The 56,688-nt window shown below is 50.1% G+C and carries 61 protein-coding genes (1 of these 61 only partly in view); 31 read left to right on the forward strand and 30 right to left on the reverse strand.

What is annotated here, in order from left to right:
* Positions 1-643: 643 nt before the first annotated feature.
* Complete coding sequence (locus EOE67_RS15120) at positions 644-1,723, reverse strand: glycerol-3-phosphate dehydrogenase/oxidase (protein ID WP_127700176.1); 1,080 nt, start codon at positions 1,721-1,723, stop codon at positions 644-646.
* Between the two features lie 114 nt (positions 1,724-1,837).
* Here EOE67_RS15120 and EOE67_RS15125 point away from each other — a divergent pair, with 114 nt between their 5' ends.
* Positions 1,838-2,023 (forward strand): hypothetical protein, encoded by a 186-nt coding sequence (locus EOE67_RS15125; RefSeq protein WP_127700177.1) that lies wholly within the window; start codon positions 1,838-1,840, stop codon positions 2,021-2,023.
* 4 nt (positions 2,024-2,027) lie between these two features.
* Positions 2,028-3,494 carry a hypothetical protein gene (locus EOE67_RS15130; RefSeq protein WP_127700178.1) on the forward strand — a complete coding sequence of 489 codons (1,467 nt, stop codon included), beginning with the start codon at positions 2,028-2,030 and terminating at the stop codon, positions 3,492-3,494.
* Here EOE67_RS15130 and EOE67_RS15135 read toward each other — a convergent pair.
* Both EOE67_RS15135 and EOE67_RS15140 read right to left on the reverse strand, forming a co-directional pair.
* Positions 3,491-4,222 carry a substrate-binding periplasmic protein gene (locus EOE67_RS15135; protein WP_127700179.1) on the reverse strand — a complete coding sequence of 244 codons (732 nt, stop codon included), beginning with the start codon at positions 4,220-4,222 and terminating at the stop codon, positions 3,491-3,493. The two genes, EOE67_RS15130 and EOE67_RS15135, sit on opposite strands and share 4 nt — an antisense overlap.
* A gap of 195 nt (positions 4,223-4,417) precedes the next feature.
* Entirely contained in the window at positions 4,418-5,449 is a 1,032-nt protein-coding gene (locus EOE67_RS15140) for a metal-dependent hydrolase (RefSeq protein WP_127700180.1), read from the reverse strand.
* Between the two features lie 266 nt (positions 5,450-5,715).
* Here EOE67_RS15140 and EOE67_RS15145 point away from each other — a divergent pair, with 266 nt between their 5' ends.
* Complete coding sequence (locus tag EOE67_RS15145; RefSeq protein WP_127700181.1) at positions 5,716-7,260, forward strand: glycosyltransferase family protein; 1,545 nt, start codon at positions 5,716-5,718, stop codon at positions 7,258-7,260.
* A 59-nt stretch (positions 7,261-7,319) separates the two neighbouring features.
* Here EOE67_RS15145 and EOE67_RS15150 read toward each other — a convergent pair whose 3' ends face one another.
* Complete coding sequence (locus EOE67_RS15150; RefSeq protein ID WP_240652834.1) at positions 7,320-7,916, reverse strand: GNAT family N-acetyltransferase; 597 nt, start codon at positions 7,914-7,916, stop codon at positions 7,320-7,322.
* Between the two features lie 40 nt (positions 7,917-7,956).
* Positions 7,957-8,295 carry a YajD family HNH nuclease gene (locus tag EOE67_RS15155; protein ID WP_127700182.1) on the reverse strand — a complete coding sequence of 113 codons (339 nt, stop codon included), beginning with the start codon at positions 8,293-8,295 and terminating at the stop codon, positions 7,957-7,959.
* A 207-nt stretch (positions 8,296-8,502) separates the two neighbouring features.
* On the opposite strand from EOE67_RS15155, the gene EOE67_RS15160 reads away from it, so the two are divergent.
* Positions 8,503-9,474, forward strand: coding sequence for a DUF2817 domain-containing protein (locus EOE67_RS15160; protein WP_127700183.1), 972 nt, complete (start codon positions 8,503-8,505; stop codon positions 9,472-9,474).
* Between the two features lie 221 nt (positions 9,475-9,695).
* A complete protein-coding gene (gene lepB / locus EOE67_RS15165) occupies positions 9,696-10,325 on the forward strand; it encodes a signal peptidase I (protein ID WP_164852360.1) in 630 nt (209 codons plus the stop codon).
* Here lepB and EOE67_RS15170 read toward each other — a convergent pair.
* A complete protein-coding gene (locus tag EOE67_RS15170; protein WP_127700185.1) occupies positions 10,303-11,229 on the reverse strand; it encodes a LysR family transcriptional regulator in 927 nt (308 codons plus the stop codon). The two genes, lepB and EOE67_RS15170, sit on opposite strands and share 23 nt — an antisense overlap.
* Before the next feature lie 147 nt (positions 11,230-11,376).
* Here EOE67_RS15170 and EOE67_RS15175 point away from each other — a divergent pair, with 147 nt between their 5' ends.
* Positions 11,377-12,429 (forward strand): putative sulfate exporter family transporter, encoded by a 1,053-nt coding sequence (locus tag EOE67_RS15175; RefSeq protein ID WP_164852361.1) that lies wholly within the window; start codon positions 11,377-11,379, stop codon positions 12,427-12,429.
* A gap of 100 nt (positions 12,430-12,529) precedes the next feature.
* A complete protein-coding gene (locus EOE67_RS15180; RefSeq protein ID WP_164852363.1) occupies positions 12,530-13,069 on the forward strand; it encodes a hypothetical protein in 540 nt (179 codons plus the stop codon).
* A 60-nt stretch (positions 13,070-13,129) separates the two neighbouring features.
* Here the strand turns inward: EOE67_RS15180 and EOE67_RS15185 are convergent, their stop codons facing one another.
* On the reverse strand, positions 13,130-14,602 hold the full coding sequence (locus tag EOE67_RS15185; RefSeq protein ID WP_127700188.1) for an OmpA family protein: 1,473 nt from the start codon (positions 14,600-14,602) through the stop codon (positions 13,130-13,132).
* Positions 14,603-14,876: 274 nt separating this feature from the next.
* On the opposite strand from EOE67_RS15185, the gene EOE67_RS15190 reads away from it, so the two are divergent.
* Positions 14,877-15,572, forward strand: a complete 696-nt coding sequence (locus tag EOE67_RS15190) for a nitroreductase family protein (protein WP_206099617.1) — start codon at positions 14,877-14,879, stop codon at positions 15,570-15,572.
* Positions 15,573-15,692: 120 nt separating this feature from the next.
* Positions 15,693-16,076, forward strand: coding sequence for an acyl-CoA thioesterase (locus tag EOE67_RS15195; protein WP_127700189.1), 384 nt, complete (start codon positions 15,693-15,695; stop codon positions 16,074-16,076).
* A gap of 313 nt (positions 16,077-16,389) precedes the next feature.
* Here EOE67_RS15195 and katG read toward each other — a convergent pair whose 3' ends face one another.
* Positions 16,390-18,621 (reverse strand): catalase/peroxidase HPI, encoded by a 2,232-nt coding sequence (gene katG / locus EOE67_RS15200; protein ID WP_127700190.1) that lies wholly within the window; start codon positions 18,619-18,621, stop codon positions 16,390-16,392.
* 278 nt (positions 18,622-18,899) lie between these two features.
* Here katG and EOE67_RS15205 point away from each other — a divergent pair, with 278 nt between their 5' ends.
* From EOE67_RS15205 to EOE67_RS15215, 3 genes are all read left to right on the forward strand, one after another.
* The gene (locus tag EOE67_RS15205; RefSeq protein ID WP_127700191.1) at positions 18,900-19,892 is read left to right on the forward strand and encodes a branched-chain amino acid aminotransferase; all 993 of its coding nucleotides are present in this window, start codon (positions 18,900-18,902) and stop codon (positions 19,890-19,892) included.
* 233 nt (positions 19,893-20,125) lie between these two features.
* A complete protein-coding gene (locus EOE67_RS15210; protein WP_127700192.1) occupies positions 20,126-20,545 on the forward strand; it encodes a MarR family winged helix-turn-helix transcriptional regulator in 420 nt (139 codons plus the stop codon).
* A 23-nt stretch (positions 20,546-20,568) separates the two neighbouring features.
* Entirely contained in the window at positions 20,569-21,921 is a 1,353-nt protein-coding gene (locus EOE67_RS15215) for an MATE family efflux transporter (RefSeq protein ID WP_127700193.1), read from the forward strand.
* On the opposite strand, the gene EOE67_RS15220 is transcribed toward EOE67_RS15215, so the two are convergent.
* The 5 genes from EOE67_RS15220 to EOE67_RS15240 all read right to left on the reverse strand — a co-directional run bounded on the left by EOE67_RS15220 (position 21,918) and on the right by EOE67_RS15240 (position 26,760).
* Positions 21,918-22,211 carry a type II toxin-antitoxin system RelE/ParE family toxin gene (locus EOE67_RS15220; protein ID WP_127700194.1) on the reverse strand — a complete coding sequence of 98 codons (294 nt, stop codon included), beginning with the start codon at positions 22,209-22,211 and terminating at the stop codon, positions 21,918-21,920. The two genes, EOE67_RS15215 and EOE67_RS15220, sit on opposite strands and share 4 nt — an antisense overlap.
* Positions 22,204-22,446 carry a type II toxin-antitoxin system ParD family antitoxin gene (locus EOE67_RS15225; RefSeq protein WP_127700195.1) on the reverse strand — a complete coding sequence of 81 codons (243 nt, stop codon included), beginning with the start codon at positions 22,444-22,446 and terminating at the stop codon, positions 22,204-22,206. The genes EOE67_RS15220 and EOE67_RS15225 overlap by 8 nt, the downstream gene beginning before the upstream one ends.
* 112 nt (positions 22,447-22,558) lie before the next feature.
* Entirely contained in the window at positions 22,559-24,064 is a 1,506-nt protein-coding gene (locus EOE67_RS15230; protein WP_127700196.1) for a PH domain-containing protein, read from the reverse strand.
* Positions 24,051-24,584 carry a PH domain-containing protein gene (locus EOE67_RS15235; protein ID WP_127700197.1) on the reverse strand — a complete coding sequence of 178 codons (534 nt, stop codon included), beginning with the start codon at positions 24,582-24,584 and terminating at the stop codon, positions 24,051-24,053. Before EOE67_RS15235 ends, EOE67_RS15230 begins: the two co-directional genes overlap by 14 nt.
* Positions 24,585-24,765: 181 nt before the next feature.
* Complete coding sequence (locus EOE67_RS15240; RefSeq protein ID WP_127700198.1) at positions 24,766-26,760, reverse strand: alpha-amylase; 1,995 nt, start codon at positions 26,758-26,760, stop codon at positions 24,766-24,768.
* Positions 26,761-27,071: 311 nt separating this feature from the next.
* On the opposite strand from EOE67_RS15240, the gene EOE67_RS15245 reads away from it, so the two are divergent.
* The 5 genes from EOE67_RS15245 to EOE67_RS15265 all read left to right on the forward strand — a co-directional run bounded on the left by EOE67_RS15245 (position 27,072) and on the right by EOE67_RS15265 (position 30,485).
* Complete coding sequence (locus EOE67_RS15245; RefSeq protein ID WP_164852365.1) at positions 27,072-27,992, forward strand: CE1 family esterase; 921 nt, start codon at positions 27,072-27,074, stop codon at positions 27,990-27,992.
* 75 nt (positions 27,993-28,067) lie between these two features.
* A complete protein-coding gene (locus tag EOE67_RS15250; RefSeq protein ID WP_164852367.1) occupies positions 28,068-29,075 on the forward strand; it encodes an extracellular catalytic domain type 1 short-chain-length polyhydroxyalkanoate depolymerase in 1,008 nt (335 codons plus the stop codon).
* A 134-nt stretch (positions 29,076-29,209) separates the two neighbouring features.
* Positions 29,210-29,626: a nucleotidyltransferase substrate binding protein gene (locus EOE67_RS15255; protein WP_127700201.1), complete on the forward strand. Its 417-nt coding sequence runs from the start codon at positions 29,210-29,212 to the stop codon at positions 29,624-29,626.
* Positions 29,616-29,927 carry a nucleotidyltransferase domain-containing protein gene (locus EOE67_RS15260; protein ID WP_127700202.1) on the forward strand — a complete coding sequence of 104 codons (312 nt, stop codon included), beginning with the start codon at positions 29,616-29,618 and terminating at the stop codon, positions 29,925-29,927. Before EOE67_RS15255 ends, EOE67_RS15260 begins: the two co-directional genes overlap by 11 nt.
* 87 nt (positions 29,928-30,014) lie before the next feature.
* Positions 30,015-30,485: a BamJ family beta-barrel-assembly machinery protein gene (locus EOE67_RS15265; protein ID WP_127700203.1), complete on the forward strand. Its 471-nt coding sequence runs from the start codon at positions 30,015-30,017 to the stop codon at positions 30,483-30,485.
* A gap of 26 nt (positions 30,486-30,511) precedes the next feature.
* Here EOE67_RS15265 and ampC read toward each other — a convergent pair whose 3' ends face one another.
* Complete coding sequence (ampC, locus tag EOE67_RS15270; protein WP_127700204.1) at positions 30,512-31,678, reverse strand: class C beta-lactamase; 1,167 nt, start codon at positions 31,676-31,678, stop codon at positions 30,512-30,514.
* A 125-nt stretch (positions 31,679-31,803) separates the two neighbouring features.
* Between ampC and ampR the strand changes: the two genes are divergently transcribed.
* Positions 31,804-32,709, forward strand: a complete 906-nt coding sequence (gene ampR, locus EOE67_RS15275) for a LysR family transcriptional regulator AmpR (protein WP_127700205.1) — start codon at positions 31,804-31,806, stop codon at positions 32,707-32,709.
* 265 nt (positions 32,710-32,974) lie between these two features.
* Positions 32,975-34,249 (forward strand): metallophosphoesterase, encoded by a 1,275-nt coding sequence (locus EOE67_RS15280; RefSeq protein WP_127700206.1) that lies wholly within the window; start codon positions 32,975-32,977, stop codon positions 34,247-34,249.
* A 9-nt stretch (positions 34,250-34,258) separates the two neighbouring features.
* Here EOE67_RS15280 and EOE67_RS15285 read toward each other — a convergent pair whose 3' ends face one another.
* Positions 34,259-34,492 (reverse strand): hypothetical protein, encoded by a 234-nt coding sequence (locus EOE67_RS15285; protein WP_127700207.1) that lies wholly within the window; start codon positions 34,490-34,492, stop codon positions 34,259-34,261.
* Positions 34,493-34,509: 17 nt separating this feature from the next.
* Here EOE67_RS15285 and EOE67_RS15290 point away from each other — a divergent pair, with 17 nt between their 5' ends.
* The 5 genes from EOE67_RS15290 (at position 34,510) to EOE67_RS15310 (ending at position 38,030) form a co-directional block, all read left to right on the forward strand.
* Positions 34,510-34,833, forward strand: coding sequence for a DUF2845 domain-containing protein (locus EOE67_RS15290; protein WP_127700208.1), 324 nt, complete (start codon positions 34,510-34,512; stop codon positions 34,831-34,833).
* Positions 34,834-34,976: 143 nt separating this feature from the next.
* Positions 34,977-35,351 (forward strand): PA2779 family protein, encoded by a 375-nt coding sequence (locus tag EOE67_RS15295; RefSeq protein WP_240652835.1) that lies wholly within the window; start codon positions 34,977-34,979, stop codon positions 35,349-35,351.
* A gap of 53 nt (positions 35,352-35,404) precedes the next feature.
* Complete coding sequence (locus tag EOE67_RS15300; RefSeq protein WP_127700209.1) at positions 35,405-36,367, forward strand: PA2778 family cysteine peptidase; 963 nt, start codon at positions 35,405-35,407, stop codon at positions 36,365-36,367.
* A 168-nt stretch (positions 36,368-36,535) separates the two neighbouring features.
* Positions 36,536-37,201, forward strand: coding sequence for a hypothetical protein (locus tag EOE67_RS15305; protein ID WP_127700210.1), 666 nt, complete (start codon positions 36,536-36,538; stop codon positions 37,199-37,201).
* 226 nt (positions 37,202-37,427) lie between these two features.
* Positions 37,428-38,030 (forward strand): hypothetical protein, encoded by a 603-nt coding sequence (locus tag EOE67_RS15310; RefSeq protein WP_127700211.1) that lies wholly within the window; start codon positions 37,428-37,430, stop codon positions 38,028-38,030.
* A 133-nt stretch (positions 38,031-38,163) separates the two neighbouring features.
* Here EOE67_RS15310 and EOE67_RS15315 read toward each other — a convergent pair whose 3' ends face one another.
* The 4 genes from EOE67_RS15315 to EOE67_RS15330 form a co-directional block, all read right to left on the reverse strand.
* The gene (locus tag EOE67_RS15315) at positions 38,164-38,838 is read right to left on the reverse strand and encodes a DUF799 domain-containing protein (RefSeq protein WP_127700212.1); all 675 of its coding nucleotides are present in this window, start codon (positions 38,836-38,838) and stop codon (positions 38,164-38,166) included.
* Positions 38,835-39,212, reverse strand: a complete 378-nt coding sequence (locus EOE67_RS15320) for a DUF4810 domain-containing protein (RefSeq protein ID WP_206099618.1) — start codon at positions 39,210-39,212, stop codon at positions 38,835-38,837. Before EOE67_RS15320 ends, EOE67_RS15315 begins: the two co-directional genes overlap by 4 nt.
* Before the next feature lie 11 nt (positions 39,213-39,223).
* A complete protein-coding gene (locus EOE67_RS15325) occupies positions 39,224-39,907 on the reverse strand; it encodes a CsgG/HfaB family protein (protein ID WP_127700213.1) in 684 nt (227 codons plus the stop codon).
* A 269-nt stretch (positions 39,908-40,176) separates the two neighbouring features.
* A complete protein-coding gene (locus EOE67_RS15330; RefSeq protein WP_127700214.1) occupies positions 40,177-40,911 on the reverse strand; it encodes a sporulation protein in 735 nt (244 codons plus the stop codon).
* Between the two features lie 500 nt (positions 40,912-41,411).
* Between EOE67_RS15330 and EOE67_RS15335 the strand changes: the two genes are divergently transcribed.
* Positions 41,412-43,316: a M6 family metalloprotease domain-containing protein gene (locus EOE67_RS15335; RefSeq protein ID WP_206099619.1), complete on the forward strand. Its 1,905-nt coding sequence runs from the start codon at positions 41,412-41,414 to the stop codon at positions 43,314-43,316.
* 169 nt (positions 43,317-43,485) lie between these two features.
* Positions 43,486-43,710 carry a ribbon-helix-helix domain-containing protein gene (locus EOE67_RS15340; RefSeq protein ID WP_127700216.1) on the forward strand — a complete coding sequence of 75 codons (225 nt, stop codon included), beginning with the start codon at positions 43,486-43,488 and terminating at the stop codon, positions 43,708-43,710.
* Here the strand turns inward: EOE67_RS15340 and EOE67_RS15345 are convergent.
* From EOE67_RS15345 to EOE67_RS15355, 3 genes are all read right to left on the reverse strand, one after another.
* A complete protein-coding gene (locus tag EOE67_RS15345; protein WP_127700217.1) occupies positions 43,661-44,284 on the reverse strand; it encodes a nucleotidyltransferase domain-containing protein in 624 nt (207 codons plus the stop codon). The two genes, EOE67_RS15340 and EOE67_RS15345, sit on opposite strands and share 50 nt — an antisense overlap.
* Positions 44,285-44,414: 130 nt before the next feature.
* Positions 44,415-44,750, reverse strand: a complete 336-nt coding sequence (locus EOE67_RS15350) for a nucleotidyltransferase family protein (RefSeq protein WP_240652836.1) — start codon at positions 44,748-44,750, stop codon at positions 44,415-44,417.
* Positions 44,743-45,153 carry a nucleotidyltransferase substrate binding protein gene (locus tag EOE67_RS15355; RefSeq protein ID WP_206099620.1) on the reverse strand — a complete coding sequence of 137 codons (411 nt, stop codon included), beginning with the start codon at positions 45,151-45,153 and terminating at the stop codon, positions 44,743-44,745. Before EOE67_RS15355 ends, EOE67_RS15350 begins: the two co-directional genes overlap by 8 nt.
* A gap of 198 nt (positions 45,154-45,351) precedes the next feature.
* Between EOE67_RS15355 and EOE67_RS15360 the strand changes: the two genes are divergently transcribed.
* Entirely contained in the window at positions 45,352-45,999 is a 648-nt protein-coding gene (locus EOE67_RS15360; RefSeq protein WP_127700219.1) for an NAD(P)H-binding protein, read from the forward strand.
* A gap of 134 nt (positions 46,000-46,133) precedes the next feature.
* Here the strand turns inward: EOE67_RS15360 and EOE67_RS15365 are convergent, their stop codons facing one another.
* The 4 genes from EOE67_RS15365 to EOE67_RS15380 form a co-directional block, all read right to left on the reverse strand.
* The gene (locus EOE67_RS15365) at positions 46,134-46,661 is read right to left on the reverse strand and encodes a hypothetical protein (RefSeq protein ID WP_127700220.1); all 528 of its coding nucleotides are present in this window, start codon (positions 46,659-46,661) and stop codon (positions 46,134-46,136) included.
* A gap of 102 nt (positions 46,662-46,763) precedes the next feature.
* Positions 46,764-47,120, reverse strand: coding sequence for a hypothetical protein (locus tag EOE67_RS15370; RefSeq protein ID WP_127700221.1), 357 nt, complete (start codon positions 47,118-47,120; stop codon positions 46,764-46,766).
* Between the two features lie 210 nt (positions 47,121-47,330).
* The gene (locus EOE67_RS15375) at positions 47,331-47,759 is read right to left on the reverse strand and encodes a hypothetical protein (RefSeq protein WP_127700222.1); all 429 of its coding nucleotides are present in this window, start codon (positions 47,757-47,759) and stop codon (positions 47,331-47,333) included.
* A gap of 275 nt (positions 47,760-48,034) precedes the next feature.
* The gene (locus EOE67_RS15380) at positions 48,035-48,328 is read right to left on the reverse strand and encodes a hypothetical protein (protein ID WP_127700223.1); all 294 of its coding nucleotides are present in this window, start codon (positions 48,326-48,328) and stop codon (positions 48,035-48,037) included.
* A gap of 321 nt (positions 48,329-48,649) precedes the next feature.
* Here EOE67_RS15380 and EOE67_RS15385 point away from each other — a divergent pair, with 321 nt between their 5' ends.
* From EOE67_RS15385 to EOE67_RS15400, 4 genes are all read left to right on the forward strand, one after another.
* Positions 48,650-49,369: a HipA family kinase gene (locus EOE67_RS15385; RefSeq protein WP_127700224.1), complete on the forward strand. Its 720-nt coding sequence runs from the start codon at positions 48,650-48,652 to the stop codon at positions 49,367-49,369.
* Positions 49,366-50,205 carry a DUF3037 domain-containing protein gene (locus EOE67_RS15390; protein ID WP_127700225.1) on the forward strand — a complete coding sequence of 280 codons (840 nt, stop codon included), beginning with the start codon at positions 49,366-49,368 and terminating at the stop codon, positions 50,203-50,205. Before EOE67_RS15385 ends, EOE67_RS15390 begins: the two co-directional genes overlap by 4 nt.
* Positions 50,206-50,342: 137 nt before the next feature.
* Positions 50,343-50,873, forward strand: coding sequence for a HEPN domain-containing protein (locus EOE67_RS15395; RefSeq protein ID WP_127700226.1), 531 nt, complete (start codon positions 50,343-50,345; stop codon positions 50,871-50,873).
* 184 nt (positions 50,874-51,057) lie between these two features.
* Positions 51,058-53,142 (forward strand): hypothetical protein, encoded by a 2,085-nt coding sequence (locus EOE67_RS15400; protein WP_127700227.1) that lies wholly within the window; start codon positions 51,058-51,060, stop codon positions 53,140-53,142.
* Between the two features lie 277 nt (positions 53,143-53,419).
* Here EOE67_RS15400 and EOE67_RS21050 read toward each other — a convergent pair whose 3' ends face one another.
* The 4 genes from EOE67_RS21050 to ilvA all read right to left on the reverse strand — a co-directional run.
* Positions 53,420-53,674, reverse strand: coding sequence for a hypothetical protein (locus tag EOE67_RS21050; protein WP_338069034.1), 255 nt, complete (start codon positions 53,672-53,674; stop codon positions 53,420-53,422).
* Positions 53,675-53,772: 98 nt separating this feature from the next.
* Positions 53,773-53,874, reverse strand: coding sequence for a hypothetical protein (locus EOE67_RS21055; RefSeq protein ID WP_338069035.1), 102 nt, complete (start codon positions 53,872-53,874; stop codon positions 53,773-53,775).
* Positions 53,875-53,917: 43 nt separating this feature from the next.
* Complete coding sequence (locus EOE67_RS15410; RefSeq protein WP_127700228.1) at positions 53,918-55,186, reverse strand: aspartyl/asparaginyl beta-hydroxylase domain-containing protein; 1,269 nt, start codon at positions 55,184-55,186, stop codon at positions 53,918-53,920.
* A gap of 82 nt (positions 55,187-55,268) precedes the next feature.
* A protein-coding gene (gene ilvA / locus EOE67_RS15415) for a threonine ammonia-lyase, biosynthetic (RefSeq protein ID WP_240652840.1) crosses the window boundary here: on the reverse strand, positions 55,269-56,688 show its 3' portion. It continues 122 nt past the right edge of the window; 1,420 of the gene's 1,542 nt are visible here — the last part of the coding sequence; its start codon lies beyond the right edge, outside the window — the gene reads right to left on this strand; the stop codon is at positions 55,269-55,271.

Raw genomic sequence — 56,688 nt, forward strand, 5'->3', positions numbered from 1 at the left:
AAATTCTGGCGCTGGATTTAACCTGAGTTCTATTCGGCGTACTACCGCTTGCGCGGTGAGTACGCCCTACGCAAGCATCTGATTTGTATAAAAAAGTAGGGCGGACTCACCGGAGGTAGTCCGCCATCGAGCTTTTAAATTGCATATCACCATTTGGCGTACTGCCGCTTGCGCGGTGAGTATGCCCTACGCAACCATTTGATTTTGATAAAAAAGTAGGGCGGACTCACCGGAGGTAGTCCGCCATTGAGTTTTGAAATTGCATATCACCATTTGGCGTACTACCGCTAACGCGGTGAGTACGCCCTACGCAAGCATTTGATTTTGATAAAAAAGTAGGGCGGACTCACCGGAGGTAGTCCGCCATTGAGCTTTGAAATTGCATATCACCATTTGGCGTACTACCGCTAGCGCGGCGAGTACGCCCTACGCAAGCATTTGATTTTGATAAAAAAGTAGGGCGGACTCACCGGAGGTAGTCCGCCATTGAGCTTTGAAATTGCATATCACCATTTGGCGTACTACCGCTAACGCGGTGAGTACGCAACCATATGAATTTATGTGGAAAAATGACGAACTCAGCGGATCCTGTGAGATCCGGATTTTGATACCCATTTGCGCCTGAAACACCGCAACCACCCCCTCAGCCAGACTGCGCCACCTGCGCCACCACTTGTTTGGCTAAGGCGCGGGCGGTGGTCCATTTACCGCCGGTGACCGTGAGTAATTGTTGTTGCCAATGCATGCTGTATTCACGACTGGCGGTGCTGGCCTGATCGCTGCCTCCAAGGAGTGGCCGCACCCCAGCAAATTCGCGCAAGATGTCGGTGTTGATGCGGGGTGTTTTAAAATAATGATTATAAAGATCAAGCAGATAAACTCGTTCAGCTGCACTGCAGGCAATAGGCTCCGCCAGTGTTTGCCGCACTTCGGTGGTGCCAAGCAGCGTTAGCCCCTGATAAGGCAGCACAAACACAATCCGGGTTTCGCCCGGCACTTCCAGCATATGGCCGTAGCGGCCAACCGGCGGCAACAATAAATGGCTGCCACGGACTAAGTCCAGGCTCTGCTGCACCGGTAAACCTGACTGCTCTAATAATTGATTACTCCAGGGCCCGGCTACATTGATCAGCCGATCGAACTGCCGCCATTCACTTTCGCCTTGCAGTTGCACCCCCGCACTGGCAGTCACCGCCTGCACCGGACAATGTTGATGGATCACCACGCCCTGTTTTTCCGCTTGCGCCGCCACCCACAAACCAAGCTGTTGATCTTGCATCTGGCCATCAAAAAACAAAAAAGCACCGCGTAAACCTTCAGCTTTTAAATCAGGACTACAGCGCAAAGTTTGGTCGGCATTGAGCCAACGATGACGGCCAATCCCTTTACGGGCGGATAAAAAATCATACAGCCATAAACCAATTTTCAGCTGCCAGCGCGGCCGGCGTCCATCGCGATAGATCGGATAAAGAATGGGTAACCGCCGGGTCAGATGCGGTACTTTTTTGATCCACCAGCGCCGCTCCTGTAACGCTTCATGTACCAGACGCAGCTCGCCTTGCTCCAGATAACGCAACCCACCATGCAACAACTTACTGGAGGCGGCGCTGGTCGCTTGCATCAATGCATCACGCTCAAACAATTCCACCTGATGCCCGGCCAGCGCCAGCTGCCACGCTGATGCCAGGCCATTAATGCCGCCGCCGATCACTGCTATCCGCACTTTGTGTCACCTGTTAGCTAAGCCATTGTTACAGCAAAGCAAATTAAATGGTATTTGTCGAATGCCGCAACAAATTGCCTGCCAGTTGCGGTATATTTATCTTGAACGGAAACAGTGGCAACGGCATTAAAAACAGCTAGAGTTGTTGAACTTGCGGTACCGCAGTTTGACGAACTCAACATGCTCTACCCACAACCGCAGGATTTTTATCTATTGCATCGACTGCCCGGAACTGATGTGCTGAAGTCGCAGGGAAATACTCTGACTGATCCGCTGGCAGATGTGTTGGCAAGGACTTAACTCAATGAATCAATCTCAGTTTGGCAATACTGCGGCCACCAAAAGTGTCAAAGATTTGCTGAGCAAAATATATGATGCCACGTCACGCAAAGACTCAGTGTATGAGCAGGCCGCTTTTTATTTTTCTGGCGCCGAGCAACAGGAAATTGACCTGCTCCAGGAGCGGGAAACCACCTTACAGCGTCGGCTGGATGACGCCAACAAAGGCTCCCGCAACAAGCTCGAAACGGCTTTGCTGGAAGTCCGGCAAGAATTAAAAGAAAAACTCCGCCAACAACAAGACAACCGCATCGAACGGGTGCGTCAGTTAAAGCAACTCGCCAGACAGCTGTTAACTTTAATCAGCGGCGACACCCCATTGGAAACCCGGCAGCTGTCAGCCCGCGCCCTTGGCACTATTCAATTATTATCATCAACCCGTGGCCGCCACGTTGCCGTGATCAATCAACGGCATAAACATGCCTATAAAGCCATTCTGGCGATCCGGTTGCTGGACCAGCTGTTAGCCGATCAGCTGATTAAAAATCGTTATGTGCTGAACAAATTTAACGACAGCCAGCAAGCTAATGAAGCGGGTGAAGTACTGTACTCGCCCTTTTTAGAAGAAGTGCAGCTGCCACTGGTGATCGCACTGTTGTTGCAGGATATTGGTCTACAACATCCACAGGCGCAGCACATTTTACGCGGCGAAGATGGCTCGCTGGATGAATATCGCACGCTGTCACCAACAGAGCGGCAGCAACTGCTCACCGTCAGCTATGAACAAAGCCAGTTGTACCTGAAAGAAGGGCTGGGACTGGATACTTATGTCGGCAACTCGAAAGCGGAGCGGGATTTGTTTGTCTATATGGAACAGGATAAACAGAACTTTATCAGTCACTTACTCAAAAGTGCGATTCAGCCGGAAGACGGCATTGGCAATTTGCTGAAAATCCCACAAGTGTATGTGTCGGTGGTACTGCCATCTAAAGCCAACTATCACTATGGACAACTACCCAAAGTCAGCGCTTTACTGAAAGCCGGTGTGACCAAAGGCTGGTATCCGGCAGCAATTGTGGAAAGTCTGCTAAAAATTACCGGTTACTTTCCGCAAGGTTATGGCATTACCTATATTCCTAAAGACTCCGACAAACAGGATCTGGACCGCTACGAATATGCCATCGTCAACGGCCTATATCCGCTGGAACCTGAGCAGCCGATTTGCCGCACCGTGACCCGCAATCTGACGTACAACACCTTTGGCATTAACGTGGTGGTCAGCGTCGACAACAATCTTTATTTCCAAAGTGCACAGCAAAAGCTGGAGAAAATGAGTGAAGAGCGGCTGAAAGAAATTCTGAGTAAGTTGGTGTCAAATCTGGAAGAACGTACCACCATGGATTTAATCCCCAAGTGCTGGCATCCGGATGAGTTTTTTACCTTTTTGAAAAACCAGAATTTGTGGAATAGGGTTGATACCATTCGTAATTAATCGGTAGTCCCGGCCAGGGTCTGACAACGCGGCGGGGTCACGGCAAACAATCTGCGATAGGCCTGCTGTAACCGTTTTATGTTGTCCGGATCAGTTTGGAGATGTGCTGCCAGAAATAAGGTTCGTTCAAGTTCGGTCGCACTGAACACTTTTCGCAGCTCAGTCTGTCCGGGATGACGCAGGTTTTGTTGCTCCACAAAATTCTCGGAAACCAGAATTAAATCAACCCGTTTTAGCGCCAGCATTTGCCGTAGCTGATGATTCTGTCCCACCACCACCAGATTTTTCGATTCGCGAAAACCATGATTAATTAAATACTTGTAGTTAGCCTGCCCTTGTTCAATACCCACAATAAAATTATGGGCTTCGTTGATGTTACGTGGTGCAACATCGGTTCGGGAGGCCGCTGCATAAAATGAAATCCGCATCGGACACAAAGGAACCACCCAGTGATACTTTGATAGTCGTTCGTCGGTTTGTAGCAACGAAAATATAAAAGTACCTGGCTGTTCATTGGCCATTTTTACCGCGCGTGGCCAGGGTAACACCTGAGTTTCATAACCCAGACCGGCTTCGGCAAACAGTTGCTGCACTATGTCGACTGACCAACCATGTAACTGGCCCTGGGCATTTAACTGCTGATAAGGTGGAAAAATTTCTGTGACCAGCGGCACCGGCGTCGCCAGTGCTTGGAAACTCAGCCCCAGCAACCACCCATAACATCGCATGTACCTTTCCTGCTTGTTCAGATCTTATATAAGCATAGAATGATTTACTTAGGACGCCAGTGCCGGCTGGATTGCTGGTTGTCCGATGGTCGTCCGATAACCGCTGTCACTTCAATCATTTAGTGCGGTATGGCAACGAGCAGTCTGCGGCGAATGGGTTCTGCAGCAAGACATGCCACTTTGATCAGGAAAAATTCAGCGGCTACCAACCGCACTTTGTTGTAAATATTGCGCCAGACTTAGATCAGTGTTCCCCAAAGCACGTTGGTATAACCAGCTAAAAGCCCGGTCGTCCCTCGGCATGTCCAGTTGTTCGGGTAGACCACGGACTTGTTGCTTTGAATCCAGTGGCAATAAAAACCGGAAACTATACCCAGGCTCCATCCCCATCCGCAGATCGGTTAATACCAGCGCTTGATCAGATTGTTTGGTCAGCGTGAAAAAACCATGACTGAACCAATGCAAGCGGGCCACTGCCGGTTGTTGTTGCCACTGTTGCCATAACGCCGCATCACGCGGATAGGCTTGCCACTGAATGGTTTGGGTTTTATCCAGCAGTGAATAATAGCCTTCGAAATACTGACCTTCCTCAACCACCAACAAACGCCACAACAGCGTATTAAAAGGTGTGGCCGTGACCAGTAATTTGGCGTTGGTGGCGGTCTGTTGAGACGGAAGTTGCGATAGCGCCAACGTTGTCACTTGCTGCTGTGCCAAAAGGCCAAACCCAAGGTAAGCGGTACTGAGCAGTAATCCCACACTATTCCAGCGTAATCGTCTTCCAGCCAGCGCCAACCCAGTCCCAATCAATAACGGCACCGTATAAAGCGGGTCAATAACAAACACACTGCCAGTGCCAAAAGGGTGATCGGTAAACGGTAAACCGAGCTGAGTGCCGTAAATCGTGAGCATATCGAGCAGCGGATGAGTGATGAGGACCAGCCATATTGCCAGCACGCTCGCTTTAAATAACGCTAAATGGCCACTCATTTTCAGCCACAACCAGGCCAACAGCGGCGACACCAGCGTCAGATAAAACAATGCATGACTTTCGGTGCGGTGATAGGTCATGTCGCTGATCGGATCACCGTGGGAAATCAACACGTCTAAGTCCGGTAAAGTTCCAACCACGGCGCCCAGCAAAGCGGATTGCCACAACGGCTGTTTGCGCCTGAACACCGCCACACTGACGGCGGCGCCTAAAGCAATTTGCGAAAGAGAATCCATAGGGCTCCTGTGGGGTGAAGAGAGAATGCCGGGTATGGCTACAACGTTTGGACTAACCCCATCTTCCATACCGATACAAGGGATACGCAACAGTACCTGAAAAAGCCTAATAAAGATTTGGCCAGGTATTAGCAACGCGCTTAAATTGCGCTGAAAATAAACAATTTATTTATTTTACAGCAACTTATGCTTGACAGCTTTCGCCATAGCCCAGAAGATAACTTTAGCAATGTTCCAGTTGCATCAGGATCAGGGAAGTCTGTTTCATGTTATACATTTTGCAAAATTATGACCTGCAATACCAACCCAATTGTTTATGGCCGGTCGGCGAATTTCATGCGTATGAAACGCTGCAATTTGAGCCTTTACCCAGCGCAGAGAAAATTGCCCTGCTACAGCAATTTCAGCCCACTTCACCGGCGCTGCAATTGTGGCAACAACTGCATTTCATCTTATTGGGTGCAGACGCCGCTGACTTTGCACTCTTTACCCGGTTATTCAGCGAGTTACCTTTTTTGCAGCAAAATATGGTTTATAGCCAGCTGATGCGATCGACCTTTATCGGTAAGGCTGTTGGTCTGGATCTGGCGCCATTGTACCGGCTGACCATTGAATCTTTTTGCCGCGAAAATGCTGAGCGTTGTCAGGTGCTCCCGTTACAAGGGAGTGGCAACGAAGAGTTTGCGGTTTTTATTACCAATCAGTTTGTCTCTTCGTTGCACGGTCCAACCCTCACGGTGCTGAATTACGCCAGTGCGCTGAAGCACATCGGTATGCACCCTATAGTCATTTGCACCACTTCGGTCGCCAAATCGGCGCATTTAGTATACCCACTGCCAACGCCGGTATTTTTTGGCACCGTGCGTGATGAATATTTTGCCAGCAATACCTTGTTTGATTTGGATCTGAACCAAACGCAGCCCAATCCGGGTGGTTCAGCGGTGAAGTGCTGGGGTCAACAATTTGATTTTATGCAAACCACGCCGATGGACGACCCGGCGCATCTGATTGATTTAGTGAATTTTATTAATCAGCTCAACCCAAGATTTATTATCGGTGTCGGTGGCTTAAACCCGGTGCTGGAATTTATTGCCAAAGCGCGTCCAGTGCTGAGCGTACCTTGTGTCACCTCTTTGGTGCTGCCGATTTACGCAGTGCCGGTGCTGCATCGCGACCTGACCGCACACGACCAGCAGCGAGTCGAATCCTTGGGCATCCAACATCCGGTGCTGAGCAGCCGTTTACCCTTTCGGCTACGCCCTTTTGATTGTGTAAAAAGCAGCCGCGTTGACGACAAAGTGCTGAAATTTGTGGTGGTGGGCTATCGACTGGAAGACGAAATCCGTGGTGAGTTTATGCAGACCATGCTTTGCATTAAACAGCAGTATCCACAGGCGTCTTTTATATTGATTGGCCCCACAGCCATTGCCGATTACCCGGCGGCGCTTGAGCATTGCACTTTATTTACCGGCCGGATCAGCAATGCCATTGATTTGATTGCCGATTGCCATTTTATGCTCAATCCAAAACGTCAGGGCGGCGGTACTTCAGCGGTTGAAGCTTTGAGCCTCGGCATTCCGGTGTTGACTCAGGCCTTTGGCGACGTTTATCAGTATATTGGCGACCCTTTTGTGTTTGAAACCGACGCCGAGCGGCTGGAATTTATCAGCCAGTACTTAACCAATCCGGAATTTGCCGCGGCCTATCAGGATATTTGCCTGGAAACCGCCGCGCAGGCGACGGACACGGCGGCAATAGTGCAAGAGTTGCTACTGACCTATGACGCTTATTTGCAGGAATATCCGGCTTAAGACGGTGTCGGGTGCAGCGCACAGACCGCCTGAACCGGTCTTGGGTCAGGGGCAAAGGGTCAGGGCGTCAGTGTTTTACGGTACTCGACAATTTCTGCAGTCCACATCGGATCCTGATGCAAACGCTGACTGACAAACTGCATCCCCAGCCGTTTCATCACGGCAATCGAAGGTAAATTATCGGGCACCGCCAATGCCGAAAAAGCCTGCACCGGCGCAGTAGAGGCCGCGCCGTACTTGGCCACAGCCTCTGCCACGGCCTGAGCGGCTTCGCTGGCAAAACCAAAACCCCAGGATTCACGCTTAAAGCGCCAGCCAAGTTCCAGATTATCCAACTGCGGGCTTTCGGTAAAAAATGCCATCGGGCGGACTAAAATCCAGCCAATATAACTTGAAGGTAATTGTGCGCAATCGGCGCGGGTCGAGACGTACCAAATACCATGGCCAAGCTTTGGATTGCGGTAAGCCAGCATTCTGGGCAGCATCCGCTGTTCAATTTGCTCCATCGTGGTACAGATCCCGGCATTCAAATAACGCATCACCTCCGGATCCTGATCCAGTTCAAACAGCGCTTGCGCATCGTCTGCGCCCATGAGACGAAAACTCAGCCGCGTGGTATCTGGAACTTGTAAAGTTTGTTCAATCGTTTGATTCACGATGTGACTCCGATGGACAGGCTGTTTAGGCGAATTGCCGTTACTTCGGTTTATTTAGCAAGGCTTTTAAGTCCGCAAACGGATTATGCGTTGCCGCAGCAGTTTTTTGCTCTGAGGTACCGCCGTACATCACATACTCGTGGTATTTATTGTGTTCATTGTCATGGCAATAAATACACAACAGTTCCCAATTGCTGCCATCGGCCGGGTTATTGCTGTGATTGTGGTCAATATGATGCACCGTGAGTTCACGTAAATTCGAATACACAAATTCGCGGGCACAACGGCCACAGACCCAAGGATACAATTTCAGGGCTTTATCGCGATAACCCTGTTCCTGTTGCTGATAGGCCTGCGCCCCGTTGCTGGTTTTACTCATAACTTTCCTGATCTTCTCTGATGTACCGAAGTGCTCAAACACCCGGTAGGCTGACCGCCTGGGATGGTCGGATTTTAGCAGCCTTGAGCGGTGAAGCAATCACTGATTTTGAGTCGTTCTTTTCTGCAGTCGCCGACTGGTCGCGCCTGCTTGCAGAAAGATTTACTGTTATAGTTGGCGTCTTTTGTGGTTTATTTCAGGTGTTTTATGACAGCAACAACTCCGCCACTTTATGCCATTGGTACGCCGGGCCAGCCTTGGGCCGACACTGAAATCAGCTTATGGCGCTCGCAACAACAGATCAAACGCAGTTACCGGGAGCTGGTGCTACAGCCGCTCTTTGCCTTGCTGCAACAACCGGAAATCAGTGCCCAAGCGGAGCTTATTCAATACGGTACCCTGGATTATCAACAATTTGGTTTAGGTCAATATCCGCTGTATGCAGTGCGCAGCAAAGATTGGCAAGCAGAGAAACCGCTGGCACTGGTGACCGGCGGCGTGCATGGTTATGAAACCAGTGGCGTACTGGGCGCACTGGATTTTATCGGCGGACATTTTACGCAGTATGCAGATAAGGATCTGAATTTATTGGTGTTGCCTTGCATCAGCCCCTGGGGCTTTGAAACCATTAACCGCTGGAATCCGCATGCAGTGGATCCAAACCGTTCTTTTAATGCGGCAGGCCGCGAGTCCGGATTAGCGCAGGAAGCGGCCGCTGTGATGCAATTGCTGCAGCCATCTGTGGCGAAAGTGCTGGTGCACGTCGATTTACATGAAACTACCGATTCAGATAACAGCGAATTCCGTCCGGCCAAAGCGGCGCGCGATGGTACCGTCAATACCAACTGGAATATCCCGGATGGTTTTTACCTGGTCGACGATCTGGACAACCCGCAACCGGCGTTTCAACGCGCTATTATCGAAGCCGTTGGAAAAGTCACCCAAATCGCCCCAGCCGATGACGATGGTTGCCTGATTGGCGAAGTGTTACAGCAATTTGGGGTGATCCATTACCCAAAAAAATCACTGGGTCTTTGCGGCGGCCTGACGGCAGCGAAATTCGTCACCACCACCGAAGTCTATCCGGATAGCCCCAATGCCACACCGGCACAGTGTAATTTGGCGCAGGTCACTACAGTGGTCACAGCGTTGGAGTTTGCGCTGGCGACAATGGTTTAATCGATATTTATTTGGGGCGGGATATCTTCAGCCGCATCTCGTGCTTGCACCACAAATGCAGGCAGTGGTTGATGCGGCTGTTGCTGGCGAGGTCGCAGGCGATAAGACAGCAACACCCCGGATGCTGATTCGTTTGATGTTGGATTGATATGCGGTTTTGTTTATTGATATTTTTACTGTTGCTGCTGAGCGTTCGGGTTTTCAGTCTGTTTGATTCGTTTATGATGCTGAAAAGCTGGGCAGTAACCCTTGTGGTAACCATGGTTGTATCCATCATTGTTGTCTGGTGGCGCAAAAGCGTTGTTTGGGCACTGTCGCTCACACTGATGTATCCATTGGCATTACATTTTTACCTGAAAAATCCAGATTTTGTCGGATATTCAGTGGATTACATTGACCTCTCTCGCACCGACAATTCAAATAATCCAACGATCCAGCATGGCGATTTTATCATTTCCAAGCACTTTAACGTTGTGATGCAACGAGGCGCTATGTATGCCGTGTTCGTCGACAACAAACTATATAGAAAACGGCTTCATGGCATCCCACAAGACAATATTCATGTATGTAACCTGAGGGTGTACGTGAATGGCAATAACTACAGTACTGACCAGCAGTGGATTGGCAAAGGTATTTCCGATTTCAGCCAATGTCAAAACACCAACCACGCCTTTAAGCTCAAGGACGGAGAATATTACTTGCTTGGTGACCATATCTATAACAGTAATGATTCCAGAAACTTTGGTCCGGTTGAAAAAAGCCAGGTGATTGCAAAAGCCTTATATCTCATCAACTCAAAGGGCATTGTAACTGAGTTGGAAGTTCGCTTTAAAAAACACCCTGTGCCTTAGAGCTATGTGGCGGTAATAACGATTTTTGTTGTACGAACTCCAGAAAAGTTTGCAGCAATGGGCTTTGATATCCCGGCTGCAACACCAGACTTAAGTGCCGTTTAAGTTGTAACGGGTTTGGCAGCAGCAATAGCTGACCGGCGGCCAGTTCATCCTGCACTGCCAACAGCGGTAAACAACCGATGCCAAGCCCTTGTTTTACCGCTTGTTTAATTGCCTCTGGCCGTTGTAATTCCAGCACTGTTGCCGGTGTCCAGCCAAGGCGGGTTAGTTCATTTTCCAGCACAGCGCGGGTACCTGAACCGCGTTCCCGCACGATCCAGCGCTCGGCTTGTAATTTCACTTCACTCTGCGCGCCAGGTTCGTTCGCTAATGCGGCAAAAGTCGGATGAAACTGCGGCGAACCAATGAGCACCAGCTGATCCTGCTGCCAATATTGCACCGAAAATTCGCTGGTCAGTACCGGTCCTTCAATAAACCCCAACTGCGCCTGTTGTTGGCGTAACTGCGTTTGCACTTCGCTGCTATTGCAAATTTGCAGTTGGAAACTGATCTCCGGATAAAGCGCGATAAATTCCGCCAACAGCGCCGGTAACAGATAACAACCAATGGTTTCGCTGGCCACCAACCTTAATTCACCGCGTGACGGCGAAGGCTCCACCAGCTCTTGCTGTAACTGTAATAACTGCTGCAGTTTGGGTAATAAATCGAGAGCCGCCTGCGTCGGTAACAACTGGCGGTTTTGCCGTAAAAACAATGGATAACCCAGGCGTTGTTCTAATTCTTTCAGCGCCTGACTGGCGGCCGGTTGGCTCAGCGCCAACTGATCAGCGGCTTTACTTAAGCTTTGCCAGCGACAAATCGCATCGAGTAATAACCAATGGCGTGGACTCGGATAATTCATTCGACTTCCCAATGCATCATATTGAATAAATCCATTATTGTTATTTTTATCCTTCACTACAATAGCCACATCTGAATGAGCAAAGCGGTAACTTTGATGCGACGCTACGACCAGAAGCTGTGCAAGAATCCCCACTGGCAACCCCGAATGTCAGGACAAACTGCCCCGCTGCTGTTATTGCTACTGAGCCTGATATTGCTGCTGGGGTATCAGCTGGACTCGACCTGGCAAACGCACTTCAATCCGATATTTGCGGCGTTAATCTTAGGCTTGGTGGCGGCATTTCTACTGAGCTTGCTCAGCACTGGGCGACGCTGGTTAGCGTCACTGGCAAAACCGGCAGCGAAACAAACGCTGGCGTTGTGGCAACAACAGGCTTTGCGTTTGGGCATCGTGCTATTTGCGCTGAATATTGCGCCTTCGGCCTTGTTGGGCATCGAACCCTGGCAATTGCTAAAACTGGTCATGCTGGTGGCCTTGGTATTTACCCTGGCGTTATGGCTTGGCCGTCGCTGGTTTAAATTGCCACCCGAGCTGGTGCTGTTGGTTAGTGCCGGGATCAGCTTTTGTGGTACTTCGGCGATTTTCGCCACCCATTCGCTGCGTTTAAGCGCTAATCATGATGACTCAGCACAAGCTTATCTGACGCAAAGTCTGGCGGCAGTGTTGTTGGTTGGATTGCTGGCGCTTGGCATCTATAGCCTGTTGTTACAACAACCATGGCTTGGTAGCGCTGAATTGGCGTGGCTGATTGGCAGTACCGCGCCGGAAGTGGCGCAAGCAGTAGCGGCCGGTAGTCAGCTGGCCGAACACGCCCCTCAAGCGATTATCGCCAAACTCAGTCGGGTTTGTTTGTTATTGCCATTTTTATGCGGGCTGAGCCTGTTACTTCGCACACAGCAGCGCAAACGGCAATGTAAACAACAGCCCGGGCAAGCCCCACAAAATGCTGTGGTATTTCCGTGGTTTATTCTGCTGTTTATCGGGTTGCTATTGTCGCAACTGCTGGTAACGATCCCAAGCTGGCTGCAACATTTTGCCAGCCTGCTGTCACAAGGCTGCCTGATCTTTGCCATGCTGGCGACCGGCCTGCAAACCAGAGCGCAGGATTTACGCCAGTGCAGTGTGCGGCTGTTTGGTTTTGCCACGCTGGTGCTGGTGCTGTTGTTTGGGCTGGCGCTGGCCCTATTGCAGCTGTAGCTGTCGCGCCCACCACAGTGCACCAGCCCTAAGGTCGGATCAGTGGCATTGCCAATTTTCTGTCTTCATTTTTGGCACTAAAGTTGCAAAATATTTGCAGATGTTTTTACAATTGGCCTCTATCGTGAAATTAGATCAATCCGTGTCCTACACCCTGCAACAAATCCGCGCAGGGCAACACATCACTAAATATCAGACCACGAAGCCTGCTGACAGCACCACCACTCCAGCGACTGGCTCGACCGGCAATACCCCGGTGACCAACCCCAGTAAACCGGTCACCGACCCCAGCACCGGCAAAGACGACAGTACCACCAAACCCAAAACCCATCTCGATTTTACCGGAATGAGCCGCACCCAACTTAACGACTGGGTCAGCAAAGCCAAAGCCGCAGGTAAGCTCACCAGCGAGCAGGAAACTGCGTTTAAAGTACTGACCTATTCGTCAAAAACCAGCAGCTCGTCGAGCTCCGAAACACAAGACAACGAACAACTGAATTTCACCGAAAAAGCAAAACAAGGGTTACAAAGTGCAGTGAAACGCCGCGATCGCAGCGCTATTATGTTTTGGGCGAATACACTGTCTGTGATGAAAAATTTTCAGGGTGAAAAGCTGGCCACCACCGAAACGAAGTCGTAGCCAATACTTTAACCTGAGCCCGCTGCGACTGCTGGCGTGGGTACGACGGCACTTCCCTTGTTACAATTTTTGCACCAGTTCAACCCGGCGATTCAATTGCTTACCGGCGGCGCTGGTATTGTTGCTGGCTGGCGCGAAGGGCCCAACGCCATGCGCTTGCAACCGGCTCGCAGCAATCTGGTAGCTGCCCGTCAGCTTCGCCACAACAGCGCTGGCACGTTGCTCCGATAATGTTTGATTGGCAGCACTGTCGCCGGTATCGTCGGTATGCCCCACCACATAAAGTTTCAGGCTGTGATGTTGCTGCAATAGCTTGGCAATTTCGGCCAGCGCAGCGTCTGATTCAGGTTTAATTTCAGCTTTACCAGTATCAAAATAAATGCCGTAAATCAGCGCTTTACCTGCACTATCCAGCTGCCGTTTTAACTCGCTGGCGTCGGCTTTGACTAAATCGGTTTGCACCGTTTTGGTCGACAAAATCAGCTGTTGTACCCGCACTTTCCCATCATAAGCGCCGATCAGCAGCGCCACATAATGCTCTTGCCCGCCCACGCTGAGCTTACTCAGTAAATAATACGGATTGCGGTGAAAGTTGTAGACCGAGTTCTGCACCGAAAGAGGCCCGCCTAATGCTTCGACAGTTTGAGTGTCACCACATTCGGCCAACTTACATAGTGCCAGCGCGCTAAAACCAGCCTTTTGCAATGCATGTTGATAGTTTTCAAACACCTTCAGGCTGGACACCTGGTCAATTTCATAGGTGTGGCGGGCTAAATCACCTTGCAGATTGAGCGCAGCTTTACCCGGCACCGGCACTTTGGCAATTTCGGTATCGATCTTCTCGAAACCTTCTAAATCGGCGCCCGGATAACGCGACAACAACGGATGATCTTTGGCCAGCTCATCGGCTGAAATCGCTGCCACTGGCTGCTCTTTCACCGTTAACGCTGTGGTATCGACTTTGATTAAATCAGTGACCAGTTTTTTGCCTTCAATAATCACCTGATGGGCCCAGACATTCTCTTCATAACTGCCGATATACCAGGCCGCATACACCGGACCTGTGGCAGCGCCTTTTTTCGTCAGCAGATAATAAGGTTTACGGAAGTAGTTATAGACATTGTCGCGGATCGACAACAGGCTTCCAATGGCCTGCCCGTCTTCAAAACCACAAGCGGCCAGTTCACAGCTGAACACCAGGCTAAAACCGGCAGCTTTCACCGCCTGCAGGTAATTCTGATACACCTGCGTCGTCGAGACTTGTTTGATTTCATACAGATGGCGAGTGACCGCACCTTGTGCGCTGATGCTACTAAAGGTGTTGTCGGCGACAACAGCACTGGTTGGCAGCTGAAACTGGTCATAATCAATGTGACGATAATAATCGGCATCCGCACCAGGGTAGGCACTGAACAACGGATGGGCTTGTTCATTGGCGTGCGCTGAAGTTGCCAGCAACGGGTTCAGGCTGATCACGGTCGTGGCACAGATCACGACAGAAGTTATAACGCGGCGGGCGGCGGTGAATAACATGCGAAGTCCTTTTAGCAAAAACTGATGATGTTCATGGTGTTGCGGTTGAAGATGACCGCGAGTTGCTGAATATATAATGAATCGAATATAAGGTTAAGCTGAAGTTGCAAATTGGAAACTTTATCGGTACGTGGTAGCCCACAACTGAGGTTCGCCAGACATTTTTCCCGATACTGGCCGTACTTGTTGTTTTACATACTTTATGCTTACATGTGATTTACTTTTAGTCTCACCAAGCCAGCGCTCGTTGCTGATCATCACACCGGAGCCAACGATGACGGAACCAACTATGACCGATCAACATTTCCCCCTCACCGATTTTGAACAAGTCGACGGCGATATTATGCAGCAGCGGGCGGCGGCGCATCTGGCGTTAATGCAACGCCGGCATACAGTGCGTAGTTTTTCGGCCGAGCCGGTGCCGCAGCAAGTGATTGAACAGGTGATCCAGATTGCCGCCGGTGCTCCCAGTGGTGCTAATCATCAGCCCTGGCATTTTGTGGCAATTAGCGATCCAAAGGTGAAACAACAAATCCGCCAGGAAGCCGAGTTACAGGAAGCCGGTTTTTATGGCGGCCGCGCCGGTGAAGAGTGGTTACAGGCACTGAAACCGCTGGCGACCGATGCGCATAAACCTTATCTGGAAACCGCGCCGTGGCTGATTGTGATTTTTTCGCAAAAACGCGGTGGTATCGACAACAACGACAACGACACCAATTACTATGTGCATGAATCTGTGGGCATTGCCACCGGCTTTCTGATTCAGGCCTGCCATCAGGTTGGGCTGGCAACGTTAACCCACACGCCAAAACCGATGAGTTTTTTAAGCAAAATTTGCAATCGCGACAATGACAACGACCGGCCCTATATGCTGCTGGTGGTGGGTTATCCGGCGGCAGATGCGACGATCCCGGCGCATGCGCTGAAGAAAAAACCTTTTGCGACGATTTGCACTTTGCTGACTGAATAATCTCAGCGACAACCTAAGGCTGTGCAGGTGTGCGAATGATATTTAAGGCCTCGGCGCAGCTGACAACTTTACCAGGCTTCAGGTATGGTACAGCGGCGTTAAATTTTACGGACCAGCTTTATGTACAGCCAAACCATTCAACCGCGTTTTAATGAAACTGACGCCTTAGGGCATATTAATAATACCGTCGTCGCCGCTTGGTTTGAAGGTTGTCGCGACCCGCTATTCCGGCTGTTTACGCCGGATTTAAACCCAGCGCAGTGGCGGCTGATTCTGGCCAAATTTAGTGTCGAGTTTCACGCTGAGTTGTTTTATGGCGAGCCGGTGGAGATCCGGACCTGGGTCAGTCGGGTTGGTAGCAGCTCGTTTGATGTCAGCCAGCAAGCCTGGCAGCTGGGTAAACACTGCGCCAGCGGCGTGGCGGTGATGGTGCATTATGATTTTTACGCCAAACAAAGTGCGGCGTTAACTGATGGGCTAAAAGCGCAGTTGCTGGCGCTATAACCAACTTTTTCCACATCAATTCATACAGTTGCCGTATGGTGATGTGAAACCTCGTAACTCAACGGCGGACCCGGTGAGTCCGCCATTTTTCCACATAAATTCATAAAGTTACCGTAGGACGACACTCACCGCGTTAGCGGTAGTGCGCCGTATGGTGATGTGAAACCTCGCAACTCAACGGCGGACCCGGTGAGTCCGCCCTACTTTTCCCATGTAAATTCATAAAGTTACCGTATGACGACAACACTGCGTCGCCGGTGCCAATCTGTCTCCGTCATTCGTGAAGCAGCCGGGTTATTGTCGGCAATACCGCCTATTCAAACCGATCCAACTCCATCACTTTTTGCCAGGCTTTAGCAAAATCCTGTGCAAAACGCGCTTTGCCATCCACAGCGGCATAAACTTCTGCCACCGCGCGAAGCTCAGCGTGGGAGCCAAACATCAGATCCACCGGCGTCGCGGTCCATTGTTGCTGCCTGGTTTTGCGGTTTACGCCTTCATAAACCGCTTCGTCGCTGGCCGACTTTTGCCATTCGGTGGCCATATCCAGCAAATTGACAAAAAAGTCATTGCTTAAAGTGCCTGGTTTGGCGGTGAAGACACCATGCCGCGCACTGCCGGTATTGGCGTCCAGCACCCGCAGACCACCGACCAACACCGTCATTTCCGGCACCGACAAATTCAGCATCGCGGCTTTATCAATCAGCGCTTCGGCCGGCGATAACTGGCTGTGATCTTTGCCGTAAAAATTGCGGAAACCATCAGCATGTAGCTCCAGCACGGCAAAAGAAGCGGCATCGGTTTGTTGCTGCGTCGCGTCCATCCGACCCGGCCGGAACGATACTTCAAGCTTGATCCCGCCATCCGCTGCGGCTTTTTCTATCGCCGCGCTGCCCGCCAGTACTATCAGATCAGCCAACGACACTTTTTTGCCGCCTTTGAGGCCTTTATTAAAGTCTTGTTGTATTTTTTGCAAGCTAGTCAACACCTTAGCAAGCTCGGCCGGATTGTTGGCTGCCCAGTCTTTTTGCGGCGCCAAGGCCAACCTCGCGCCATTAGCACCGCCACGCATATCGGTGCCGCGAAAACTAGCCGCCGCAGCCCAGGCCGTTCTCACCAGCTGCGATACGGTCAGGCCGCTCGCCAACAACTTAGTTTTGAGCTGGCTGATGTCGTTTTGATCAATCAATGGATGATCCACCGCCTGAATAGGGTCTTGCCAAATCAGCAGTTCCGCTGGCACTTCGTTGCCAAGATATCGCGCGCGCGGACCCATATCGCGGTGGGTTAATTTAAACCAGGCTTTGGCGAACGCCAGTTCAAACTCTTTCGGGTCGTTTTTAAAACGCAGCGAAATTTTGCGGTATTCGGGGTCTTCTTTCAGCGCTAAATCGGTGGTGAACATAATAGGCGCATGGCGTTTGGTTTTGTCGTGCGCGTCGGGCACCAGATTCGCAGCCTGATTATTGGCCGGGATCCACTGCGTGGCACCGGCCGGGCTTTTGGTTTTGACCCAATCAAAGCCAAACAGATTATCCAGATACTGGCTGGTCCAGGCCGCCGGGCTTGCTGTCCATGCACCTTCTAAACCACTGGTGGCGGTATCTTCGGAATGGCCTTTACCACATTTGTTTTTCCAGCCAAAACCCTGGGCTTCGGTGCCTTCAGCGGCAGGTTCTTTGCCTACACAATCGTCCGGCTTGCGGGCGCCATGGGCTTTGCCAAAAGTATGGCCCCCGGCAATCAAGGCGACGGTTTCTTCATCATTCATTGCCATCCGGCCGAAAGTATCGCGGATATCTTTGGCGGCAAGCAGCGGATCCGGCACGCCATTTGGACCTTCCGGATTGACGTAAATGAGGCCCATTTGCACCGCAGCCAATGGTTTCGCCAGCTGACGATCACCGCTATATCTTTTATCTTCCAGCCATTTTTTCTCCGAACCCCAATTCACCTGCTCGGCTTGCCAATCGTCCATCCGGCCACCGGCAAAGCCAAAGGTTTTAAAGCCCATCGACTCCAGCGCCACATTGCCGGTGAGGACCATTAAATCGGCCCAGGATATTTTACTGCCGTATTTTTGTTTGATGGGCCAGAGCAAGCGGCGGGCTTTGTCGAGGTTGACGTTGTCCGGCCAGCTGTTCAGCGGCTCAAACCTTTGCTGACCGCCACCGGCACCACCACGGCCATCAAAAATGCGGTAGACCCCGGCGGAGTGCCAGGCCATCCGGATCATAAAAGGCCCATAATGACCATAATCCGGTGGCCACCAGTCTTGTGGCGTGGTCAGCAGAGTTTTGATCTCGGCTTTGACGGTGGCTAAGTCTAAGGTGTTGAATTGTTCGGCGTAGTCAAAATCGGCGCCATAAGGGCTGGATTCTGCGTTATGTTGGCGCAGCGGCGATAAATCCAGTTGCTGCGGCCACCAGAAGTCGTTGCTGGTGACGTCTTTGGCGCTGTCATTAGCCAAAGCCAATCCTGCCTGGCAACTGATTAAAATCGCCAGCGTGATGGCGGATAAAGTCGGGGTTTTATTTTTCATCATGTGCTACCTGTCCGGTGATGGCTGCACTGCGTCGGCTCAGCCTGAGTTATTGGAATACAGCCCATTAAGTAAAGTCGCTTTAAAATCCTTTTCATCGATTTAAACAGATTGAGTCAATCGATTATTCTGATAAAAACCCGCTGTTTTTCACGATAACCGCAGTCGTGTCACTGAGATAGTTGATGCCGAAATCGCCAACAGCCAGTACAATGCCAAAACGCATTTATTTCAAAATCGCCGGGAAAGCTGGCGTATTCATCAGCAGCAGGAAAGAAAAAATGGCAGCATTTGGTAGTGTATTTATGCCTGAAATGGCAATGGCTCAATTCGATGGTAGTGCCTGGGATGCCGCAACAATAGTCCCGGCCAACAGCATCAGCCTGCACCCGGGCGCCCATGTGCTGCATTACGCCAGTACCTGTTTTGAAGGGCTCAAAGCCTTTCGCCACGAAGACGGTTCAGTCGCCATTTTCCGGATGGACAAAAACATTGCCCGGATGCTGCAAAGCTCAGAGTTATTATCACTCCCTAAATTCGACCCGGCCTTGTTAAGCCAGATGATTATCGACATCGTCCGCCATTATGCCGCTGACGTACCGACACCTCCGGGTTCGATGTATATCCGCCCAACGCATATCGGTACTGAGCCAGCCATCGGCAAAGCGGCGACACCAACGTTGACCTCAATGCTGTATGTGCTGTTATCGCCGGTCGGTGATTATTTCGCCGGTGGCAGCCGCGCTTTACGTTTATTGCTGGAAGACAACGCCCGCTGCGCACCACATATGGGTATGATCAAAAGCGGCGGTAACTACGCCAGCGCCCTGCAACCAACGATGCAGGCCAAAGCCAAATATCAGGCCGATCAGGTGCTGTTCTGCCCGAACGGCGATGTCCAGGAAACTGGCGCCGCCAACTTCCTGTTGATTGACGGCAACGAAATCATCACCAAAGCACTGGACACTTCGTTCCTGCACGGCGTCACCCGCGACACCATTTTAACGCTGGCCCGTGATTTAGGCATGACGGTATCTGAGCGTGAATTAACGGTCGAAGAGCTGCTGGAACGCGCTGCCAAACCAGGCACCGAAGCGGCGTTATCCGGTACTGCCGCAGTATTGGCACCTGTCGGCACGCTGATTTATCAGGGCAAAGAAATCAAAGTCGGCACTGGTGAGCCTGGCGCTACCACTGCGAAATTACGCCAGGCGCTGAATGATATTCAGTGGGGCAAAGCAGAAGATAGACATGGTTGGTTGACGAAGATTTAAGCCAGTCAACTGACTACCTACACCTCACGAAGCAGGCATCATGCCTGCTTTTTTTACGCCGCCTGTTAGGCAATACCAGAAACATCGTTCCTCCTTTTACAAATCCATCCAAAAAAACCTTGCGGCCAACACAAAAAAAGAACAATATACTTGCGCAATCAAGCATTGATCAATCTTATATGCAAATTTATGCATTTAAGAACCAGCGACTTAATATTGGCAAAGGACAATTCATGGACATACAAAACCCCGCCGTAGATTTAGTGCTGCAAAGCGCCTTGCTTTGGTCCGGCATGATTAAAAAAGCCGATTTACAGCTGAGTGTGCATGGCATCAGCTTCAGTGAATTTTGTATTTTGCATCGACTCTTTCAGGCACCGCAACATCGGCTTAGCCGGATTGAACTGGCAAGTGCCGTTGGCCTCAGTGCTTCAGGTGTGACCCGGTTGTTGCAACCTCTGGAAAAAATGCTGCTGGTGGAAAAAGAACAAAATGCCCGCGATGCCAGGGTTAGTTTGGTGAAATTATCCGACAGCGGCCAGCAGATTTATCAGGATGCACACCAGACCTTTGGTTTTTTTGCCAACCAGTTTATGTCGCCACTCACTTCCCGCCAGCAGGACACGCTGGCTGAATTGTTAGCCCGGCTATAAATAGCAAAATAGACAGGAATGTTATGACCGATTTAACCCAAGGCTCGTTACGCCGTCACGTGTGGACGATGGCGCTGCCGATGATGGTTGGCATGTTTGTGCAGTCGCTGTATTTGTTTGTTGATTTGTATTTTGTTGCCGACCTTGGCGCAGAAGCCATTGCCGCCGTCAGCGCCGCCGGTAATTTGATGATGTTGATCATGGCGTTAACCCAAATGCTGAACGTTGGCTGCGTGGCGCTGATCGCCCGCTACACCGGCGCCCGCGAGCACCAACAAGCCAATATTGTGTTTCAGCAGGCGATGCTGATGGGTTTGGCTTTGGCCGTGCTGACGTTAGTGTTGGGCTTTGGGCTGAGCGGTCTTTATATACAACTGCTGACCGCTGATCCTGTGGTGCAACAACAGGCGCAGCAATTTCTGCAGGCCTATTTGCCGGGGCTGGCGTTGATGTTTGTTTCAACCGCTATTGCCGCCGCACTACGCGCTGTCGGCGTGGTGAAACCGACCATGCAAGTGCAACTGATCACAGTGCTTATGAATATCGTGCTGGCGCCGGTGCTGATCGCTGGTTGGGGCACGGGTTACCCGCTCGGCGTGTTTGGCGCTGGCCTGGCCAGCAGTATTTCAGTAACCCTTGGTGTGCTGCTGCTTTGGGGTTATTTCCTGAAAAGCGACCATTCGGTGCTACAAGTGCCGAAACAGTGGCGATTTGAGGGCAAAGTCTGGCGGCAAATCACAGCGATTGGCGTGCCAGCCGGTGGCGAATTTGCGCTGATTTTTGTATTTACCGCTTTTGTCTATTGGGTGATCCAGGACTTCGGCACCGCGACTCAGGCCGCTTTTGGCATCGGCAACCGCATTTTACAGGCGATGACCATGCCGGCGATGGCCATTTCTTTTGCGCTACCGGCCATTGTTGGCCAGAACTTTGGTGCCGGACAGGCTGAACGGGTACGGCAGAGCTTTCGAATTGGCATGCAGCAAATGGCCATGGTGATGGGATTATTATTTATCCTCTGCCAATTGCTGGCCCATCCGCTGATGGCGTTTTTTAGTGACGACCCTTTAGTATTGGCCGAAGGCGAGCTTTTTATGCGGATCATCAGCTTCAATTGCCTCAGTGTGGTACTGGTGTTTAGTTGTTCCGGGATATTCCAGGGGCTTGGCAATACCTGGCCGTCATTGGCGAGTTCATCACTGCGGGTATTTGTGTTTATGTTGCCGGTATTGTGGTTATCCGGACGCAGCGATTTTTCACCAGCGATGGTCTGGTATTGCTCAGCGGCCAGCGTCTTGCTGCAAGGGCTGTGCAGTTGTTATCTGGTGCGCTGGCAACTGCGCAGCAAATTAACCGGCTTGCAGGTGGTGGCCTAAAGCTCAAAAAAATGCTTCATCGGCTCCATTTGCTGATGAAGTATTCTGATGATAAAAATATCATTCTGCCGCGGTCGGTAAAAAATGGCGTGCCGTTGATGATCATGACGGCGAACTTCAGCGGCGATGTCAGGGCACTGATATCCCATCAGCGGCGAGATGGCAAGCAGGCGAAACACCTTGTCCAGTTCGTTGGTGTACTCATCGGCCTTAACGCTGCCGAAGTTCAACAAGGTATATTCGTAGATGGCCGCGAAATCTTCAGCGGCAAGCCTCGAAAGTTTATACATGGTGTTTTTGTTTAACCTGAGCAGCAATGTCGTGCAGTGACAGGTCACTTTCACCACTTCGCTCACCGGCTTCTACGGCATTCCTTAATGCAGCGGTTTGATGTTCCTGACGCTCCAGCAAACGTAATGCAGTACGCACAATTTCGCTGGTGGAGCCGTAGCGTCCAGACTCAAGCAACTTACTGACAAAATCGTCGAGTTGAGCGCCAATGGTGACACTGGTAGTTCTAGACATGATCTGGCCTTTTGTGTGAATAGTTCACACAAGTATAATGCGCACGTCAGCTGCGTCAATGCCAGCTGCAGTCGTGTAAACGCTACACAGCCACCCCATTCTGATCACCATGCTACTTCCGATACAGCAACTCCAGCACCAACATATATAACTCCTGCGCCTGCTGGTTGGGCAAAGCTGCCAGCGTCACGGTGCCATTGGCGGTGCTCAAATGAACCTGCACCAGTTGCTGCCGGCGGAAAAATAGCGACTGCGTCAACTGCACTTTTTGTACTTGCTGCAGCGGCAGCACTTGCCAGTGTTGGCCGATGCCGCCATGCCAGAGGTACAACACCTGATCCTGCACCAAAAAACCGTGCCAGCGACGATAAGCCCACCAATCCGCCAGCTGCCATAACCCCACAACTAACAGCCCCGTCACCGCCAGCTCCGCTGTTGTCGGGCTGATTGCCACGATGTTGGTTTGCCAAATGACCCACCACAGCAAACCGAGCATCACCGCTGCCACTAAAAAAATGCTGCCCCAAACGACGAGCAACCGCCGGAAATAGGCCGGAGCATACTGCTGCAAAGGCATTTGCCGGATATCCGACAACCGGACTCGTTGCTGCGCGCCCAATTGCTGATCGATGTCGGCCATGGTTTGCCCGAGCAGCACAAACTTGCTTTTTTGTTCCTGCGAATTGGCAAAACCATGAAAAGCAAGTGAAAAGTGACCTAGCCACCGCGCCAGCCATGGTTGATTAATGGTCAGCATCTGCACCCGTTTGGTCTGGATCCGCTGCGACTTTTTCAGCAAGGTGCCTTGTACCAGCTGTAATTGCCGTTCATCGCGCACAAAATGCTGTGGGTACAACCAAATCAGCGTCATCAATAACAGCGCTAATCCGACCATCAGCAATACACCCAGGCCAACCACCAATTGCAGCTCAAAACTATGTTGCAATCCGGATTGCTGCAGCAGTGCCCGGCCTTGTGCCCACAGGCTTTGAAACAAATCGCCATTCAGCTGGGATTGAACAGCGCCAAACACCGCCAGTAGTGGTAACCATAAATGTTTGTTGTAGAGCGTCGCCAACCAAATCCGGAACAATGGGGTAGAAGGCGCGCGGTGCTCAACTTGCTCGCCGCCTTGTAGCAAAGCCAATTGCAGTGAGGTCAGGCCGGTCAGATAAAATTCCTGCTGTTGGCTGCCGGCACTATCAAGACTGACGGCATAAAGATGCAGCGGTCGAAAGTAAAAAGGCTGTTGTACCTGCAGCTCCTGAATCCGCGATTTCGCTAACTGTAAATGTTGTTTATGCAGCAATCCGCGCCGCAGCTCGATGCCTTGGGCAGTCACCCGAAACCGGGTATAACGCCAATTCAACACTGCGCTGCCAAGAATCAGCAGCGCCAGGCCAACAATCAGCAATGGCACATAAGCGCTAAAACGATCGCTAAAGGATAAATAAGCACCACCAATAATAGCCCCAGCCCATTGCACCACAGCTTTAATCAGCAGCGGCAACAGCGCCCAAATGGAGCTACGCTGCCAAGGCTCAGATAACGGTTCAGATGCATGTTCAGCTGAATGCTCAGGCGTGGCCGGCGACTCTGGTGTCTCAATGTTCGGCATCAGTCTCTCCACGCGGGATCAGCCGACTCAGTTGTTCAGAGAGCGCCTGTGCCAGTTGATGCTCAATATCCGCCAGCGAGGCTTCAGCATCCAGACCACCGGCGGTATACACTTTGAGTGTGGCCAACCCAAAGCGTTTTTGCAGTGGCCCCTGACTGATGCTGACATGCTGCACCCTTTGCAGTGGGATCAGCACCGCCTTGCGCCATAACACACCGGATTGCAACAGAAAATCCTGGGTACGGAGTAAAAACCGCTGATGGCGGATTTGCAGTGGCAGCCAACACCAGCTCACGATAAACACCAACGCGGTGACAGCCCAAAGTAGCCAACATATCCAATGTGAACCGCGCCACCAGTGCACCATCGCCAATCCGCACACTACGATCACGAACCTCAGCAACCACACCCAACGCCGTTTGGCCAAAGCTTGTGCCGGTAATAACAACCAATCGTCCGGTAACGGACCGGACAAAGCCTGATCGTCCAAAAATCCGGCATCAAGCAGCTGATTAGTCATGGCATAGCCTCAGAAAATTGCAAAGCGACAGCATATCGCAATGGTTTCACTGATGGCTAACCAATGTGAAACATGTTGTGAATAATGTACTGAATTTCTTGGGGCGGCGGGTCAACGCTGCCGATCAGAGGTAGAACACGCCTTTTGTCATGCAAAAGGCGTGCTTTCTAACAAATACCCGCTAAGGAAAATTCTCAATCAAAGCAGCATGTTGGCCAAAACTGAACACATTCAGTTTGCCGCATTGCGCCATGTGGTTTTGACTGGCGTAGGGCGCACCGGGTTGGTTGATATTGCCTTCCCAGCCCTGACCATTTTTGACAAAAGCCTTTAACTCGAACCAACCATTGCTGGTTTTGCTGCAGTCCATGTCGACGTCGAGCATCCAGTAATGGGCACCAAAGCGGTTTAACGCCTCAACACCATAACCGTCAGCGGCTACGGTGCGGATGGCGCCCCAGCCTGCTGGCCAGCTGTTGGTGGTCCAGTCCAGCGCTGTGCCCTCGGCGGTGGCAGTCTGACTGGCTTCGCGGCCATACCAATCCAGGAAATTATCATTACTTTTCCAGGGCGTGGTGGTGGCATTTTTCAGATTCCGATGGCGGATCGGCATGGCACATACCAGGTTGGCGGCGGTACAAGTGAGACCCAGCTGTTGCTGCGCTGAAACATGATCCAGCCCACCGCGGACAAACATATCCTGGCCACTGAGGGTTTGTGCCTGAATAAACACCACAGTGCGCTGATAATTGCCGTTTTGCGGTGGTTGGCTGCTGCCAATTTTCGCCTGATGGTGAATGGCAAACGCATCCGATGCTGGCACATTGGCCTGGATCCGGCCATCGGCGCCAACACTGATCACTTCGCCACTACAAGCGGTTTTAGCGCTGTTGAGCTGGCCTTTTAACACGTTACAATACTGGCCCGGCGCCATGCCGGTTGGCAGCGATGTATTCAAGGCGTAACCTTCGCGGTTAATCACCACAAAACCTAAACCTGCGCGGCCAAAAGCAATCTGATTATTGCCATTGTCCCACCAATGGGTGGTGCGCCATTCGGCGGCAGTGTGATTGCGAAATTGCACCGCGCCTGCGATATACCCCCAGCGATGTTCACACTTCCAATCGTTGCCAAAGCAATTCAGGTTGCCGTTTTGATAAACCGCAGCCGCCGGCGGCCCCTGATCACCATTGCTAAAACCATAACTCGACATCACCTGCGGATAACCATAGGGGTAAGCCAGCATAAAAACGTTGGCCAAATCGTACAGTCGGCCGTCTTTGTAAGTCACCACATTGCCGGCGCCACCATGCCCCCGCTGATTATCATGGTTGTCGACAAACACCACCGCCTGCGCACTCGGCAAAAAGCCCCAGCCTTCACCAAAGTTGGAAAGACTCGCCAAGCGACCGGCTTTAAACACGTTGCCAAGCTGCACTGAGTATTTAAATTCAGTCACTAAACCAACGCCGATATATTCGTTGGCTTTGACCGCTTCATCGCCTTGATCAATCACTTCCTGATAAATCAGCGGGCTGGAGGTTAATTTGCCCTTGATCGCGGCAATATCGGCCACTGCCATATGCTTGGCCGCATCAATCCGGAATCCCTTCACGCCAAGCGCCAGCAAGTCATTTAAATAGGCCGCCAGCGTGTTTTGTACATAAGGTGCGCCGGTGTTTAAGTCCGGCAAGCCCACTAACTCACAGTTTTGTACCCGCCAGCGGTCATTGCCATAGTCACTGCCATTGATGGTGCAGCTGTTGTGAAAATCCTGCGTCGAGTACATCGGGTAAGAACGGTTACCATAATTGGAGCCTGCAATACCGACACCGCCGCCACTGGCCATATGGTTAATCACCGCGTCGACATAAATATCAACGCCCGCCGTGTTGCAGCGCTGCACCATATTGATAAAGGCGGCGCGATCACCACTGCGGCTTTGCAGCTGATAACTGACCGGCTGATAGCGCGTCCACCAGGCACTGCCCTGAATATGTTCAGAAGGCGGGGATACCTGAATGGCGGCATATCCCTGCGGCCCCAGATAATTTTCGCATTCGCTGGCAATATCGCTCCAGCGCCATTCAAACAAATGCACAAACGTGGTTTTTTGTGCCGCAAAGGCCGGACTGACCGCCAGCAGAGCGCTGGCGGCTAATGGGATGTAGTTCATATTTTTCCTCGTCGTTTTTGGGATTTTTAGTTCTGGCAGGTGCCTGTGTGGGCGTGCAGCTCTTCTTGGCTACTGCGAAAGACCTTAGTCGCTCGCGCCATGATTAAAAAACAATCAACCATTGAATACGTTTGCAGGAATTTTACATCTACTACACAGCTGGATAATGTGCTGAGATGGCACAGAACTTAAGCGTAAAACTGTAAATGAAGCCGCCATAAGGTTTAAATCATGTTTTAATCCTGTTTTATTTATGTCTCTTCACGATGTTGTGCCGGATGCTCAGGCTGCAATTTCAACAGGAGAATCAAATGAAAAATACCATCCTTGCAACATTCGTCGGCCTGAGCGCTTTAGGATTAACCGCTTGTGGCAGCAGTGGCAGCAGCGATAGTGCCGTTGTCACTAATCCACCACCACCGGTACAAGTTGCGCCAAGTGCCTGCGGCGTTTTAAAAGCGAATGAACAGTGTCTACAGATCAATAATCGTCATTTTATGTTGATTAGCCCGGCGGCCAAAACCACACCTTCGCCGATTGTGCTGGCCTTTTACGGCTCGCCGCCTTCTTATGGCACACCGCAGGAACTGGACTCCTTTTTAGGTTTACATGCGCTGGCCGACAGCAAAAACTACTTAATTGCCTTGCCATTGGGTGGTCAGGATTGGACCTGGGAAAGTAATGTGCAAGAAGGCAGCAATCCAAGTGCCGATACTGCGCTCAGCCTCGCCATCATCGACAAACTGGTTAATGAGCATCAGGGAGACAATAACAAAGTCGCGACTGTTGGTTTTTCTGCAGGCGCCATGATGTCGTATCAATTGGCTTGTCAGGTACCGCACCGGGTCAAAGCTGCTTTTGCCGTGTCCGGTCAACTTCGGGGCAGTTTGCCAGCCTGCAAACCGTCAGTTCCGGTGGTGCTGCACCATTTACATGGCACTGCCGACACTGATATGGCGTTAGAAGGCAGGGTGGCGCTGTCAGGCAATGTGATCAACAGTCTTTCAGGCACCTTGGAACGCTTCCGCCAGATCAATGGCTGTAGCACCAATACCATCGTCAGCGATGCTTTCAAACTCACGGCGAAGGATCAAACGGCCAAAACCACCAGCTTTCAGGGTTGTATCAAGCCAACACAGTTCACGATGGTTGAAGGCGGGCAACACCATCCGGAGTATCTGAAACCGGTGTTGCATCAATTATTAACCACCAGTTTTACCAGCGGTTTTTAAGCCGGGATCGGATTGCTAAAATCACCGTGGTGCGTCAGGATTATCTAACCAATCCGCTGGCGATCACTGATGCCTATGACTTTGACTTGGACTTTGACCCTGACTCGCAGAACAATGCAGCCGCTGTGGTGGCTGCTTTTTTTACCTTGGTACGGTATTGCGGCAACTGAGCGCATTGTCGATACCAAGCCGGACGCAGGCCTGCAGATAACGGCACTGCAGCCCGGCGAATACCAGCGTAAAGTCGCCAATCACCGAAAATACCTGCTGTACGTGCCGCGCTCGTTAAATGCCGGAATGAAAGCCGGGAGCAAAGCCGGTACAGCAGTGCCGCTGGTGCTATTTTTCCACGGCGGTGGCGGTCATATGGAGCAAGCGGCCAAAGCTTATGGCTGGCGCGAAACCGCTGAGCGCGAAGGCTTTGTGCTGGCGTTCCCCAATGGTTCCAGTGCGTTTCCACGCAGTCATCTTGCCACCTGGAATGCCGGACATTGTTGTGGTTATGCCCGCGATGAACAAGTCGATGACATCGCTTATGTGAAAAATGTGCTTCAGGACATCCAGGCGCAACTGCCGATTAACCCACAGCAAATTTTCGCCAGCGGCATGTCGAACGGCGGCATGTTGGCGCATCGTTTAGCGTGCGAGATGGCGGATACTTTTCGGGCAGTCGCCGCCGTTGCCGGTACCGACAATACCGTGCAGTGCCAACCAAGCCGCGCCATTTCGGTGCTGCATATCCATGCTCAAGATGACAGCCATGTGTTGTTTCAGGGTGGCGCTGGCGAAGATGCTTTTCGGGATAAAAGCAAAGTCACTGATTTCACTTCGGTTGCTGACACAATCAAACGCTGGCAACAACGGCTGCAACTGCCCGCCAACGCCAACCGGGTGCTGCAACAGCCCGGCGTGTACAGCGATCGCTGGCAAAGCACGGATGGCCGGATTCAACTGCAATTGGTGGTCACCGAAAGCGGCGGCCACTCATGGCCCGGCGGCAAAGCAGTGCGCGGCAAACAACCATCAACGGCGATTGATGCCAATACACTGATTTGGCAGTTTTTTCAGGCGCAGTTGCTGTGAAGTACTTTTCATTTTCGGCACATCTTGTATCCGATATACCGAAGTGGAATGACCACAGCAAAACCACAGGTTGTGACTGGCAGTTAAGGCCGTTACAATCGACGGCATGACCAAGCCACGGGTGTAATACAGTAATGCAAACCGATATTCGCTGGCAGCAACGATTTGCTAATTTTCAACAAGCGCTGCGAGAACTAACTGAAGCCGTTGATTTGGCCAATCATCGACCACTCTCCAAGCTGGAGCAACAAGGTTTGATTCAGGCGTTTGAATACAATTACGAACTGGCCTGGAACTGTATGAAAGACTTTTATCAGTTTCAGGGCGAAACCGATTTGCAGGGTTCGCGCGATGCGATTCGGCTGGCCTTCAAACGCGGTTTGATTAAGGACGGCGAATTATGGATGGACATGATTAAAAGCCGCGCCTTAACGTCTCATACTTATAACCTTGAAACGGCGCAGGCTATCGCCCGGCTAATTTTGCAAAGCTATTACCCGGCTTTTTTGCAACTGGCTCACGATCTTGGTACACACCTCGATGGTCACTGAACATTTTGGTTTGTCTGGCTGCATGGTGCAGCAAATTCAACAAGTTCTGGCGGCCTATCCTTCGATTGAACAAGTGCTCCTGTACGGCTCTCGTGCGATGGGAAAGGAAAAGTACGGCTCTGATATCGATTTGGTGATTGTCGGCGCGGATTTTAGCCATCAGCAATTGCTGCATCTGTTGACGGCGCTGGACGATTTATTATTACCTTATTCTTTTGATATCAGCAGATTAGATGACATCGCCAATCCTGAACTTCATGCGCATATCCAGCGGGTTGGCCAAGTTTTTTACCAGCGCTGACGCATGGTTGCACCTTTGACCAAAAGCAACTTAAACCCTAAGATGGCGCTTACTTCTGGCCACATTTATCAATAACCCGGACCCAATATGAAAATAGCGTTAATTGTCATCATCATCGCCTGTGTTGCTTATTACTTTTACAACAGCGCCAATAATCAGAAAAATTCAGTGGTGAATCAGGAACAAGGTAGTGTTTTCCTTGCCGAAAACGCGCAAAAAGAAGGGGTAAAAACCACAGCTTCCGGCCTGCAATACCAAGTATTACAAGCGGGCAGTGGTGACCGTCACCCAACAGCCACCAGCACAGTGCGGGTGCATTACCACGGTACTTTAATCAACGGTACCGTATTTGACTCTTCAGTAGAGCGTGGTGAAACCATCAGCTTCCCGTTAAACCGGGTGATCCCAGGCTGGACCGAAGGTGTGCAACTGATGAAAGTTGGCGACAAATTCCGCTTTTTTATCCCGTCAGGTCTTGGCTACGGCAACCGCAGCACCGGTAAGATCCCAGCGGGTTCGGTGCTGATTTTTGACGTGGAATTGTTTGAGATCCAATAAAAAATCAGCACAGAACCGCTTCAGCATTACTTCAAGCCTTCCAAAATCCGATACGCCAGTTCCACCCGCTGTGCGTTCGGATAACGTTTGTTCGACAGCATCACAATGCCAACCTGGCGTGACGGAATAAAAGCAGCATAAGCGCCAAAACCGCCGGTCGCGCCAGTTTTATGCACCCAGCTGCTTGTTACCGCAGCGGTTGGCGGGGATATCAAGGTCGCGGCACTGCCCTTTACAAAATCCGGATCGGTCATCGCGGTCAGCGCCGAGAGCGGCAGCGGATAATCGAGCATTTCCCAGCCCAATCCCTGATACATCTGTCCAGCTTTTGCATAACGTTGTTGGGCGCGCGCAATTCCCGCCTTCAGCACTGGAGCCGTGACTTTCTCCGGCTGCAGATTGGCCTGCACCCAGCTCGCGACATCCCGCACACTGGCCTTGGCCCCGCCCGCTTCGTCCAGCAACACGCCGGTTCCAATCCGCACCGGCTTGCCTTCGTTGTAGCCCCAGGCATATTGCGCTGCCGAAGCTGTTGGCACCTGTAAAAAGGTCTGCTGAAGCTGTAAGTCCTTCTTCAACCCGTCGAAGGCATCGGCATAAGATTTGCCATCGGCGGCAACCGCCAAGTGCGCAAACAAGCCAATACTGGTATTGGCGTAAACCCGTTGCGTACCAGCTGCATATTGCGGCTGCCACTGCTGGTAATAGTTTTGCAAACTGGCTTTGTCGGTGACGCTATCCGGCATAAATAACGGCAGGCCGCCAGCGGTGTAAGTCGCCAGATGCTGCATCTGAATTTGCTGCCACTGCGGGCTGGTCAGCGCTGGCCAGTGTTTGGCCACTGGATCAGTGAGCGCAATAGCGCCACTTTCAATCGCCATCGCCCCTAACACGCCGGCGTAGGTTTTGCTGATCGAGCCCAGCTCAAACAGGGTATCCGGTGTCACCGCAGTTTTTTTGGCAAGGTCGGCCTGACCAAAACTGTAATGATAGGTTTTACCCTGCCACAACACGGCGACCGCCATGCCGGGGATTTGCTGCTGTTGCATCAACTGACTCACTTGCTGATTGACTGCAGCTTGTAACGCCGCTTCGTTTTCAATGACGTTCGTGCGAGCCTGCACCTGGCTGGCAGATACCAGGATGAACGGCAGTGCGCACCAAAGTGCCACACGGGTTTTGCTGAAAGACATAAAGATTCCTTGGCTGGTTGAGTTGATAAATTGGTTTGCCGGCGACAGTTAGATTGCGCCAGTTGACATCGCCGTACAAACGGTTAATTTGCACATCAGCTGTTAGAAAAACTTACAGGAAAGCCATGACTCGTCGTTATATTCCGCTTAAATCACTGCGCGCCTTTGAAGCTGCCGCCCGGCATTTAAGTTTCACCCATGCCGCCATCGAGCTGAACGTGACGCACTCGGCGGTCAGCCAACAAGTGAAATTGCTGGAGGATCAGCTGCATTGCCCGCTGTTTTTGCGGGTACCTCGTGGTCTGGCGCTGACACCTGAAGGGGAACATTTGCTACCGGTACTGAACGAGTCTTTTGATCGGATCGCCCAGCTGTTAGATTATTTTGCTGGTCGTAAAGTGCAGGAGAAACTGAAAATTGGGGTGATCGGCACTTTCGCCACCGGTTTTTTGCTGCCGCGACTCGCTGCTTTTTATCAGAAATTCCCGCATATCGAACTGCAAATTTCCACCCACAACAACCGGGTTGATGTAGCCGCCGAAGGGCTGGATTATGCCATTCGGTTTGGCAGCGGCGCCTGGCATGGCACGGCGGCTTTGTATTTATGCGACAGTCCGCTGACGCCGTTATGTACACCGGAGATCGCCGCCCAGCTGAGGCAACCTGCCGATCTATTGAACTTCCGGTTGCTGCGCTCGTACCGGCGCGACGAATGGACCGCCTGGCTGCAACAAGCCGCAGGCCCGCAGTTGCCGCCGACGCATCCGGTGATGGTGTTTGATTCCAGCATCACCATGCTCGAAGCGGCCCAGGCCGGTGTTGGCATTGCGATAGCGCCAGCACGGATGTTCAGTCATCTCCTCAGTAGTGGCCGGATCAAACGACCGTTTTTGCCTGAAATCAGCCTCGGCAGCTACTGGCTCACCCGGCTGCAATCCAAAGTAGAAACCAGCGCCATGCGCGAATTTGCCCAGTGGCTTAGCGCGGAATTGGTTGCCAGCGCGGAGCTGATGCCAAGCACAGAGCTTTAGGCCGAACACAGCGCATTTTAAATAACCGGGGGCTGCGACATCCTCGCCCCCGTTTCGACACTTTCTACCGAACATTCCCACTTATTCCCAAATACCAATACACCAATACACCATTTGCCTTTGCATTTGCCTTTGCCTTTGCCTTTGCCTTTGCCTTTGCCTTTGCACAAAAAACACACTACAAATTACTTTGCATTACAAAGTAACTTTGTTATACATAGCATAACAACAACCTGCTCATTCACAAAAAACAAAGGATCCTAAGATGTCCCTACTTTTGACCAATCTAAAACACTTCGGCATCACTTTTTTGATCTTGCTGAGCGCTCTGGTCTGTTTTGGCCTGAGCATTGGCGCGGACGCCCATTTATTTGAAGATAAGCTCGCCTATCAGCTGGAGGGCGAAGTGCATGTATTTTTTGAAGATGGCCAAACCGTCGCCCACGTGATCAAAGGGGATAATGATCGTGGTTTTACGGTGGAGACTGTGGTGCTGGCTAGCGCAGCTGCCAACGGCTTGGTTGCCGGAGATCAGGTTGATCCGAACGGTCAGGCCAAACCCTATATCGAAAAAAGCAGCGCCGGCGCAACCAAGCTGAAGCTAGTTTTCCCCGAAGATGGCAGCCATTTTGACGTGGATATCTCCAGTCTCGCCAATATTGACGACAGCCTGACTATACCGACCATAACAACACCGGCAGACCTCTTTCAGGACGGTGAACCTATCATTGCGATTTCCGATATCGAAAGTGGTTTTGGCGCCTTCCGACAATTTTTAGTGGCGCACGGCGTTGCCGACTTGCAGCTGAACTGGACCTTCGGCAAAGGCCACTTAGTACTGGTGGGCGATTTTGTCGACCGTGGCGCCTCCACCACGCAGGTGCTGTGGGCCATTTATAAACTGGAACAAGCCGCGCGCGAAGCCGGTGGTCAGGTGCATTTTATTATTGGTAATCATGAAATTAAGAACCTACAGGGTAACTTTCAGTCCGCCAACGAAAAGTACTTTTATATCGCGGGTATGCTGGGTAAACAGCAATATCAGTTGTTCGATGACAACGCGCTGCTCGGCCGCTGGCTGGCCAGTAAAAATGTGCTGGAAGTGATTAACGGCGTGGCTTTTGTGCATGGAGGGCTGCATCCGGATTTAGCTAAATATCAGATGTCGGTGGCCGAAATTAACCAGATTGTCCGCAGCGGCTACCGCACTTTGTATTATTCACCGGCCACCGTCAGCAAAACTTCGTTCCTACAATCCAGCACCACCGGCCCTGCCTGGTATCGTGGTTATTTTAAAGACGATTTAACCCAGCAAGCTGTCGAACAAGGCTTAACCGCTATCGGCGCCACAGCCGTGGTGGTCGGCCACACTTTGCAAAGCGAGGTTAACGCCCGCTTTAACCACAAAGTTTTTGCCATCGACGTCAAACACCCCAAAGACTACCTGACCAGCTTCCCGCTTCGCAGCAGCGAAGGCTTGTTGATCAAAAACGGCCAGTATTTCCGGTTAACTGAAGATGGGGAGATAGCGGCTTTGTGATGCAGGAATTTAAGCAAGTCCTTGGCAAATCACCATCCGGCGTACTGCCGCTGACGCGGCGAGTAGCGCTCTACGATCCCAAGTAAAACCCAACTCAAACAAGGTCGGATAAACGCGAAGCGTGCCATCCGACAGGCGGTCGACATCATTTTGTTTTGTCCCGAAAAATACTTTGTATTCCGGTAAAAGCTGCTTTAATTTAATGACATCCCATGCTGTAAAACAACAAGTTAACAACAACACAAGGAATGGAGTCCATCATGCAATCACTAAAAACCCTCAGCCTGATAACGACCTTTTTATTCGCCTCGCAATTTGTCGCCACTCAGGCTGTTGCTGAAGGCTTGCGTTGCAATAGCGATATCGTCAATACCGGTGATGCCAAAGCTTCAGTGCTGCAAAAATGTGGCGAACCGATGCTGAAGGATTCGTTCTGCAATCCAACAACTGTGGTGAACGATGGCAACGAATGCGAAAAAATTGAAACCTGGACTTACAACCCAGGCTCCGGCAAGTTTCTGACGACCTTGAAGTTTTCTCAGGGAAAAATCATCGCCATCGAGTATGGTGCACGCGTTCCTTGATCAAGCCTGCAAATGGCAGGCAGTTGCATAGCTCTGGCCGATAGACTACTGTGACTAGGTATCAAATGCAGAATGGTCATCGCTACAATTCATATCTGGAAACGATAATCTACTTTTAAAACAACGTGTTCAAGGATAAATGAATGATGAATAAATTGGTAAAAGCCAGTATTGCCTGTTCGCTGCTGATGTTCGGTCTGGGACAGGCAACGGCCGACGTCTACAGTTCTGATCAGGTCATTTCCCATCAACAATTTAACTATGACAAACAACAAGTATTGTCCTTTGTTGGTAATGCCCAGGTGCAGCAAAAACTGATTGAGCTGGGTGTTAGCCCTGCCGATGCGCAGCAGCGTATCGCCAATATGACTCAGCAAGAAATCAACGCCTTAAACAGCCAGCTAAACGAAATGCCGGCCGGTGGTATCGTGGGTGTTGTGGTCACTGTGCTGGTGGTCGTGGCCGTGCTCGATCTGATGGGGCTTACCGACGTGTATCCTTTTATTAACCCTATTTAAGGTTGCTGTTGTTGCATTCCTGGTGGCAGTTCTACCGCTCCCCGAGCCTGAAAATGGCTCTAACGGCGGCTCTGCTGCTGGTGCTGGGTGGCTGTCAAACGCCACCCCAAACCCAACAATTAAAGACTGATCCGCCAGATATTGCCCGGCAACAGCTGATTGCCAATGTGCCATTTTTTCCCCAACAACAATTTTTTTGCGGCCCCACCACCTTATCGGAAGTAGCAGGTTTTTATGGGCTGCACAAAAGCCCCAACACTATCGCACCCAGCACTTTTATCCCCGGCCGCGAAGGCACCTTGCAGATTGAAATGGTTGCTGCAACCCGCCAACTGGGCTTGGTCGCATACGCAGAGCGTTCCAGCATGCAGCAGTTATTAAGGCTGGTAGCCGAGAATATCCCGGTGATTGTGCTGCAGAACAATTCGATTGGCTGGTTTCCGCAATGGCATTATGCGGTGGTGATTGGCTATGACCTGAATACCGCCGAAGTCATTTTACATACCGGAGTCACAGCACAGTATCGGCTGAATTTCTCGACCTTCGAACGCACCTGGCAGCGCGGAAATTACTGGATGCTCGCCATGTTACCCAGCAGCAAAATCAGTGCGCAGCTTGACCCTTTCATCTACACCAAAGCCTGTCAGGACTTGCTGAACACGCAACAAACCGCCACCGGCATTGCCGCTTTGCAAACAGCGACGCAGCAATGGCCTGATTATTGGTTACCCTACTTTTTACTGGGCAATCATTATTTTGCGAACCAGCCGCAACAAGCAGCCCGTTGGTTTGCCAAAGGTTTACCTTTTGCACAGCAACAAGTGCCATATCTGAACAATTATGCCATGTTGCTGAGCAAACTAAGCTGCCACCCGCAAGCCAACAAATTGATTCAAGCAGCACTGCAGCTAGCGCCAAATGACCGCAAGTTGCTGGATAGTCAGGCGCAAATAACGACCGCAGCGCGTATGGATATGGATGGTAAAGCACAATGCCAGGTTACAGCTTTGCAGTAGGAAATCGATCCGCGAGACTAGTATCAGAAACTTGGGGTCAGCACTAAATCATTCATGCCCGGCGCCTCATTCATCCAACAAATAACACACAACCTGCTTACATAGCAAAAATCAGACTGGTACACTCTCCTGGCAAAGTTAATTAATTCTGTGTTGACGGGATACATCGTGATAAACGTTGGTTGGATGCAGTTACCGGGAATATTGTGGGTCGGGCTGCTAGTCGGCTTGAGTGGTTGCACCCAGACGGTGGGGGTGCAAGGCCAGTTGCTGGTGGTTGCCGCGCCGCAAATCGATCCGGCTAACCCTGGGTTGGCGCGTTTTCAAAGCGGACCGGCGCAAACCAAACTCGAGGTAGTTCCGGACAGTAAAATCGTCAAATCAATGTCCATTTTGCAAGGGCCACACCAACAGTTGATCAAGCTCAAAGGGGTGAACTGGGGCCAAGGCTCGTTGCTGGTACATCTGACGCAAGACCAGCTACATGGCAGTTTGCGGCTTGACTGGGTGCACGATAGCCAGCCGCTGGTCAGTCACAGCACCAGCCTTTGTACCTTTTCCGGCATTTGCGCTTATGAAGCCGAAGTCGAAGTTGAGAAGTGCGACTACATCGACAATGTATACACTTGCAGCAAACATAAGGAAACACGCAGCGAATATGGCCATTACGATTCCTGCTCTGGGGAGCAAGAAGTGGCTGTAACTGAACAATACAGTCATGCCATGTTACGGCTGCAGCTAAAAGATGTCGCTGGCAGCCAGTTGGATTTCAACGGCCAAAGCTCATCGGAGCTGTTTGAGCTGGACCGGCAGACGATCAGCGAATGTCGTTAGTGCGGCACAGCGGCTCAAAAGTGACACAGGCTTGTCAGCAGCGGCGGATTATTTAAATATCACGCCAAGCTCAATAAAAATGGGCAGAGGTCATTAGCGTCGTGGTGCCTCCCCCCAAACTTGCCCCCATGCTTTGCTGAATGTCCTGTTATTTTTAGGCGAAAGTAGCCGAGCATCGCAATCGGCTGTTGCTGAAATTTAGCAGTCGAAAAACGAGGTCTGTTTGATGAAATTGTTGAATTTGTACATCGGGCGCGGTGTTTTTATCTGCGTCGCACTCGGACTGTTAAACGCTTGTTCGAAACAATACGACGTGGTGGATGGAGCTGATATTCGGATTATTCAGAAAAAGGAGTACATGAGCCAGGTCACCCGGTTTGAAACCAGCAATCAACAGAAAATCCGGTACGTGGTCACTACCACGCTAGATAACAAACATTTGATCATCAGTCTTTCGTCGACCTTTGTGGCAAGAGATACCGGTTTCGCAATCGCGGTACACTGTGCTTCAGCCACACTGCACTATCGGGGCAAGGATTACTCGCCAGTCGCATATCAGACACGGCTAAACATCAAAAACTGTGATCAAAAAGGCTGGATTTCAGCAGCGGGTAGCCGTTTTCCGGATGCGGATAATGGCGACCTCGACATTGTCTTTTCGCTCGATGAAGCTTTAACCGACGATTTTCAAATTACCCTGCCCGCGATTTTAGAAGTCGACACCATGGACACGCTGCCTGCGGCGGAAAATTTTGCCAACATCCACCAAACTAAACTCACCATGCACCGCCAATGGTTTAGAGAAAATTTGTATAGTGGGATCCGGTAGAAAACTCAGAGGGCACTGGTTGCTGAATAGCTGCAACCGTTGGTAACTAAAATGAAAAAGCCCGCAACGATGTGAGGGCTTTTTTGTCAGCAAACTAAGCTCCGGACGCGCCGGCAATCAAGTGTGTCTAAAGTTATTGTTTTGATTTTTCTTTGCCGTGTTTGGGTGAGCGCGGGCCATATAACAACCCATTGTGCGCTTCTGGCGACAGCAAACGGGCTGATGCGATGCCGGCAATCTCAAAGCCGGTGTCCAGGGCGGTTTCAAAAATCTGCGTCACTGCCGCTTCGACCAACATCCCGACGACACCAAAGCCGTTGCTATTGTCAGAGTTTTGTTCGCTGCTGGCAGCGCGGGCACTGCCTTGCCATAAGATTTCGTTGGTTTTGTTATCAACAAGTTTCGCCTGCACTACCACCACAGTATCGCTGGAGAGTATGGCGTAAGAGGTACCGTATTCCTGCACTTCGATATACATCACCGCATCAGCACCAAAGATTTCACCGAGCTTCTTTGAAGGAACCGCATGAATGTCTTCGGCAACGGTGAGGCCGTTGTTTTTGAAGGTTTCATCGACCAAAGCCACCGGAAACACATAATAACCCGCTTCCGCCAGTGGTACTGTCACATTCGCTAACACCCCGTAAGGCGCAATGATTTCAGTGGTATGGTTGATCGGTGGCAACACCAAAATTGACTTTGGATTACTCTGTTTAAAGGCAGTGTAATCCATGGCCGTTGGAGCCGTCACACAACCGGTTAGCATGATGGCTAATACTAAAGCGGCAAATAATTGAATGTTTTTCATGATTTACCTGCTTTAGCATTTTTCAGTAAAAAGTCGATAAATTGTGCCGACTCCGGATATAGCGCTTTTTCTTTGTTTAGATAAGCAACACCCACATCCATTTGACCACTTTCAATATACAAGTAGCCCAAGTGAGCATTTAATCCCGGGCCCACTTGCAGATTTTTAGCAGAGCTTTTAGCGATGGCTTTTTCCAGCGCTTCAATTTCCTGCGTCACCGACGAATCTTCGTTTTTAAAGTGCGTATAGACAGCGTCTTGATAATCGCCGTAATGATATAACGGTTTGGTGGTTTGGCAGCCGCTGAGCGTTGCCACCGCCACCACCACTGCTAAAAATTTTAGCGGCATCACCATTGGCATCACCATTGACATCAAAGAGGACCTCACTGCGGTTGCCATTGGTTATTTTGGATGCCTTCAACCAGTTTGTTCACTGCTTCGCGCATGGCCAAATCTAACACTTTACCGTTTAAGGTCGCGTCATAGCTGGCGGTGCCGCCAAAACCAATCACTTCACGATTTTCCAGACTAAATTCACCGGCGCCCATCACGGAGAACACCACAGCTGAGGTTTCTACATCCACAATATTTAATGCAACTTTGGCATAAGCCACTTGCTCTTTGCCTTTGCCAAGCAGACCAAACAATTGTTTGTCGCCGGTTTGTTTCCGACCAAATTCAGTGACATCACCCGTCACCACATATTTTGCACCTATCACTTGTTGAGTGGCGCCAGCAAACTGCGCTTCTTGTGATAATTCAGCCATATTGGCGCGGTCCATCACCAAAAAACGATTGGTTTGTTGTAAATGGGTCAGCAGAATGGTTTTGGCTTGAGAACCAAGTTGATCGGTGTCTGCGTTAAAAATGCCATTTTGAAAGTTTGAGCGGTTTTGGAATTTACCAACCACCAGTTTACTTTTTTGGCCTTGGTAAGCCTGATAGCTGGCGTTTACTTTAGGGGCTTCAATAGTGCGGGACGACTCAGTAGCGCTACAGCCAGCCAAAACAATGACTGGCAGTAAAAATCCTAATTTGTGGGGTAATTTATGGAACGTACTTTTCATTTAAATGTCCTTTTCACGTCAAAATGGAGGGAATAACTACAAGCTATCTACATTTAACAGCACTATTTTTATACGCAGCCTGAACAAGCCAGGGCTTTTTTTAACCGGATTTTTGCCGGATCAGGCGCACGGATTGCAAATACTGTGGCAGCAAGCAGCACTTTGCAAAGGGTTTACTCAGCATTGGGGGCGCGTCTCATATCTAATGTGACAAACCTGTTCGAAGATCCCCAAAAGAGCTTGCCACAGGCAGTCATGTATCCCCAAAATCAACCTAGTACAGTGCGTAGCGCCCTTTGCACTTCAGCACTGCTGCTGCGTGGCGACAAACGTAAGGTTCGGTAACTGTCACCACGGAAACTGCGATCAACTTCAACCACCAATAACATGTCGGCGCCGTCTGGCAAAAACGACAATTCCACTTCTTTCACCCCTGACAACCACTGGCGCGGGCGGAATTCAAATTCCTGATAACAGCCAACTTTGCTGCGTTTACCTGGCACTTGCAGAAAACCTTTTTCCACATCCACTTTTTGCAGCTGATAACCCAAAACCAGCATAGCGTCGATGCAATTGAGCATCAGCGGGGTGGCATCGATGCGCAATAAATCGTTGTCGGTTGGATCCAATGCCATATCGATATCGGCTTCGCTGGTTAACCAAACTTTGCTCACAGTGTGATGTGGCAAATGCGTCACCGGCAGCTCGTCGATTAAACGCAATTCAAACGGCAACTGATGCCGTGCACCAGGCTCCACCAGCATGGCCTCGGCCAACCGAAAACGTTGCAAACAAAAATTCTGATAAAACTCGCCGTTGTCGGCTTTGACCTTCACCCGCGTCATCAACGCTAAATCAAAACCATTAATTTGCTGCGCCACAGCGCCACCCTGGATCTGAATGTGGCCTTTCAAGCTACCACCAGGCACACACTGATTCGTCTGCAGTTGGGTATCAATTTTACAAGCGCCAATACCGGCTGAAGCAAGGAGTTGTTTAAACATCTGATATTCCTGATTAATGAAGATTTTTTCCTGCGCCTTATTTATGGCCAAAGCGCAGTTTTGACAAGCTCTGCCAGAGTTTTAATTGTTAGCAAATGTGATGTGTTTCCGGAACAGAAATAAGTGGCTGTCCAAGATTACTGTGGCCCAAGATTACTGGGTGACATGGTGCCTGCATACTAATTGCTGAATATTGCCGGTTTCTTTGGCCCCTATGCCACGTCTTTTAATGTTCTGTTATCTCTATAATCCTGCAGCTGCCGTTCCGGCGAAACACGAACAATCAACAAATCCCCTTGTTTGGTCATCGTTTTTTTTCGAAAGTAAAAACAAGTTTCGAAATATCACGCATTTATCATTTTTTTGCCTTATGTCTGTTTAGTTTCTGTGCATCGGTGCGCCTAGGCTGCTATGACCGGCTCAAACCACCCGCACAGAGGCCGGAATATCCAGCAGCAAAGCTGCCATAAAAATCTTCCGATGCAATAAGGAACAACATGATGAAAATCCACTTACCTGGGCTGGCGCTTGCGCTGAGCTTTGTTTTACCTGTGAGTCAGGCAGCCGTACCTTTTGTCGATCACCCCCTGCAGTTTCGTCAACCGAATGGCCAAAAATTGACGATTTATTTATCCGGCAACAACTATTTTGCCGAACAGCGGCTGGCCGATGGCAAACTGGTGGTCTACGACAATAACCTCAAAGGTTATGCTTACGCTGTGGTGAGCGCCAATGGCAGTGCACTCCAATCCACCGGGCAATTGGCGCAACCGCCCATTGGCAGTAAACAGAGCACCCCCGGTTTATTGCAAAACCAGCAACCGGGTTTAAGCCCGGCAGCCAAAGCAGCGTTAGTTAAGCAAGCGCAACAACAACTGCTTGGCAACGAGGAGCCACACCAGCATGGTCCGCAACATCTGACCGATGGTTCCCCCAAAGCCGCCGATGACGTCCCTATGGCGTTACCGGCAACCGTGCGTGGCCTGACGGTCATTATTCAGTTTCCAAATCAAACCGGTACCATCAGCAAAACCCAGGTGGAAAGTTTCCTTAATGATCTGACGTACACCGGTTTTGGCAACGCGCAGTCCGTCCGCGGCTACTTCCAGCAGGTGTCTGGCAGCAAGCTCGATTACCAAAATACTGTTACCCGTTATTACACGGCGAAGAAAAACAAAAGTTATTACACCGATAACAGCCTCTCGTCGTCCGTGCGTTCGCAGGAACTGATCAGCGAAGCTCTGAACTGGTTGGAATACACCGAAGGTTTTAATTTCTCCACCCTGACCACCAATAGCAGCAAACAAATCCTCGGTTTGAATTTTTTCTATGCCGGCGAAGCAGATAGCGCCTGGTCCAAAGGTTTATGGCCACATATGGGCGGTTTATCACCGCGCTTTTGCGCCGACGGTGTCTGTACCTCGCTTTATCAAATCACCAACATGGGCACAAACATGGCGATCGGCACTTTCATTCACGAAAGTGGCCATCTATTGCTCGGCTGGCCAGATTTATATGATTACGACGGTAGCTCAGAAGGATCAGTCGCGGCATTTTGTGTGATGGGTTATGGCGCCATTGGTGTGCAAAACAAGTTTAAGCCCACGCCGCCGGTGGGCGTATTCCGGCACTTAGCTGGCTGGGATACCGTCACCGAACTCAATCCAGCCCTGAACAGCCAGGCACCGACCGGTCAACTGAGCCATACCTCCGGCGCCCGCCAACTGTATCGTTGGGGAAATCCGGCCAATACCAAAGAAGCGTTTTACATTGAAGCCGTTCATCAAAGTGGCCAGAACCAGTATCAACCGGATCAAGGGTTGGCGATTTGGCACGTGGATCCAAGTGGCAGTAATTCGAACGAATGGAAACCTTATATTCAGATGGAGCATGCCGACGGCAAACGGGATCCGGAAAATAAACGCAATCGCAGCGACGCCACCGATCTCTATGATGGCAATACCACTGCTGAATTTAATAAAATTTTCCCCAATGCGCTGACCAGCCGCGGCACCAACGCTCTGTGGTGGAACGGCAGCGATTCCGGACTGAATATCAGTCAGATCAGCAGTCCGGCCAGCACTATTAACTTTACCCTGGCAGCCGCCAGCGCAGGCGACACCTATAGTGGAACGCTAGCGGTGGGCGCACAGGCAATAGTGCCAAATAACAGTTATTTTCAATACAACGGCGGCACCCTGCGCCTGACATTGAGTGCTGCCACCGGCACCAATTTTGATTTGTACCTACAGCGCTGGAACGGCAGCAGTTGGGCCAACGTCGCGCAATCGACCGCCAGTAACTCGAATGAAAGTTTAAGTTATGCCGCAAGCAATGGTTATTACCGCGCTCTTGTACGGTCAGTCACAGGTGCGGGCAGTTATCAGCTGAATATCCGGAAGTAGCTTAGGTGTAAGATTAATCAGAACTTCACCAAAGCCAGGCTTTTGTCTGGCTTTGTTTTATCGGGTGCGATTGAAAGGACTGCAAGAGGACAGCCCCAGCTACCCGCTGAGTGCACAACTTATGTTGGTGGTGTAATTTTGAGGCATTATTGCACCCAAGGAGCTAAACATGGCCCGTCAAAGTACTTCCCTCAGCCAGCCCAATGATGAATGGTTGCAACAACAAGTCAGTGCAGGCGGTGAATACAGCAGTAAAAGCGAGCTGATCAACGAACTGATCCGTAACGCCCGTCGTGCCGAGGCGCTGAACCAGAAACTCGCAACGGCTGAGCAAAGCGGTTTTACTAACCAAAGCCCGCCCGACATGCTTCATTTAGCAAAAATGATTGTCTAAGGTCATCCTTGTCTCCTGCAATCATCAGTAGCGGACTTTCCAATAGCGCCGTGATAAAACCAGATGGTGCCGCCAACGCTTTTTGCCATTCGGCCAAAGAATAGAGTTTAGGATTGATCTCGCGGCCAAGTTGCTGCTGCGCCGGATACAGCTGTTTGACCGCCGCCGCAAAACTTAAATCGCCTACCAGCAGCAAATCAATATCACTGGTCGCGGTGGCTTTGTTACTTGCCACAGAGCCAAACACCGCAGCAAATTGCAATTGGTCGGCGACCGGCAACAACGCCTGTCGCAACACATCCGCCAAACCGCTGGTTTTTCGCAGAATACTGGCCAGCTCTTCAAACACCACACAACGGGTGTCCGCCTGATACCAAAGCTGATTGCCCTGTTCAGTTTTTTTCAGAATGCCCGCCTGCGCCAACTTGGTCAGTTCTTTATGCAAAGTACCAGGCTGAGTGTGGGTTAACCGGGCAATCTCGCGCACATGCCACGCCTGATCGGGTTTAAGCAACAACAACCCCAACACCTGGCGGCGATAGCCGGTAAAAAGCAGATCAACAAGCGCAAACATCACACCACCAAATGAAGCCAAATAAGCTACGAATGCAGCCTTTTAGGCTTCATTGGTCAAATGTTGGGAAAAGGGAGAGAGCCAAATGGGCAGCCACAGGGAAAAAAGTGGCTGTCCAAGATTAGTTTACCTACTGCAACACCAACTTCCGGGCCAAAATTCGCTCCCGAAACACTTGCGATGTCGTCGCCCAGTCAAGCAAATCGACTTTCCAGGGCAAATCCGACTCACTAAAAGCTTCGGCAACTTCCGCGAGCAATTGCAACGGCAAAGGTTGCGTGCCGACAATGGCCACATCTAAATCTGAGTAAGGTTTACAAGGGCCACCCACTCTGGAGCCAAAAGCCCAGACAGCATAACCCGGCAGATATTGCTGCAAAATACGCTGGATGATTTGCCACTGCTGCGGGTTCACTTGCAACAGGGCCGGCACTGTTGGTAAATCAGCAGGCATTGCATCAGTCATCTGATAACCGCTGCGCTAAAGCGGCCGCAAGAAACTGCGCTTCCGCTAAAAAAGCCGGAATACCCGCCACCACTTGCAGCGCAATATCTTCATCGTAGGTATGACTGGTTTTACTGCGCATATCGCGATAACCGCGCCAAACCGGCCAGTCTCCAAGCAACAAGCCTTGCTCGTTAGCAGTGCGAATGAGATCAGCAAAAGGCATCTGATCAAATTGCTCAGGGCTGGCTGCGGTTTGTTCCAGAAAGCGCTTCAGCATTTTGTGGCTTATTTCGTAAGTAAATTCAAAACGTTGCACCAAGCCATCGCGGATTTGCGTATCGGAAATATCCTGCTGATACCGTAGTAAACCTTCTTCTAAGCGGGCAATCGCTTTATGCAGCGGCGTAAGATCCAAAGTCATCAAAGTACCTGTTCAGTCAGCTGGAACTCGAGCAAGAATACCTGAACCACCGGGAGTCGGCTACTCTGGAAAAAACGCAGCCCATAGGGTCAAAGTTACATTTAATCGACAGGGGTTTAGTCGACTAAACGAAGTGGCTGTCCATGATTGGTTGATTTTCGTTACACTGGATTTTATTGCATCCACGAAGCACTCCATATGAAAACTTTATTAATCCTCGGCGCGAGTGGTGCCGTTGGCAGCCAATTACTGGCGCAAGCGTTGCGTCACCCTGATGTTGCCAAGGTGGTTGCGCCCACCAGACGCCCCTTAAATCCACATCCAAAGTTAGAAAACCCTATTGTTGATTTCGAAGCTCTGCCGGCAGATGCATCATGGTGGCAAGCGGATGTCACATTTTGCGCCTTGGGGACTACGCTTAAGCAAGCGGGCTCAGCGCAAGCCTTTTATCGTGTTGACCACGACTATATTCTGCACATCGCCGAACTGACACATGCCGCTGGCACTCAATCTTTCGTGTTGAACTCCACCCTTGGCGCAGATGTGAACGGCTTTGGTCTTTATCTTAAAACCAAAGGTGAAACTGAGCGCGATGTCGGATCTTTGGGTTTTTCTTCGCTGAGCATTGTGCGGCCGTCTTTACTCGATGGCGCTGTCCGAACTGACAAACGCACTGGTGAAGCGGTTGGTTTATTGCTCAATCGATGTTTAAGAAAACTGATACCCATCACATGGCGAGCCATTTCTGTTGCGAAGGTTGCGCAGATGATGCTCAGCGCCGGGTTATCCGCAAATCCTGGCATTCGGGTGATTGAATCTGCTGAAATTCATCAATCTGATGAGTAGAGATGTTTTTGGCGGGTGGACTCCATGGACATCCATCGACTGCGACAACCTTCCATGACTGCTTCAGTTAAAAAAGTGGTTGTCCAGGATTACAGCTGTCCAAAATTGCTGTTGTCCAAGATAGCTGGCCGCGATCAAGTCCATGGAAATAAATGATTAAAAGAACTGTTGAGCCGCTGTGCTCGCCTTGTCTGCCGTGCTACATAAGCGAGATAGCCACCCGAGCAGACGAAAAACCAACCTAACCAGGGCTTGAGTTTTTCACCAGCTGCGATAGCAGATGCTATTTGGGGGTAAGATCTGACCAACTGCTGATTAATTTGTATTTCCCAGACCGAATGGTATCTGTCATCCGAAAAAATCGGGCCATGTGTCGCTTTTTCATATCGAAGCACCACGACCTTACCACCGGCGACTTCCAAGGCTCTTCTAACCCGATGCGCAGCACCTGCACCTTTCGAATAACTAAAGACCTGCGGGTGTTCTTTCAAGGCAAAATTTATGCTGTACCTGTGTGTTTCCACCCAGCTCACCTGACCACTGACTTGTAATAAATCGGCTTCAGCCTGAAGTTGTGATTCATGAAAAAACAGAAAAAAGATGCCAAACGCCATGGATAACGTCGATAGGACAACCATCCCGATCCAGTTAGCTTGTTGCACTGCAGTTCCTGTGGCTATCGGTAAAAGTGAATTAAACTACCACTGCGGGGAAAAAAGTGGCTGTCCAAGATAACAACTATCCAAGATTACCCCCTGGTCTCGTTACAGCACGCCGGCACTGCGGTGGTTATAAATGCGGATAGTCATCAGGATCAGGATGGTCGCAATCAGGGCTGATACGGCATGATGCATCACCAGATGGCTGAGTAGGAAAGTCGGGACGTCTTGCCAACCATCGATCAACCACATTTTACTGAACAACATCACGTAAGTGGCCAGATGCAGATACAAACCGGTACGGAAAATTTGCCGGATCCGCCGTTGCAGCGGTTGGCTTAAGCCTGAACCAAACAAACGCAAACTGATGAGTGCGGCGATACAAAGCCCGAGCGACAATAATCCCAGCCCTAACAACGACGTTTTCGCCACAACGGCGCTCGCGATATACCAAGGTACCATCTGGACATTCTCATATGGGTTACGATGCGCGCATCCTGCAGCCGGACGGGTTTGATTGTCAACGTCGATCCGTTTGATGGCCAAAAAAACCAAACAGGATACCTACCAAATACCCACCAAATAAAGGATAAACCAAGTGGCTGTCCAGGATTACGGTCCAAAATTACGCTGACACGCTGTAGTTAACGACAACAAAAGACCACGTAGTTTTTAATTCATGGATGGGTTTACGACAATTGCGCCGGGTGGAAGACGCTCTGCCAGTTGTTCGCGACACCACTGCTCCGCTTCTGCCTGAGTCGCAAACCCTGCCAAATTCATCCCAGTTTTATGCCGGGTGTGCTCAAGGATCTGCCGTTGGATCGATGTCGAACATACAGAGGCTATCGCCACACAATCATGCTGCAAGCACCACTTATAGCTCGCACCAATCACTTTCATCACCTCAGGCGCCCCCAAGGTTTCTTCATCCAGCACATCAATGCGTGCCCACGCGCTGCGTTGGCATTGACTGACACTGTGCTGGATCTGCAAAAAACCAGCAGTGACACCTTCCAGATTAAAAGGCCCCCTCACATCGATATACAAAAAATCCGCATCCCAACGCAAAAGAAGCTGACCATGAGACTTTAAAGCCATAGTGGTGATAGCCGACTGCTAAAAATTGATACTTAAGCAAAGGCTAGCATAAATCAACGCCGCGTTATGCGACAGGCAGCAGATAAGCCAGTGGTGATTGTGGTGTGTGGGGATTGTTGCTTATTGCCGGGCGTGGGTTCTCAAATTGTACAATCGCTGCACATTTCCAACGAATTTGCCAAAGCCATTTGCATCTTTACCAAGCTGGCTTTAGTGGCGGTTCGAAATAATGCAGGACAGCCATAAATTGAACTGCAATACATGTCTGTCCGGTTTTATCCTCCCGTTTCAACCGGTGCCAGACCATGTTTGCGGTCTTTGGCTTTTTCGATGGCCTCGTTCAATTCTTTCACCACTGGATCGTTCGGACGATTTGACCCGCCATTTTGGCGTTGTTCAGCGCTGAGTTTTTTCTGCAACTTAGCCCCTGCAACCACATAAGACGCGGCATCCAGCACGTCGTTGCCGGTATCGAGAGTGACGGCAGTGTGCTTGCCAACGTGATGGACAGTGCAGGCGCTGAAACAAAGTGGGCTTAACAACAGGCAGTAGCGGAAAAACGTTTTCATGGAATGTCCATATTGTAAAAAAACTGAGGCTAACCGCTTAAAAATGAATTTTATCTGAATCGGCAGCATGCCATAAGTTTAAGCGCAAGGCGCCAAAGCAATAATTCAGGAGAGGCTTAAATTGCACTGCAATACATGGCTGTCCTGTTTATCTGGCAGTCCAAGATTGCTCTATGATTGCTTAACTGGGACGTGGGTTGTATGTTCTAAAAACGAATCGGAGACACCCACCCATTTCTACCCTTTGCACAAAAACCGCTTGTACTTAACACATCGCTGCTTTATTTTTAATCAATAACAACAAGTTGCAGGGAATGGACAGTGCTTGAAGTGGAAGAACTGCAAGAAAAAGCCACTCAGGGCCGGACCGAGCCTTACCTTTGTCGGTTGTCTGACGAGCAGCTTTATTACATCAAAGGCCCACAAGCCACCACCAAAGGCTTAATCAATGAAGCAGTTTGTGCATTTTTAGGTACGGCTTTTGGCCTGAATGTCCCACCCTATCAAACCGCTTATCTACCGGCGCAGTTACTGAAATATGACGACGCCGCCCGCCGCATACTGGGCGATGGTGACTCCGTCGTGTTTGCATCAAGACATTTGCCAAGCTTGCTGGAACTGACACCTTCGCTACAGCAAACAATGCCCATCCAGTTCGCTAAAGACTTGTTTTTGTTTGATTATTGGATCCAAAACGAAGATCGCACCATGAGCCTCACCAGTGGCAACCCGAACTTATTCCTGGATGCTCGAGCCCAAAGTTATGTGGTAGTCGACCATAATTTGGCATTTGATCCGCAATATGACTTTACCCGGCACGCACCTTTGCATCTAAGCTACCACTACTGGTTTCATCAGCAGCATGATCAACTCTGGCGTGATTATTACCAGCCTAAGCTAGAGATTGCGCTGCATGGCTTTGCCCAGTATGCTGCCAGTCTGCCGCAAGAATGGCTGTTGGTAGAGCCTGATTATCTGGCTCAGATCACCGCCACTTTGGCACTATTCAGAACAGACAAATTTTGGGAGGCTCTGATATGAAAACTTTGTATCAGTACGCAATAGTCAGGTTTTTACCTCATGCACAGACGGGCGAATTCGCCAACGTCGGCATTGTGCTATGCGCCCCCGATCAAGCTGTATTTGAATTCCGGCTGGCACCCGCCCGCTTTGCCCGCGTCACGGATTTTTTTGAAGATGTCGACGGCAAGTTATACAAAACCACCATCAACACAGTGCAAACCGAGTTAACCCGCCTCAGAGACTATGCCGCCACAGTGTTGCCCAAAGAGTTGGTCGCCGTGATGCAGGAATTAGTACGGCCACGGGAAACGTTGGTGCGTTATTCAGACCTTCGCACTGTGCTGGTGGATAAAAAACCTGCGGCCATTGCCGACCAGTTATTTGAACAACTGGTCCACCGTACTTTTTTAACAGAAGCCTATCAGGAACAGCTGATGGTGCGCGCCATTCGGGCACAGCTGAAAACAGAAAAGCTGACCCATTTTAAACAGCAGCCGCTGGTCGGTCGTTTTGAAGAGATCACCTTGCCACTGGTCGCTAAAACCAACGACACCTTTGTGATCCGCCCGCTGGCCTTCCAGCAACAAAACGCCACCAAAATGATGGACCACGCCCAAACCTGGCTCGGTCGCTTCGCCCGTTTGGCGCAAAATGACGTGCTGAAAAAACAAAATATCCTGCTGCCGCTGCAAGGCCCAACCAATACCAACCCAAAACTCATCGGCGCATTTTTTGAGGTCAGCCGCGAGTTCGACCAGTTAGGTTTTTATACCATCCCACACCATGACACCAAAGCCATTAGCACCTTTGCTAAACAGGCTTTAGTGGCAGATGGGTTTGCGCTTCAGCATTAATTCTATGTTGATGGTTTAGTCCCGAAAAATAGTTTGTCTTTTTACAAAAGCTGTTTTAGTTTGGTTAAATCATCGACACTCATTATTGACACGCTGCGTTATGGACTTTTCACCGCAGTATGGCCAGCAGGGATTTTATGGCGTCACAATCTTACCAATTATTTCAAACCGCCATTGCTGATGCTGAAAAGTTAATCAGCATCTTTGATCAGCTGCCAAACCAAGAATCACGCCAACAAAACGAAGTGTTAAAACGCGCCGCCCTGGTGATGACTCTCACGGCCTGGGAAAGTTATATCGAAGCGTTTTTACTGGAACAACTCACTAAAAAAATCAGTGGTATTAAAGGCAGTTTCGCCGGGGACTTTATTCAGAAAAAACTCGATATTGAAATTGGCAGGCTACATAACCCCAGATCCGACAAAGTAAAACAACTGTCCCAAGAGTTTTTGCAATACGACCTTACCGAGCAATGGCGTTGGGCAAATACCGAGCCCGAGCAAGCCCGCACACAACTGAACCAATGGCTAAATAAACGCGGCGATGCTGTGCATAAAGCATGCGCCAGCGATGACCCGAAAAAACCACATTTGGTGAAACGGGACGATTTGGATAAAGCGGTTAGGTTTTTTAAAGAATTGGTTAGGGTTACGGATGGGGTTTTGTGAGCTGGTAACAGGCAAAATTCAAGACCTGCCCCCGAACTTCAATCAATTCAAGTTGCGATAAATTTGGTGGGAGGCTTGAATTAAGCGACAATATTTAATACACCAGTTATTATTTTAATTTGGGTGTTCTGGCAAAATAATTTAATTATTTATGGAGACAACTTTGATTACAAATAGGAATAAATTGTCAGATACGTTTCTATCAATGACAGATTCTTTAAGCAAATATAGACGTGCAGATCTCAAAGACGAGGATGGGAAAAACCTTATTGAAGATCTTTATGTCGACCCCTTAGAAAACAATTTAATCCTTAAATCAATGCTAAAAGACAATACTACACTTCTGATGGGTAGAAAAGGGACAGGTAAGTCCACTATAATAAATCGATTTCAACACGAGGTGAGAAAATCCGATAAAAAACTATCATTATATATTGATGTCAAAGCACTTTTTGAGCAGTCAAAAAAATCATATTTCACCCTAAACACCGTTGATATAGGACTATCACCAGAAGACTCAGATCGTTTGAGTCTATATGTCTACTTTATTGAAAAAATAATAGATGAGATAAAAAATGAGATAAATGTATGTGTATTTAAATCAGCGTTTGAAAAGATTTTCAAAAAATCTGGAATAACAGAAAAAAAATTCCATGAGCGATTAAATCAGTTATTTACTTCTGTTAAAATGCCATACTTTGTAGATCTAACAGCATCGAATCACATTACAAAACATGAAGAAGATAAAGTATCAAAAAACAAAGATTCATCTATTCAATTTGAATTAGGCGCTTCGAAATTATCCTTAAGCGGAGGAACTAAGGAATCATCACAAAATGAATCACTAGAGTCTAAACAGTTCACACGTGTGTTAGGAAGGTTTTTCGACATTATTGGATTCATGAACAACTTAAAAAATCTGCTTAGAGAAATACCAATAGAAACTGTTTTCATATGCCTAGATGATATGTCAGAGATTGACAAAGACTCTATGGAAGTATTCACAGATTTTATCATCGGCCCGTTAAACAATCTTTCAGATGAATTTTTCAAATTTAAAATTTCTTTATATCCTGGCAGAGACTATCTTCCTTCCATTGACAGACAAAAGGTCAAAACGCATTGCCTCGATTACTATGATTTATATTCAGCTGGCAGTGTTGATAAAGTAGAAGACTCTGCAATAAAATACACTAAAAGACTATTAGAGGCGAGATTTAACTATTATTTCAAAGGGATAGATCTAAATAACTTTTTTGATTTAAACCAAGTTGAATCAATAGAAGAATACTATAAGTTGCTATTTCAGATAAGTGCCAACGTGCCGAGAATAATTGGTAAAGTCCTTGAAATATCTTTACAAAAAACCAATGGATTCGAAAAGAAAATAAACAGGAATATACTTCAAGAGTCTGCTCGCCAACATTATAAAAATGACATAGAGTTCGTTCTAACAAAAAGCGAATATATTGAATACAAGAGCTACAATGAGACATTCGAAAAATTTCACCTTTTGGATCTTTTAAAAAAATTAATATCAAAAGCTATTAGTAACAAAAAGCACATTGGTAGTTCATCAGCTAAAATTTTCTCTCAATACACATCCAACACAGCACCTTCAAATTATCTTTATGTCGCTGAAGATTTAGAAGACATCCTTAAGACACTCGAGTTTAATTTCTTCATGACCAAATTCTCCCAACAAAAAGACAAAGATGGAGAAAGTATTAGTATTTTTTCTTTGAATTATGGGTTATGTGTTGAAAACAACATTATTTTTGATGAAAAAAGCGATCGAAAATTCCGTATTGAACGAGTATTTGATGTAAATAAGATAGTCGCTGACTGGATGCGAGGTTCGCAGGAGTTATGCTGCCTGAGCTGCGGTGAACTGTATGACATAACTAAAAAAGAAGTTTTCATTGACCACAAGATACCATGTTTAAAGTGTCAAGGAGTAGTTACCCTAAGATCGATAATAGACGAAGACCAGAAAATCAAGATCGAAAGAAATATAAGAATCCCAATGAAAGAATTCGAGATACTAAACGTTTTAAAATATAAAAATTCGTTAACCGCCACTGAGTTAGGAGATGAACTAGACCGAAAATATCAGTCTATTAACCACAGCATTGGGAACAACAGCAAAATAAGTCATTACGAGTTTATTGAACGAAAAGAAATATCTAAGAAACCATATTTTTCACTATCTACAAAAGGTGAAGCATACTTAAATGGTCAAGATATAGATCCTTCCAAAATTAATTAGATAATTAATATTTTATTTGTATTTTCAATACAATATTCTGGACAAAAATTAAGGGAAAACCTGCGGGGCATTTTTTGAAATTTGCCGACAAGAATAGTCGAATAAAACCAACTACCGGCAACAGCGGAGTGAGCATTCAAAAGTGAGCGCGGGAGGCGCGAACGGGCGAACGCAGTTGTTGCCGGTTTTTGGTTTCGTGCCGTTCAGTCTTTCTGCACGCACAACAGTGATTGGTTGAGCAGCGACCAGCAACGACACTCAACCAACACCGCCAACATCAAGACATCAAAAACGTCCGATAAGCCCTATTCCCACTCACCAACCCCAAAGCCTCCAAATGCCCTTCAATCTCAGCCGGATCAGCAATCTCAAACCCTGCCAACACATCGCCAGTGGCAGCACCATGGTTGCGGTAATGGAACAAGGTGATATTCCACTTTTCGCCCAAAGTATTGAGGAAGTTCATCAGTGCGCCGGGATATTCCGGGAAGTTAAATTGGTAGACCTGCTCTTGCACTAAACGTGGTGGCATGCCGCCGATCATGTAGCGGACGTGCAGTTTGGCGAGTTCGTCGTCGGAAAGATCCTGGAAGTCGTAACCGGCGTCGAGGAGTGGCTGGGTGACTTGTTTTAGCTCTTCCGCGCCGCTGGGTAATTAAACTCAGTCATGGCGCGGCGGCCGAGAGTTTCGCAGAAGCGGCGGAAACTGCCTTTTTCTTCTGGAATGGCCACGCCCTACACCAGGGCGGAGCTGAGAGCCATTGGTCTTAGGCCGCTACTCGGCGGCATAAAAGGCGTTCACGGCGCTGGTCGCAGCTTTCACCATGTCGCGTTCGGCCTTGGACAGCAGCGGGTTCCACACGTCGAAGATCAGCACCACCCGCAACAGGTCACTATCGTTACGGGCCTCATGTTCGATGGTGTCATCGAACACCAGCACCTTGCCCTCCTGCCACCGCCGTTGCTCAAACCCGACCCGGTACAGGCATTTTTCCGGGATGATCAGCGGTAAATGCACTACCAGCCGGGCATTGGTCTCGCCAGTGTGTGGCGGAATGGCCGTATGCGGCGACAAAACCGAAAACATGGCGTTGGGGCACAAGCCGCCAATATCCGCCATCTCCACCGCTTGTAAGGCGGCGGCCGTCGCCGGACACCGGGCCAGATTGGCAGTATCCGGTACCCCCGCCCGCCATAAGGAATAACTGGCCCAGCGCGTCGACTGGTTCAGTTCCTGCCATTGGTTCACCGGCTGACCGTCGCGATAGTTGATATAGGGCGTAAAGTCGGCCCCATGGTCGCTCAAAACCCGCATCATTTCCGCGCGGATATCGTCCGTGCGGGCCTCTAAATCGGCAACCCACGGAAACAGCTCGGTATTATAAAAAGGGATGGCCGGCAGGCGCGGGACATGCAGCTGATTGCACACCGAGTGATAAGGTGCAGTCTTGCCCGACAGGATCGACACAGCCTCGTCCCAGCGCTCCAAAACCGACGCCTCTAACGCGGCGCGGGTGCTGCCCAAGGCGCCCTGCAAGTGAGCCGTCAGCTCCTGCATGTGATCGTAAACCACCTGGCGCGCCTCCGCCAACGGGGTTTTCAGCCATTCCGGGCACTCGCTGGGGAGTGGCGCGATCTTGATGGCATTGCGAAACATCGACGCCGCTGCGCGTTTTTTGCCCTGGCTATACAATATTTGGCCCTGGCCCAACAAGGCCGGCATGAAATAGGGGTCGATCGCCAGCGCCTGTTGCAAAGTATCCCATTGGCCTTGCACATCGCCCGTCTGCGCCCGGGCATTTGCCAGATGTAACAGCACCATCGGTTCCGTCGGCGCGGCCTGATGGGCGGATTGCAACAGCCCCACCGCAGTCGCTACATCGCCATTGGTCATGGCGATGATGCCCAGATTGAACAGTGCCTCAACATGAGTGGGCTTCAGACGGAGAACCTCAGTCCAAAGCTGATAGGCCTCCCGCACGCGCGCTTGCGCCGTGGCTTGCTTGGCACGCGCCAACAGATCCTGAAATGACTGACCCAACAACTGAACTCTCCCTTATCCGTACCTCGACGATACCGCAGCATACCTGAGGTGATGGTCCAACGAAATAGGATAGGAAGTATAATTAAGGCATCAAAAAAGTCCGATAAGCCCTATTCCCACTCACCAGTTGATAAGGATATCCAAGCGCCTCCAAATGCCCTTCAATCTCCGCCGGATCAGCAATCTCAAACCCTGCCAATACATCACCAGTCGCGGCGCCATGGTTGCGGTAATGGAACAAAGTGATATTCCACTTCTCGCCCAAGGTGTTGAGGAAGTTCATTAACGCACCGGGATATTCCGGGAAGTTAAATTGGTAGACCTGCTCTTGCACTAAACGTGGTGGCATGCCGCCGATCATGTAGCGGACGTGCAGTTTGGCGAGTTCGTCGTCGGAGAGGTCCTGGAAGTCGTAACCGGCGTCGAGCAGTGCCTGAGTCACTTGTTTTAGTTCTTCTGCGCCGCTGCGCAGTTTGATGCCGACAAAAATATGCGCTTTATTGTCCGAAGCATACCGGTAGTTAAACTCGGTGATGGCGCGGCCGCCAAGCGTCTCGCAGAAGCGGCGGAAACTGCCTTTTTCTTCCGGAATGGTCACCGCAAACACCGCTTCTTTTTTCTCGCCGAGTTCACAGCGCTCGGACACGTAGCGCAGGGTATCAAAATTCAGGTTCGCGCCCGACAGCACAGCGGCAAAGTTTTGGCTGTGATCGGCGGTAGCGGCGTATTTTTTCAAACCCGCCAAGGCCAAAGCACCTGCCGGTTCAGCGACGGCGCGTAGGTCTTCAAAAATATCTTTAATGGCGGCGCAGATTTCGTCGCTGGAAACTGTGACCACATCGTCGCAATACAGCTGCGCCAGCTTAAAGGTCTCGTTGCCGATACGTTTGACTGCCACACCGTCGGCGAATAAGCCGACTCTTGGCAAAGTGACCGGCGCGCCGTTCAGCATCGCCACTTCTAAACAATTGGCGTCATCGGGTTCGACGCCAATCACCCGCACATTCGGCAGCACGGCTTTGATATAAACCGCCATGCCCGCCAGCAAACCACCGCCGCCGACCGGAATAAAGACCGCGTCTAGCTTGTTGTGCTGGGTCAGTAATTCTTTGGCGACTGTGCCCTGGCCTGCGATGACGTCGGCATCGTCGAACGGCGGAATGTATACCGCGCCTTGGGTTGCCGCCAGTTCAATGGCAAACCGGTTGGCTTCATCAAAGGCCGTACCGTGCAGCATCACATGGCCACCGCGCGCGCGCACCGCCGCCACTTTAATTTCCGGCGTGGTGATGGGCATCACAATAGTGGCATTCAGGCCGAGCTTGCTGGCCGACATCGCCACGCCCTGGGCGTGATTGCCAGCCGAGGCACAGATCACACTCGGCGCTTCGGCGCTTTTATCACCAGCTGCCGCGGCGCTTGCTTTATGCTGCGTCGCCACTTTATGCAGTTTATGAAAAGCACCACGTAATTTAAACGAATACACCGGCTGGTGATCTTCA

This window comes from Rheinheimera riviphila (genome assembly GCF_004005945.1).
Classification (GTDB): domain Bacteria; phylum Pseudomonadota; class Gammaproteobacteria; order Enterobacterales; family Alteromonadaceae; genus Pararheinheimera; species Pararheinheimera riviphila.

Coding starts and splice junctions, on each gene's coding strand:
- EOE67_RS15130 (WP_127700178.1), top strand. CDS start 2,028: ATGAATCAATCTCAGTTTGGCAATACTGCGGCCACCAAAAGTGTCAAA.
- EOE67_RS15135 (WP_127700179.1), bottom strand. CDS start 4,222: ATGCGATGTTATGGGTGGTTGCTGGGGCTGAGTTTCCAAGCACTGGCG.
- EOE67_RS15140 (WP_127700180.1), bottom strand. CDS start 5,449: ATGGATTCTCTTTCGCAAATTGCTTTAGGCGCCGCCGTCAGTGTGGCG.
- EOE67_RS15145 (WP_127700181.1), top strand. CDS start 5,716: ATGTTATACATTTTGCAAAATTATGACCTGCAATACCAACCCAATTGT.
- EOE67_RS15155 (WP_127700182.1), bottom strand. CDS start 8,295: ATGAGTAAAACCAGCAACGGGGCGCAGGCCTATCAGCAACAGGAACAG.
- EOE67_RS15160 (WP_127700183.1), top strand. CDS start 8,503: ATGACAGCAACAACTCCGCCACTTTATGCCATTGGTACGCCGGGCCAG.
- lepB (WP_164852360.1), top strand. CDS start 9,696: ATGATGCTGAAAAGCTGGGCAGTAACCCTTGTGGTAACCATGGTTGTA.
- EOE67_RS15170 (WP_127700185.1), bottom strand. CDS start 11,229: ATGAATTATCCGAGTCCACGCCATTGGTTATTACTCGATGCGATTTGT.
- EOE67_RS15175 (WP_164852361.1), top strand. CDS start 11,377: ATGTCAGGACAAACTGCCCCGCTGCTGTTATTGCTACTGAGCCTGATA.
- EOE67_RS15180 (WP_164852363.1), top strand. CDS start 12,530: ATGTTTTTACAATTGGCCTCTATCGTGAAATTAGATCAATCCGTGTCC.
- EOE67_RS15185 (WP_127700188.1), bottom strand. CDS start 14,602: ATGTTATTCACCGCCGCCCGCCGCGTTATAACTTCTGTCGTGATCTGT.
- EOE67_RS15190 (WP_206099617.1), top strand. CDS start 14,877: ATGACGGAACCAACTATGACCGATCAACATTTCCCCCTCACCGATTTT.
- EOE67_RS15195 (WP_127700189.1), top strand. CDS start 15,693: ATGTACAGCCAAACCATTCAACCGCGTTTTAATGAAACTGACGCCTTA.
- katG (WP_127700190.1), bottom strand. CDS start 18,621: ATGATGAAAAATAAAACCCCGACTTTATCCGCCATCACGCTGGCGATT.
- EOE67_RS15205 (WP_127700191.1), top strand. CDS start 18,900: ATGGCAGCATTTGGTAGTGTATTTATGCCTGAAATGGCAATGGCTCAA.
- EOE67_RS15210 (WP_127700192.1), top strand. CDS start 20,126: ATGGACATACAAAACCCCGCCGTAGATTTAGTGCTGCAAAGCGCCTTG.
- EOE67_RS15215 (WP_127700193.1), top strand. CDS start 20,569: ATGACCGATTTAACCCAAGGCTCGTTACGCCGTCACGTGTGGACGATG.
- EOE67_RS15220 (WP_127700194.1), bottom strand. CDS start 22,211: ATGTATAAACTTTCGAGGCTTGCCGCTGAAGATTTCGCGGCCATCTAC.
- EOE67_RS15225 (WP_127700195.1), bottom strand. CDS start 22,446: ATGTCTAGAACTACCAGTGTCACCATTGGCGCTCAACTCGACGATTTT.
- EOE67_RS15230 (WP_127700196.1), bottom strand. CDS start 24,064: ATGCCGAACATTGAGACACCAGAGTCGCCGGCCACGCCTGAGCATTCA.
- EOE67_RS15235 (WP_127700197.1), bottom strand. CDS start 24,584: ATGACTAATCAGCTGCTTGATGCCGGATTTTTGGACGATCAGGCTTTG.
- EOE67_RS15240 (WP_127700198.1), bottom strand. CDS start 26,760: ATGAACTACATCCCATTAGCCGCCAGCGCTCTGCTGGCGGTCAGTCCG.
- EOE67_RS15245 (WP_164852365.1), top strand. CDS start 27,072: ATGAAAAATACCATCCTTGCAACATTCGTCGGCCTGAGCGCTTTAGGA.
- EOE67_RS15250 (WP_164852367.1), top strand. CDS start 28,068: ATGACTTTGACTTGGACTTTGACCCTGACTCGCAGAACAATGCAGCCG.
- EOE67_RS15255 (WP_127700201.1), top strand. CDS start 29,210: ATGCAAACCGATATTCGCTGGCAGCAACGATTTGCTAATTTTCAACAA.
- EOE67_RS15260 (WP_127700202.1), top strand. CDS start 29,616: ATGGTCACTGAACATTTTGGTTTGTCTGGCTGCATGGTGCAGCAAATT.
- EOE67_RS15265 (WP_127700203.1), top strand. CDS start 30,015: ATGAAAATAGCGTTAATTGTCATCATCATCGCCTGTGTTGCTTATTAC.
- ampC (WP_127700204.1), bottom strand. CDS start 31,678: ATGTCTTTCAGCAAAACCCGTGTGGCACTTTGGTGCGCACTGCCGTTC.
- ampR (WP_127700205.1), top strand. CDS start 31,804: ATGACTCGTCGTTATATTCCGCTTAAATCACTGCGCGCCTTTGAAGCT.
- EOE67_RS15280 (WP_127700206.1), top strand. CDS start 32,975: ATGTCCCTACTTTTGACCAATCTAAAACACTTCGGCATCACTTTTTTG.
- EOE67_RS15290 (WP_127700208.1), top strand. CDS start 34,510: ATGCAATCACTAAAAACCCTCAGCCTGATAACGACCTTTTTATTCGCC.
- EOE67_RS15295 (WP_240652835.1), top strand. CDS start 34,977: ATGATGAATAAATTGGTAAAAGCCAGTATTGCCTGTTCGCTGCTGATG.
- EOE67_RS15300 (WP_127700209.1), top strand. CDS start 35,405: ATGGCTCTAACGGCGGCTCTGCTGCTGGTGCTGGGTGGCTGTCAAACG.
- EOE67_RS15310 (WP_127700211.1), top strand. CDS start 37,428: ATGAAATTGTTGAATTTGTACATCGGGCGCGGTGTTTTTATCTGCGTC.
- EOE67_RS15315 (WP_127700212.1), bottom strand. CDS start 38,838: ATGAAAAACATTCAATTATTTGCCGCTTTAGTATTAGCCATCATGCTA.
- EOE67_RS15320 (WP_206099618.1), bottom strand. CDS start 39,212: ATGTCAATGGTGATGCCAATGGTGATGCCGCTAAAATTTTTAGCAGTG.
- EOE67_RS15325 (WP_127700213.1), bottom strand. CDS start 39,907: ATGAAAAGTACGTTCCATAAATTACCCCACAAATTAGGATTTTTACTG.
- EOE67_RS15330 (WP_127700214.1), bottom strand. CDS start 40,911: ATGTTTAAACAACTCCTTGCTTCAGCCGGTATTGGCGCTTGTAAAATT.
- EOE67_RS15335 (WP_206099619.1), top strand. CDS start 41,412: ATGAAAATCCACTTACCTGGGCTGGCGCTTGCGCTGAGCTTTGTTTTA.
- EOE67_RS15340 (WP_127700216.1), top strand. CDS start 43,486: ATGGCCCGTCAAAGTACTTCCCTCAGCCAGCCCAATGATGAATGGTTG.
- EOE67_RS15345 (WP_127700217.1), bottom strand. CDS start 44,284: ATGTTTGCGCTTGTTGATCTGCTTTTTACCGGCTATCGCCGCCAGGTG.
- EOE67_RS15350 (WP_240652836.1), bottom strand. CDS start 44,750: ATGACTGATGCAATGCCTGCTGATTTACCAACAGTGCCGGCCCTGTTG.
- EOE67_RS15355 (WP_206099620.1), bottom strand. CDS start 45,153: ATGACTTTGGATCTTACGCCGCTGCATAAAGCGATTGCCCGCTTAGAA.
- EOE67_RS15360 (WP_127700219.1), top strand. CDS start 45,352: ATGAAAACTTTATTAATCCTCGGCGCGAGTGGTGCCGTTGGCAGCCAA.
- EOE67_RS15370 (WP_127700221.1), bottom strand. CDS start 47,120: ATGGTACCTTGGTATATCGCGAGCGCCGTTGTGGCGAAAACGTCGTTG.
- EOE67_RS15375 (WP_127700222.1), bottom strand. CDS start 47,759: ATGGCTTTAAAGTCTCATGGTCAGCTTCTTTTGCGTTGGGATGCGGAT.
- EOE67_RS15380 (WP_127700223.1), bottom strand. CDS start 48,328: ATGAAAACGTTTTTCCGCTACTGCCTGTTGTTAAGCCCACTTTGTTTC.
- EOE67_RS15390 (WP_127700225.1), top strand. CDS start 49,366: ATGAAAACTTTGTATCAGTACGCAATAGTCAGGTTTTTACCTCATGCA.
- EOE67_RS15395 (WP_127700226.1), top strand. CDS start 50,343: ATGGCGTCACAATCTTACCAATTATTTCAAACCGCCATTGCTGATGCT.
- EOE67_RS21050 (WP_338069034.1), bottom strand. CDS start 53,674: ATGCCACCACGTTTAGTGCAAGAGCAGGTCTACCAATTTAACTTCCCG.